This is a genomic window from Bradyrhizobium sp. HKCCYLS20291, from assembly GCF_051167715.1.
Taxonomy (GTDB): Bacteria; Pseudomonadota; Alphaproteobacteria; order Rhizobiales; family Xanthobacteraceae; genus Bradyrhizobium.
In genome coordinates, this window is record NZ_JBNPTO010000014.1 from 171,591 (window position 1) to 225,898 (window position 54,308).

A 54,308-nucleotide genomic window follows, 5' to 3' on the forward strand; every position below is an offset into this window, starting at 1 on the left:
GAGGCCGACATCGGCTTCCGGGTCGCCGGCAAGGTGGCCAAGCGTCTGGTCGAGGTCGGCCAGACCGTGGAGGTCGGCCAGCCGCTGGCCACCCTCGACGAGGTCGATCTGAAGCTGCAGGCCGAGCAGGCCGAGGCCGAATTCCGCGCCGCCACCGGCGTGCTGGCGCAGGCCTCCGCTGCTGAGACCCGGGCGAAGGAATTGCGCGCGAAGGGCTGGACCACGGATGCGCAGATGGACCAGGCCAAGGCTTCGGCCGATGAAGCGCGCGCGCGGCTGAATCGCGCCGAGCGTTCGGTCGAGCTGACCCGCAATTCGCTGTCCTACGCGACCTTGGCGGCGGATGCGCGCGGTGTCGTCACCGCCAGCATGATCGAGCCGGGCGTTGTGGTCGCCGCCGGCCAGGCCGCGATCCGCGTCGCGCGCTTCGCCGAGAAGGAGGCGGTGGTCGCAATCCCCGAGACCCTGCTCGAGCGCGCCAAGACCGGCAGCGCCTACGTCACGCTGTGGTCGGACGCCGACAAGAAATATGCGGCGAAGCTGCGCGAGATCGCGCCGGCCGCCGATCCTGCGACGCGCACCTACCTCGCCAAGTTCTCACTGCCGGATGCCGGTGACGCCGTCTCGCTCGGCATGACCGCGACCTTGACGTTGTCCGATCCCGCTACCACGCGCGTTGCGCGGCTGCCGCTGTCGGCGCTGTTCAGCGACGGCCGTGATCCGTCGCTCTACGTCGTCAACGACAAGGGCGAGGTGACGCTGAAGCCGGTGAAGGTGAAGGCCTATGACAGCAAGGACGTGCTGGTCACGTCAGGCGTCGACGAAGGCGAGAAGGTCGTCGCGCTCGGCGTGCAGAAGATCGACCCCGCGCAGAAGGTGCGCGTAGTCTCGGCACTGACGTTCTAGCTCTGACAAATATGGCCGTCATTGCGAGGAGCGCAGCGACGAAGCAATCCAGGGCTACGCGTGCGACTCTGGATTGCTTCGCTTCGCTCGCAATGACGATCACTAAGACTGTCGCTCTGGATTAACGACTTCGGATCATCGGAGAGCACCCATGAAGCGGTTCAACCTGTCGGCCTGGGCGGTCAGTCATCCGCCGCTGGTGCTGTTCCTGATCCTTGCGCTCAGCGTCGCCGGATTCTTCTCGTATCAGAAGCTCGGCCGCGCCGAGGATCCGTTCTTCACCGTCAAGGTCGTCAACGTCTCGGTGATGTGGCCGGGCGCCACGGCTGCGGAGATGCAGAGCCAGGTCGCCGACCCGATCGAGAAGAAGCTGCAGGAGCTGCCCTACTTCGAGAAGGTGCAGACCTATTCCAAGCCCGCCTTCACCGCGCTGCAGCTCACATTCCGGGATTCGACGCCGCCGAAGGAGGTGCCTTACCTGTTCTACCTCCTGCGCAAGAAGCTCGTCGATGTGGCGCCCGCGCTGCCGTCGGGCATCGTCGGCCCGTTCGTCAACGACGAGTTCTCCGACGTCGACTCCATCCTGTTCATGATGACCGGCGACGGCGCCGACTACGCGCAACTGAAGAAGACCGCCGAGGGCCTGCGCCAGCGCCTGCTGAAGGTCGCCGGCGTCACCAAGGTCAATCTCTACGGCACCCAGGACGAGCGCATCTACGTCGAGTTCAGCCATGCCAAGCTCGCCACGCTCGGCATCACGCCGCAGGCGCTGTTCGATTCGCTCGCCAAGCAGAACAACGTGACCCCGGCCGGCACGGTCGAGACCTCGTCGCAGCGCGTGCCGCTGCGCGTCACCGGTGCGCTCGACGGCGCCAAGGCGGTCGCGGAGACGCCGGTCGAAAGCAACGGACGCGTGTTCCGGCTGGGCGACATCGCCACCGTCACCCACGGCTTCGTCGATCCGCCGACCTTCAAGGTGCGGCAGGAGGGCAGGCCGGCGCTCGGCATCGGCGTCGTCACCGCCAAGGAAGCCAACATCCTCGAGCTCGGCAAGGAGGTGCACGCCGCCGCCGACGATTTCATGAAGGCCGTGCCGCAGGGCATCGAGATCGAGCAGATTGCCGATCAGCCCAAGGTGGTCGAGCACGCCGTCAGCGAATTCGTGCACTCGTTCGTCGAGGCGCTGGTGATCGTGCTGTTCGTGTCGTTCCTGGCGCTGGGATGGCGCACCGGCATCGTGGTGGCGCTGTCGGTGCCGCTGGTGCTCGGGCTCGTCTTCATCGTCATGGAGATCATGGGGCTCAACCTGCATCGTATCTCGCTGGGAGCGCTCATCATCGCGCTCGGCCTGCTGGTCGACGACGCCATCATCGCGGTCGAGATGATGGTCGTGAAGATGGAGCAGGGCTGGGACCGGATGCGAGCGGCGTCCTTTGCCTGGGAGTCCACGGCGTTCCCGATGCTGACCGGAACCCTGGTCACGGCTGCCGGCTTCCTGCCGATCGGCTTTGCCAACTCCGCGGTCGGTGAATATGCCGGCAGCATCTTCTGGATCGTCGCCATCGCGCTGGTCGCGTCATGGTTCGTCGCCGTGATCTTCACGCCCTATATCGGCGTCAAGCTGCTGCCCGACATGAAGCTGCATCACGGTCATGACGAGCACGCGATCTACGAGACGCGCATGTATCGCGGCCTGCGCCGCGTCATCAGCTGGTGCGTCGATCACCGCATCACCACGGTCGTCGCCACCGTGGGCATCTTCTTCGCCTCGATCGTCGCCTTCGGTCACGTGCAGCAGCAGTTCTTCCCGCTGTCGGAACGTCCCGAGCTGTTCCTGCAGCTGCGCCTGCCGGAAGGCACCGCTTTCGGTGTCACTGAAAAGGCCGCAACATCGGCAGAACGGCTGCTCAAGGACGACAAGGACATCGAGACCTACACCGCCTATGTCGGGCAGGGCTCGCCGCGCTTCTGGCTCGGCCTCAACCCGCAGCTGCCGAACGAGGCCTTCGCCGAGATCGTGATCGTGGCCAAGGACGTCGCCGCGCGCGAGCGCATCAAGGCCAAGATCGAGACCGCGGCCGCGAATGGCGAGCTGAACGAAGCGCGTGTCCGCGTCGACCGCTTCAACTTCGGTCCGCCGGTCGGCTTCCCCGTTCAGTTCCGGGTCGTCGGCCCCGATGCCGCCAAGGTGCGCGACATCGCCTACCAGGTGCGCGAGGTCATGCGCCAGAACACGAATGTCAGGGACCCGCAGCTCGACTGGAACGAGCAGTCGCCCTATCTCAAGCTCGTCGTCGACCAGGATCGTGCCCGCGCGCTCGGCCTGACCCCGCAGGACGTGTCGCAGTCGCTGGCGATGCTGATCTCAGGCGTGCAGGTCACGACCATCCGTGACGGCATCGAGAAGGTCGGCGTCGTCGCGCGCGCGGCGCCGTCCGAGCGGCTCGATCTCGCTGGCGTCGGCGACCTCACCGTTACCTCGCGGAACGGCGTCGCGGTGCCGCTGCAGCAGATCGCCAAGATCGAGTATTCGCACGAGGAGCCGATCCTGTGGCGCCGCAACCGCGACATGGCGATCACGGTGCGTGCCGACGTGGCGGATGGCGTCCAGGCGCCCGATGTCACCAACCAGATCTCGCCGAAGCTGCAGGACATCCGCAACCACCTCGAGCCGGCCTATCGGATCGAGGCCGGCGGCGCGTTCGAGGAATCCGCCAAGGGCAATGCCTCGATCTTTGTGCTGTTTCCGCTGATGGTCATCGTGATGCTGACGCTGCTGATGATCCAGCTGCAGAGCTTCTCGCGACTGATCCTGGTGTTCCTGACCGCGCCGCTCGGCATCATCGGCGCCTCGCTCGGGCTCAATGTCGCCAACGCGCCGTTCGGCTTCGTGGCGCTGCTCGGCCTGATCGCGCTTGCCGGCATGATCATGCGCAATGCGGTGATCCTGGTCGATCAGATCGAGACCGACGTCGGCCATGGACTGACCCGCAAGGAAGCCATCATCGAGGCGACGGTCCGTCGCGCCCGCCCCGTGGTGCTGACCGCGCTGGCGGCGATCCTGGCCATGATCCCGCTGTCGCGCTCCGCGTTCTGGGGGCCGATGGCGATCACCATCATGGGTGGTTTGTTTGTTGCAACCTTCCTGACGCTGCTGTACTTGCCGGGTCTGTATGCCCTATGGTTCCGCAAGAGCCTGAATGAGCGCGGGGCAGCTGCGCAGGATCATTCTGCAGCGCAGCACGTTGACGTACCGAGGCCCGCGATCCCGCTCGCGGAGGCCGCGGAATGAAGGACGGACAAGATTGCAGGCATGATGACGCTGGTTTCCGAACATATCGAACCTGACACGAGCGAACGTATCCTCGTCGTTGCTGAACGCTTGTTTCGACAGATCGGCTACCAGAAGACGACCGTCGCCGACATCGCCAAGGAGCTCCGTATGAGCCCGGCGAACGTCTACCGGTTCTTCGACTCCAAGAAGGCCATCCATCGGGGAGTCGCCCGGACGCTGATGGCCCAGGTCGAGGCGGCGGCCATGCTGATTGCGGAGCGCGCCGGACCGGCGGCGCCGCGGCTACGCGAGCTGCTCGGCACCATCCATCGCATGAACACCGAACGCTATGTTGGCGACAACAAGCTGCACGAGATGGTCGCGGTGGCCATGGAGGAGAGCTGGGACGTGTGCGAGGCGCACATGATGCTGATCACCGAGACCATCGGCCGGGTGATCGGGCAGGGCGCGGCGTCCGGCGAGTTCGCGGTCACCGACATACCGCTGACCACGAAGTGTGCAACGACGGCGATGATGCGCTTCTTCCACCCGCAGATGATCGCGCAATGCGCGACCAAGCCCGGTCCGACCATCGACGAGATGATCGATTTCGTTCTGGCGGGGCTTGGTTCGAGGGGCGCTGCGGGATAAGTTCTCCGTCATTGCGAGCGAAGCGACGCAATCCAGGGCGGCACGCGCAGCTCTGGACGGCTTCCGCCGTCGCCCTCCGGGCTATGGCGGACAAGTCGTCGTTTGCGCTCCTTGCCATGACGGAAGGGACGACGGCGTGACTGAACGGGACCTGCATTTCTACGAACCGAAGAACGGCCACGGCCTTCGCCACGATCCCTTCAACGCCATCATCGCCCCGCGTCCGATCGGCTGGATCTCGTCGCGCGATCCGGATGGCCACGTGAATCTTGCCCCTTACAGCTTCTTCAACGCCTTCAACTACACGCCGCCGATCATCGGCTTCTCCTCGACGCAGTGGAAGGACTCCGCCGCCAACATCCAGGACACCGGCGAGTTCGTCTGGAATCTGGTGACGCGCGATCTCGCGACCCAGATGAATGCGACCGCCGCGCATGTCGCCCGCGACGTCGACGAGTTCGAGCTCGCCGGCCTCACGCCATTGCCGTGCAAGTTCGTCAACGTGCCGCGCGTGGCCGAGAGCCCGGTCGCCTTCGAGTGCAAGGTGACGCAGATCATCCAGCTGCAGGGCGCCGACGGCAAGAAGGCGAACGCTTGGCTGACGCTCGGCGAGGTCGTCGGCGTGCACATCGACAAGGCGCTGATCAAGGAGGGCGTCTATCAGACCGCGCTGGCGCATCCGATCGTGCGCGCCGGCCGCCGCGGCGACTATTTCGAGATCAAGGCGGAAGATATGTTCGAGATGATCAGGCCGGACTGACTGCGCGATCGATCCCAGCCACAAGTCCAGTTGCACTTGGAGACGACCTGCCGTGACCGAAGCCACCGTTCCTGTCGCGCCGTCCGTGCCGCGCGGCGATCTCTGCATCCGCACCCTGGCGATGCCGGCCGACACCAACGCCAATGGCGACATCTTCGGCGGCTGGCTGCTGAGCCAGATGGACGTCGGCGGCGGCGTGTTCGCAGCCAAGGTCGCGAAGTCGCGCACGGTGACGGTCGCGATCGAGGCGATGAACTTCCGCAAGGCGGTCTATGTCGGGGACCTCGTCTCCGTCTACGCGCATCTCGTGCGCGTCGGCCGGACATCGATGACGGTGCGTCTGGAAGCCTGGGTGCTGCGCCGGCGGGAGGAGCAGCCGATTCTGGTCACCGACGGCAACTTCACCTACGTCTCGATCGACGACAATGGCCGGCCGCAGCCGATCAGGCGCGACGGTGTGATCGCGACCTGATCGCGTGCTGCTGCTGTCGCTCGTCTCCGGTCATTTCCGCATCTTGTGATCGTCGTCCGGCGTTCCTCGCCGGCGAATGAGTAGCGTCTGCGCCGGCAAAGCTCGCGCGCTGCGCTGCGGGACTACGCAAACAGCACCACCTCATCATCAGCCGGGCATCGATCAAACACATCTCGGACAGAATCCACTGCTGACATTCCGCATGGACCGACGCTCGGGCGCTGCAGGGAACATTCCCCTCAGCGCTCCGTTATAAGCCCCGGAATGAACGACGGGATTTCGCAATGTCCGACACCTACATCATCGAGGTCAGCTCTCAGGCGGCGGGGATCGTCGTCCGCGACCGCGGCGGCTTCCGCTTCTTCGCGGCGTCGCATCGCTTCAATGCGCTCGAGGGCCAGGTGTTTCGCAACCCACGCGAGGCCGAGCGCGCGGCGCTCCGCATCGTCACCGGAGAATTCAGCGCGGCAGCCTGAGTCGTTTGCGACGACGCCGGCCCTGCGGGCAGCCGCAGCGGCGGCTCGGCACATCTGCTCCCGGACCAGTGAATGTTGCGGTGCGCTCGGAACGTTCGCTGATTGACGCTTGACTCGATCAGCATCACCATGGTGCAGCTGTTTCGAAAGCTTGCCATGGCCGTCTTCTCCCAACGTCAGACCGACATCCTCAACATCGCCCGCGCCTCCGGCCGCGTCATGGTGGAGGATCTGTCGCGCCGGTTTGAAGTGTCGGCGCAGACGATCCGCAAGGATCTCAACGATCTCTGCGAGCAGCGTGCGCTGACCCGGATCCATGGCGGCGCCATCATCGCCTCGGGCGTCGAGAACCTGGCCTATGAGGCGCGGCGCTTCGTCGCGGCCGACGAGAAGAAGGCGATCGGCGCGATCGCGGCGGCCCGCATCCCCAACGGGTCGTCGCTCTTCATCAACATCGGCACCACGACCGAAGAGGTGGCGAGCGCGCTGTCCACCCACCAGGACCTGCTGGTGATCACCAACAATCTCAACGTCGCGATGCTGCTCTATCCGCATCCGCGCATCGAGGTGATCGTGGCCGGCGGCAGCGTGCGGCGCTCGGACGGCGGCGTGGTTGGCTCGACCGCGACGCAGCTGATCGGCCAGTTCAAGGTCGACTACGCGATCATCGGCGCCTCGGCGATCGACGAGGAGGGCGCGCTGCTCGACTTCGACTATCGCGAGGTGCAGGTGGCGCAGGCGATCATCGCCAACGCGCGCAGCGTGATGCTGGTGGCCGATTCCACCAAGCTCCACCGCAGCGCGCCGGTGCGCATCGCCCATCTCAGCCAGATCCAGACCTTCGTCACCGACCGTCCGCTGCCAGACGGGCTCGCCAGCCTGTGCCACAGCCGCGGCATCGAGGTGATCTCGGCGATGGCCGCCGATGAGTCGGAGGACGCCGCAGAGGCAAGCGAAAGCGCCTCGCCCTCCGTGCTCCGGCGCGCCTGACATTCCGCTCCCAACAAAGGCCAGATGACCCCCGATTGGGCAGGTTTTGCCCAATCTCGGGCCAACTTGCGAATTTCGATTTGCTTTCACTTTCGTTTGTGTTTAACTCGAAAGTGAAAGTGAAATCGCCAGACTGAAGGCGATTGCCGGGGGATGCGTCTGTTGGAGCGGATCTACGACCTCGCCATCATTGGAGGCGGCGTGAACGGCTGTGGCATCGCGCGCGATGCGGCCGGACGCGGAAACTCCGTTTTCCTTTGCGAAATGAATGATCTGGCGAGCGGAACCTCGTCCTGGTCGACCAAGCTCGTGCATGGCGGGCTGCGCTATCTCGAATATTACGAGTTTCGGCTGGTTCGCGAGGCGCTGATCGAGCGCGAGATCCTGTGGCAGATCGCGCCCCACATCATTCGCCCGCTGCGCTTCGTGCTGCCGCATCATGCCGGCTTGCGCCCGGCCTGGCTGCTGCGCCTCGGCCTGTTCCTCTATGACCATCTCGGCGGCCGCAAGCTGCTGCCGCCGACCCGCTCGGTCAATCTGCGCAGCGACGAGGTCGGCCGTCCGCTGATCGCCGGGCGCTACGACCGCGGCTTCGAATATTCCGACTGCTTCGTCGACGACGCCCGGCTGGTCGTGCTGACCGCGCGCGATGCCGCCGACCGCGGCGCCGAGATCCGGACCCGCACGCGGGCGACCGAGATCCGTCAGGACGGCGGCGTCTGGCTGCTCACCACCGAGAACACCGGGACCGGCGAGCGCCAGACCATCAGGGCGCGCGCGCTGGTCAATGCCGCAGGGCCCTGGGTCGAGCAGGTGCTGTCGACCGGCGCCGGCGTGAATGCCAAGGCCAAGGTGCGGCTGGTGCAGGGTTCGCACATCGTCGTCCGCAAGCTCTACGATCACGACCGCGCCTACATCTTCCAGAATGCCGACGGCCGCATCATCTTCGCGATCCCGTATCAGCAGGACTTCACGCTGATCGGCACCACCGATCGCGACTATCAGGGCGACCCGGCCAAGGTGAAGGCGACCGACGAGGAGATCGCCTATCTCTGCGCCGCGCTCGGCGAGTACCTCGCCAAGCCGGTCCAGCCGAGCGACGTGGTGTGGAGCTATTCCGGCGTGCGCCCGCTGTATGACGACGGCGCCAGCGAAGCCAAGGCGGCGACGCGCGACTACGTGTTCGAGCTCGACACGCCCGGCGGCCTGCCGCTGCTGTCGATCTACGGCGGCAAGATCACGACCTACCGGCGGCTGTCGGAAGAGGCGCTGCAGCGTCTCGCGCCTTATCTCAAGGGCGCCAAGGCGGAGGAGGGTTGGACCGGCAAGGCGCAACTGCCCGGCGGTGACATGAAGGTCTCGGCCGTGGCGCCGTTGATTGCCGATCTCACGAAGACCTATCCGTTCCTGTCAGATGCACATGCGAAGCGGATCGCGCACGCCTACGGAACACGGGCCAAGACCATGCTCGCCGGTGCGACATCTTCGGCCGATCTCGGTCAGGATTTTGGTGGCACCTTGACGGAGCGCGAAGTCAGGTACCTGATGACGAACGAGTGGGCGTTGACGGCCGAGGACATCGTGTGGCGGCGATCGAAGCTTGGATTGCGAATGTCGGCGGCTGAAATTGCCGCGCTCGAGGCGTGGATCATCGCCAACAGCGAGCGCGCGGCTGTGACGGCGCGCGAGGCCGGGGGACGGGCATGAGCGTTGCGCTCGATCACGTCTCCCGAATCGTCGACGGTGTCACGACTATTCGCGACGTCTCGCTGACCCTGCAGCGGGGAACGCTCAGCGTGCTGCTCGGACCGACGCTGTCGGGCAAGACCTCGATCATGCGGCTGCTCGCCGGCCTCGACAAGCCGACGACGGGACGGGTGCTGGTCGACGGCAAAGACGTCACCGGCGCCGACGTGCGGCAGCGCTCGGTCGCGATGGTCTATCAGCAGTTCATCAACTATCCCTCGCTGACGGTGTACGAGAACATCGCCTCGCCGCTGCGCGTGCAGGGCAAGCCGCGCCAGGAGATCGAGAAGCGCGTGGCGGAAGCCGCGCGGCTGCTGCGGCTCGAGCCATACCTGAAGCGCACGCCGCTGCAGCTGTCCGGCGGCCAGCAGCAGCGCACCGCGATCGCGCGTGCCCTGGTGAAGGGCGCCGATCTCGTGCTGCTCGACGAGCCCCTCGCCAATTTGGACTACAAGCTTCGCGAGGAGCTGCGCGCCGAGCTGCCGCGCATCTTCGAGGCGTCGGGCGCGATCTTCGTCTATGCCACCACCGAACCGTCGGAAGCGCTGCTGCTCGGCGGCCGCACCATCTGCATGTGGGAAGGCCAGGCGCTGCAGGCCGGCGACACCGCCGCCGTGTATCGCCGCCCCGACACCTTGCGCGTCGGCCAGGTGTTCTCCGATCCGCCGATGAACATTGTCGAGATCCAGAAGCGCGGCGACAGCGTGCAGTACGCCGGCAACGTCAATGCTCCGGCGGTCGGCCTCTATGCCGATCTGCCCGACGGCAGCTACCGCGTCGGCTTCCGGCCGCACCAGCTCGGGCTGGCGAAGGGCGACGGCGGCCATGGCCGCCATGCGTTTCCGGCGACCGTCTCGGTCACCGAGATCACGGGATCGGAGAGCTTCGTGCATCTGACGCGCGACGGCATGAACTGGGTCGCCGTGCTGCACGGCGTGCACGAATACGAGCCCGGCGAGGTTCTCGATGCCGTGCTCGATCCCGCCAACATTTTCGTGTTCGACGCCGGCGACCGCCTGGTCGCGGCGCCCAAGATCTGAGGGAGATGCCGCATGGCCCGCATTGACCTCGAAGGTCTCGCCCACTCCTACGGCAACGGCAGCGACGTCGAGAGCTACGCGCTGAAGCCGGTGACGATGACCTGGCGGCAGGGCGGCGCCTACGCGCTGCTCGGCCCGTCCGGCTGCGGCAAGACCACGCTGCTCAACCTGATCTCCGGCATTCTCACGCCGTCGCACGGCAAGATCCTGTTCGACGGCACCGACATCACCAAATCTTCGACCCGCGAGCGCAACATCGCGCAGGTGTTCCAGTTCCCGGTGATCTACGACACGATGACGGTTGGCGAGAATCTCGCCTTTCCGCTCAAGAACCGCGGCGTGCCCAAGGCGGAGATCGACAAGCGCGTCGCCGAGATCGCCCGTCTGCTCGATCTCACGCCGGACCTCAATCGCAAGGCGACGCGGCTCACCGCCGACGCCAAGCAGAAGATCTCGCTCGGCCGCGGCCTGGTGCGCTCCGATGTCGCCGCCGTCTTGTTCGACGAGCCGCTGACGGTGATCGATCCCGAGCTGAAATGGCAGCTGCGCTCGAAGCTGAAGGCGCTGCATCGCGAGCTCGACCTCACGATGATCTACGTCACCCACGACCAGACCGAGGCGCTGACCTTCGCCGACACCGTCGTCGTCATGCATGATGGCCGCGTCGTGCAGAGCGGCACGCCGGCCGAGCTGTTCGACAAGCCGGCGCACACCTTCGTCGGCTATTTCATCGGCTCGCCCGGCATGAACATCCTCTCCGCCGAGGTCAAGGGCCGGGAGGCTCGCATCGCCGGCCACACCCTGCAGCTTTCGCGAAGCTATGATGCGCTGCCGGCCGGCGCCAACATCGAGATCGGCGTGCGTCCCGAATTCGTCGACGTTGCGCAGCCCGGACCCGGCCTGCTCGATGCCAATATCGAGCGCGTCGACGATCTCGGCCGCATCCGCTTCGCCCGCGTCCGCGTCGGCGACGTCAAGTTCGCCGCGCGGCTGCCGGCCGGCGTGTCGCCGCAGGGCTCGGCGGTCGGACTGAAGTTCGATCCGGCCTATGTTCACGTCTACGCCGACAGCCGCCTGGTCGAGGGAGCCTGAGTGATGGACAAGACCATCAACAACAAGGCCTGGTTCCTGGTGCTGCCGGTGTTCCTGCTGGTCGCGTTCTCCGCGATCCTGCCGCTAATGACGGTGGTGAACTATTCAATGCAGGACACCTTCGGCAACAACCAGTTCTTCTGGAACGGTGTTGCCTGGTTCAAGGAGCTGCTCGATCCCTCGACCGATCTCGGCGGCCGCTTCCTGGCCTCGCTCGGGCGCAACCTGATCTTCTCGCTGGCCATCCTGGCGATCGAGGTGCCGCTCGGCATCGTGGTGGCGCTGTCGATGCCGCGGGCCGGCTGGACGGTGGCGTTCTGCCTCGTCACGCTGGCGCTGCCGCTCCTGATTCCATGGAACGTGGTCGGCACCATCTGGCAGATCTTCGGCCGGCCCGACATCGGGCTGCTCGGCTACACGCTCAACGGTCTCGGCATGGACTACAACTATGTGTCGAACGATTTCGATGCATGGGCGACGGTCATCGTCATGGACGTCTGGCACTGGACCAGCCTGGTGGCGCTGCTGTGCTATGCCGGCCTGAAGTCGATCCCCGATGCCTATTACCAGGCGGCGCAGATCGACGGCGCCTCGCGCTGGGCGGTGTTCACCGCGATCCAGCTGCCCAAGATGCATCGCGTGCTGCTGATCGCCGTGCTGCTGCGCTTCATGGACAGCTTCATGATCTACACCGAGCCGTTCGTGGTGACCGGCGGCGGGCCGGGCAATTCGACCACCTTCATCTCGATCGAGCTCGTCAAGATCGCGCTCGGCCAGTTCGACCTCGGCAAGGCGGCCGCGTTGTCGCTGGTCTACAACCTGATCATCCTGATCGTGTGCTGGGTGTTCTACACCATCATGACCAATGCCGGCGCCGAGCGCCGGCCGGTGGAAGGGGGCGCGTGATGAACACCATTCCGAGCCGCCGCATCATCATCTCGCTGTTCCTCATCTTCCTGCTGTTGCCGATCTACTGGCTCGTCAACATGAGCTTCAAGACCAACAACGAGATCGTCACCACGATGACGCTGTGGCCGCATCAGCCGACGCTGGCCAACTACATGCGCATCTTCACCGACGAGAGCTGGTATTCCGGCTACATCAACTCGCTGAAATACGTCATCATCAACACGGTGATCTCGATCCTGGTGGCGCTGCCGGCGGCCTACGCGTTCTCGCGCTACCGCTTTCTCGGCGACAAGCACCTGTTCTTCTGGCTGCTGTCCAACCGCATGGCGCCGGCCGCGGTCTATGCGCTGCCGTTCTTCAATCTCTACTCGGCGATCGGCCTGTTCGATACGCCATGGGCGGTCGCACTGGCGCATTGCATCTTCAACATTCCGCTCGCGGTCTGGATCCTCGAAGGCTTCGTGTCGTCGGTGCCGCGTGAGATCGACGAGACCGCGTTCCTCGACGGCTACTCGTTCCCGCGCTTCTTCGTGAAGATCCTGGTGCCATTGATCGCCAGCGGCATCGGCGTCGCGGCGTTCTTCTGCTTCATGTTCTCCTGGGTCGAGCTGCTGCTCGCGCGCACGCTGACCTCGGTCGACGCCAAGCCGATCTCGGCGGTCATGACCCGCACCGTCTCGGCCTCGGGCATGGATTGGGGCCTGCTCGCCGCCGCCGGCGTGCTGACCATCATCCCCGGCGCGCTCGTGATCTGGTTCGTCCGCAACTACATCGCGCGCGGCTTCGCGCTGGGACGGGTGTGATGATGGCAACGACTGTCGCGCAAGCGCATGACAGCTCTAACCTCTCCCCGCTTGCGGGGGCGCGACGAGCTTCGCTCGCGCTGAGAGGTCGGATTGCATCGCCAGATGCAATCCGGGTGAGGGGGTACAGGTCTCACCACGAGCACTTCCCGTGCGTCTGCCCCTCACCCCAACCCTCTCCCCGTAAGAACGGGGAGAGGGAGCGCACCGCCGTCGGCGCGGGCGCATTTAATCGCTCAGGCAGAAGGGGCTAATGCATGGACAGCATCGCATGGATGGCCTGGACGTTGCCGACGGCGATCTTCTTCGCTGCGTTGGCCTGCACGCTGGCCGTCATGACTCTGCTCGCCGCCCGCTATCCCGAGGCCGAGCGGGTGGGCGTGCTGCGTATTCCGACCACGCGCGGCGATCGGCTGTTCATCTCGCTGATATCTGCCGCCGTTATCCATCTGGCATGGATCGGGCTGGTCGGGACCGATACGATTGCGACCTTGCCGATCGGCGAGGAGGGTTTTGAGGTTTCGAGCCTGTGGCTTGCGACCGCAATTTCGCTTGCATCAGCCGTTGCGATCTTTCGCACCGTCTGACGCAGGCGAGGAAGGGCAGATCCGGGACCAACCCGGACCTGAATACGTCTGTCGCTGCAAGGAGGAAACCATGCGACACTTGAAACGGAAGCAACACCAGAGCAAGGCCGGCTATCTTGCGATGACCAGCGCGGTGGCGCTGTTTGCCGCGACGATGACGTTGTCCATTCCGGCGCTCGCCGACGACGCCACGATCCAGAAGTGGATCGACAGCGAGTTCCAGCCGTCGACGCTCTCCAAGGAAGAGCAGAAGAAGGAGCTCGAGTGGTTCGCCAAGGCCGCCGAGCCCTTCAAGGGCATGGAGATCAACGTCGTCTCCGAGACCATCACGACTCACGAATATGAGTCGAAGACGCTGGCCAAGGCGTTCACCGAGATCACCGGCATCAAGCTGAAGCACGACCTGATCCAGGAAGGCGACGTGGTCGAGAAGCTGCAGACCCAGATGCAGTCCGGCAAGAACGTCTATGACGGCTGGATCAACGATTCCGACCTGATCGGCACCCACTTCCGCTACGGCCAGACCATCGCGCTGTCCGACTACATGAAGGGCGACGGCAAGGACGTCACCAATCCCGGCCTGGACGTCAACGACTTCATCGGCAAGTCGTTCACGACCGCTCCCGACGGCAAGCTCTATCAGTTGCCGGTTCAGCAGTTCGCCAACCTCTATTGGTTCCGCTACGACTGGTTCACCAATCCGGACTACAAGGCCAAGTTCAAGGCCAAGTATGGCTACGACCTGGGCGTGCCCGTGAACTGGTCGGCCTATGAGGACATCGCCGAGTTCTTCACCAACGACGTCAAGGAGATCAACGGCGTCAAGGTCTATGGCCACATGGACTACGGCAAGAAGGATCCCTCGCTCGGCTGGCGCTTCACCGACGCCTGGCTGTCGATGGCCGGCAACGGCGATAAGGGCATCCCGAACGGCCTGCCGGTCGACGAATGGGGCATCCGCATGGAAGGCTGCCGTCCGGTCGGCTCCTCGGTCGAGCGTGGTGGCGACACCAATGGTCCGGCCGCGGTCTACTCGATCGCCAAGTACCTCGACTGGATGAAGAAGTATGCGCCGCCGCAGGCGCAGGGCATGACCTTCTCGGAGGCCGGCCCGGTCCCGGCGCAGGGTAACGTCGCCCAGCAGATCTTCTGGTACACCGCCTTCACCGCCGACATGGTGAAGCCCGGCCTGCCGGTCGTGAACGCGGACGGCACGCCGAAGTGGCGCATGGCGCCGTCGCCGCACGGCTCGTACTGGAAGGACGGCATGAAGCTGGGCTACCAGGACGCCGGTTCTGCGACGCTTCTGAAGTCGACCCCGCCGGATCGCCGCAAGGCGGCCTGGCTGTACCTGCAGTTCATCGTCTCCAAGTCGGTGAGCCTGAAGAAGAGCCATGTCGGCCTCACCTTCGTCCGTGAATCCGACATCTGGGACAAGTCGTTCACCGAGCGTGCGCCGAAGCTCGGCGGCCTGATCGAGTTCTACCGCTCGCCCGCCCGCGTGCAGTGGACCCCGACCGGCAACAACGTGCCCGACTATCCGAAGCTCGCGCAGCTGTGGTGGCAGAACATCGGCGACGCGTCGTCCGGTGCGAAGACCCCGCAGCAGGCGATGGATGCGCTCGCGGCCGCTCAGGACTCCGTCCTCGAGCGTCTCGAGAAGTCCAAGGTCCAGGGCGACTGCGGTCCGAAGCTGAACAAGAAGGAATCGGCCGAGTTCTGGTTCAACAAGTCGGCGAAGGACGGCAACATCGCTCCGCAGCGCAAGCTCGCGAACGAGAAGCCGAAGGGCGAGACGGTCGACTACGACACGCTGATCAAGTCGTGGCCGGCGACCCCGCCGAAGCGCGCCGAGGCGAAGTAAGCATCGCGATCCCTTCGGACGGTCCGGCTACAGGTCGGACCTCCGGGGAATCGGGAAAGGCCGGGAGCGATCCCGGCCTTTTTCGTTGGCGCGGCGGAACTGCGGCTTCCCGGAGACCGCCTCAGAGCGAGTATTGCGCGGTCAGCGTCAGGGGAAGGCTGAAGAACGGAAACAGCATGGTCTGCTTGTACTTGACGCAGGCGACCAGGGTTGAGCCGCCGACCGGCAGATAGTTCTTGAGCGAGGACGTGCTGAACGTGACGGCGCCGCTGCCTTTGACGATGAACGTGTTCGCTACCGTGTAGGTGCCGTCCTGATTCACGACGCGGTAGATGACCGCGTCGACATTCGAGAGATTGGTGCCGGAGAGGGTGCTGCCGGTCATCGTGATGCCCATGATGTTGGACAGCGTGTTGATGCTGTCGGTCGACAGCGACGCGGGCGTGCAGCTCTGGGTAGCCGTCGACCCGGACGTCGTGATGGAGCATTGGGCCGGTGCGATCATCGCGTCGGCCGCGCGGATCATGGCCTCTGCGGCTTCGACCGTCATCCGATCGGAGATCAGTGCCTCGCCGAGATTGCAGAGGCCCATCAGCAGTGTGGCGATGAGCGGAAGGGCGAGCGCGAACTCGACCGCGGCGACGCCGCGGCGGTCCGCGATGAACGAGCTGGGATGCAGTTTCGGCCGGAACATCATTTCGGGACGATCACGATGGAGGTGTCGATCTTGTTGCCGAACAGCGCAGGCCAGGCCGACAGCATGGAGGAGAGATCGAGCAGCTGCTTGCTCGGATACACCACCCTGATCAGCACCGGCACCGCGCTCTGGGGCGCGTAGTAGTCGGTCGCCGAGGCGCTCGTCGTCGGGCTGTTGGCTGTGACCTGGCCGACATACAGCGTGTAGCTGCTCGCGGTGATGCCGTAGCTGGAGCTCAGATTGTTGGTCAGGATGCTCTTTGCGGCCGCGATGTTGGCCGGCCGCGAGGATTGCGGGATGATGGTCTGGCCGAGCGCGAATGTCTGTTCGTGCAGCACCGAGATATAGTAGTACCGGTAGCCGAACTGGACGATCAGGAACAGGATCACGCAGAACAGCGGCATCAGCATTGCGAACTCGATCGCGGTGACGCCGCGGTCGTCGCGATGAAACCGGCGCGCGATTCCGGCCGCTCGCGACAGCGGCTGGCCGGGCTTTCGAGGCCAGGAGAACGGACGACTCATCGCGCGATTCCGAGCCAGATATCCTCGGTCATGATGCGCTTGCCGCCGAGCGAGGCCCAGGAGCGCATCACCTCGTTGCCGCGGCCGTCGTCCTGGCGTTCGGCGCGCACGCTGATCTCGGTGATGCCGAGCGTCCTGACCGGAACGATGTTCGCCTCGGTCGCGGTCGCCGTGCCGTCGTCGATCCAGACCGCCAACCCATCGAGATCGGCACCGCGCAACACGCCGGTTTCGCTGTGGTCGAACTCGGCCAGCTTGGCGTAGCCGTCCGCATGGCCGTCGGCGGTTCCGAACAGCCGCCTGCCGTCCATCTTCTTCGCCGCCTGGCCGTCGCGGTTGTCGACCAGGAAGCCCTGGCCGTTGCCGACCAGCCATTCGACCTGCACCGGATGCCCATCGCCCATGAGATCGAAGCTGACCGTCCTGCCGATCGCGGAGCGGCGCCCGAGCGGGGCCGTGCTTTCGCCGGTCGTGACGATGCGCCCAAGCCCGGTCAGGTCCAGCGCGATCGGAGATTCCAGCTCCGTGCAGGCGCCGCTGCCGTCGACCCAGATCGCGCTCGTGGGACCGCGCACGAATGCCAGATACTTGCCGCTATCGATGTATGATTTCAGATTGGCGGCGTTCTGGTTGATCATGTTGTAGACGTACAGGTTCTGGTACGTCGAGCTGAATGTGGTCGTGCTCCCGGAACTCGTGACGCCCGCGACCTGGATGCTCGTGGTGTTCGGCTCGTAGTCGGCGGCGAGCGGAATCACGTTCTTGCCGTTGACGCTGGCCTGGCTCGAATAGGCGAAGGTCGTCGTGGAGACGAACTTGCTGCTGTTGTAGAGGCTCTTGGTCGGGCTCTGGCCGCTGAACGTATCGTAGTGCGGCCCACACGTTCCTTTCGGCGCGGTGCTGGTCGAGGTCGTCGTGCTGCCGGTCGTGGTTGTCGTTGTCGTGGTTGTTGTCGTCGTCTGCGTGGCCGGACAGATCATCGGAATCGAGCCGTCCGCGTTGAGGAGCTGAATATAGAGGATATCGGTGTCGGCGACGGTGACGCCGCTGGTAGGGCTGTTGCCGAAGGTCCCGATGGTGCCGGTGCTCGATATCGTGAACGTATCGGTATAGTCGCCGCTGTGACTGGCTCGGTAATAGGTCGTGGGAGGGTCGCCATCGCGGGCCAGCGACACGACATAGGTCGCTCCGGAGGGCAGGCCCGTGGAGACCGTGGTCGTCGTCGTCGCCCCGGTGCTCTGCACGTGCTTCTGCGTGATGGTGCCCCTGACCAGGCTGATGCCGAGCGGAGCGTTCTGCGAGAACACCGGGTCGACGCATTTCGACAGCGAGAAGGCTGTGCTGTCGCATGTCGCGGTCGCCGAAACCGGAACGTCGGCCGCGCCGAGCACTCTCGTGAAGGTGACGGGAACGGTATAGGTGCCGGTGACCGTGTAGGACGTGCCGGCGTTCGTCACATCATACTTCGCGCTCGGCAGGTTTGCGACCATCTGAGAGGCCGCGAAGGCGCTCGCCTGGCTCAGCAGATCCTGGGTGTTCTGCGTTGCCATGCTGACGTTGGATTGAATTCGCTCGCAGGTCCGGTTGACGACCTGCTTGATGGCGACCTTGGCAGACTGGGCGCGATAGGTGTCGACGCCGAAGCCGACGAATCCGGCCATTGCGACGAACAGAATCGCGAACGTCACGGCGAAGTTGCCGCGCGTGTCGTGCCGAAATTCGTGAAGCAGATTACTCATCGGATCCCGCTCTCCTTGACGATGTCGATGATGTCGAAAACGCTAGGAGGCGCGACATTAAATCGAGGTTAAATGAACTTCGCACTTGCACACATGACATGTGACGTTGCGCCAACTCGGAACTGGATACCGGTGTTGCCCATCGAGGTACCGGCAATGGTGGAGGTTCAAGTTATTAGTCGTAAACTAATTGATGCGGCGGCAGCGGCCTTGCCGATGAGGAGGCCTAAGACCGAAGGTGGCGCCATGCAGCTCCGAATGTCGATGGAGGTCGCGGGCTGAAGATCGGACGCCGCATGCGCGTCTCTTGTGCGCCTCTACATCGGACGTCCGGTTGCGCGGCGTGAGAGACAGCCGTGAGATGGCGTGGTTCCCGGCGCCGCGCGCCGGAACAATGGCCGACGGGACTCGAGCTCGTGATTCGGAAAAATCGCAATAAGCCGACCGGGATCCTGATCGCTGATGGCCCGTCCGGTCTGGCGCCTGAGTCATGCGAACCGGGAGAAATTCCCGGGTCCTGGGGGACATATTCCACGAGGCAAGTGCCTTGAAGCGGATGCGGACAGGCTGCACTCTTTCGTCCTCGGGATGATCGCGACGTTTGCCGCGACTTCGCCTCAAGGACAGGAAACAACAAGGCTTCAGACGATTTGACGAGCGCCCCGGTTGGGCAGAGCCGTCATCGTGATCACAGCCCCGAAGCCATCGAGGGAGTACGACCATGGATCAGGCGCACGTCGCCAGCCTCGCGAGCACGCTGCCCGAGGCGCTGTCGCCTTGGACCATGTTCATGCAGGCCGATATCGTCGTGAAGGCGGTCATGATCGGTCTGGCGCTAGCCTCGGTGGCCACCTGGACCGTGCTGGTCGTCAAGACGATCCAGCTGCGCTCGGCGCTGCGCACAGCACGCAGCGCGCTCGCCACGGCGACCGCAGCCCGCTCGCTGCCGGATGCGACGGGGCGTGTGTCCGCCGATGGCGGCGTCGTCGGCCGGCTGCTCTCGGTTGCCGAGGACGAGATCGACCGATCGCGCGGCCTGCCGGCGGACGGCATCAAGGAGCGCGTTTCCTGGCAGTTCGAACGGATCGAGGCGGCAGCGGTCGCGCGCATCGGCCGCGGCATCGGCATTCTCGCCACCGTCGGCGCGGTCGGGCCGTTCGTCGGCCTGTTCGGCACGGTCTGGGGCATCATGAACAGCTTCATCGGCATCTCGCATGCCCATACGACGAACCTCGCGGTGGTCGCGCCGGGAATCGCCGAGGCGCTGCTCGCCACCGCCTTCGGTCTCGCCGCCGCGATCCCCGCGGTGGTGATCTACAATCTGTTCGCGCGTGCGACCGGCGGCTATCGCGCCGTCATCGCCGATGCATCCGTTGCGGTGATGCGCCTGCTCAGCCGCGATCTCGACCGCCAGCACGCCGGGCCGGCCGAGGCGCGGCGCAGCGCCATCCGCGCGGTCGATGCGCCGCTGCTGTCGATCGCCAATCCGGCGGAGTGAGCCATGGCCGTCAAGCTTGCCCGGCGCACCGACGAGTTCGAGGAGACGCACGACATCAACGTGACGCCGTTCATCGACGTCATGCTGGTGCTCTTGATCATCTTCATGGTGGCGGCGCCGCTCGCCACCGTCGACATTCCGGTCAATCTCCCGGCCATCTCGGCCGAGCCGCAGCCGCGCGCGGAAACGCCTGTCTTCGTGACCTTCAAGGCCGACCGCTCGCTCGCCGTCGGTGACCAGAGCGTCGCGCAGGCCGACATCGCCGCTTCGCTCGATGCGGCAACCAAGTCCGATCATGGCCAGCGCGTGCTGTTGCGCGCCGACCAGACGCTGCCCTATGGCGAGGTGATGGCGCTGATGAACACGTTGCGCCGCGCCGGCTACACCAAGGTGGCGCTGGTTGCGCTGGAAGACCGGAGTGCGCAGTGAGCGTCCTGACGCTCGATCCGTTCGACGATGACGGAGCGCGCCGCGAGCGGACGCTGTGGACGGTCGCTGCGATCGTGGTGGCCTCACTGCATGTCGGGCTCGCCATCGGCTATCTGCTGCTGCACCCAGCGCCGGAGGGGCGGGCGCAGGCCGACGCATTCGATGTCGTGTTCACGCCCGCGGTGGTGAACGAGCCGGCTCCGATCGCGCAGGAAACGCCTGCCGAGCCGACGCCGCCGGCCGAGCCTCCGAAGGAGGAGCCGGCGAAGGAGGAGCCCGTTGCCCGCGAGGCCGTCGCGGAGCCGGTACCCCAAGCGCAGCCCGATCCCGAGCCGCAGGTCACGGCGCAGCCGGAGCCGGTGCCCGAGACGATCGCGCAGCCCGAGCCCATGCCGCAGGTCGCGCTGGCCCCCGAGCCGCCTCGGGCCGACGACGTCGTGCTGCCGCCGCCACCACCGCCGAAGCCGATCGAGGCGAAGCCGCCGGAGCCTAAGCCAACACCCGCGCCCGAGCGCGTCGAGCGCAAGCCCGTGGAAAAGAAGGAGGCGAAGGAGAAGGTCGAGAGGAAGCCCGCGCCGGCAAAGCCGGCCGCGGCGGCAGAGAGTCGTCAATCGCGTGTCGCCTCGGCGCCAAATCCGGGCGAGGACAGCGTCGGCGCGCGCGAGGGGCAGGCCGCGTGGAACCATCAGGTCGAGGCACAGATCGGTCGTGCCGCGGCGGGCGCCTATCCGTCGGATGGCAACGGCGTCACCGGCACGGTTGCTGTCAGCGTCGTCATCGACCGCAATGGCCGCTTGTTGTCACGGCGGCTGGCGGGCAGCTCGGGCTCGCCGGCGCTCGATCGTGCGGCGCTATCCATCATCGAACGGGCTCAGCCGTTCCCGCGCTTTCCGCCGGTGATGACCATGGCGCAGGTGTCGCGCACCGTGCCGTTGCGTCTGCGGCCGCGCTGAGCGGCCGCAGACGCGACGATCACTTCGAGCACTCGGTCAAATCCGTATCGCGCACGACGAACTGCGCGCCGTCCTTGAGCTCGATGTTCTTGGCGAAGCAGGTGCGGCCGCCCTTTTCGGACAGCTTGATGTCGTAGCGGCCTGATTTCACGCCGACCAGCGTCATGCGCTCGTTATGGTCGAGCATGCCCTCGTCATCGTTCTTGCACTGGTCTTCGCCCCAGGTCTTGGTGCCGGCAGCCGCCAGGTACATCTTCACGATGGTCTGCCCGGTGCGATTGAGAAAGCGCGGGCCATCCTCGGCTGACGCGGCAGAGCCGGCAAGCAGGGCGAGAGCGCAAGCGGTGACGAGGCGACGCATGACGAATGTCCTTTTCTTATGATTGAGGATGAGCTGAGGGAATGGCAGCCGGGCCGCGATCAGAAATCCTTGCCGATGCTGCTCTTGATCGCGAGCCCGCGCGAGGCATTGGTCAGGCCGTAGCCGACGCCGACGCTGAATTCGAAGCCCTTGAACTTGGTGTCGGCAACGGCATAGAGCGTCTGCATCTGCTGATGCCAAGGCAGGACGTGGCCGAACGGTCCGAGATTGGAGAAATGCTCGATGCCGACAGTCCAGCGGTTGCTCAGGCGTTTGACAAAGCGCACCGAAGGCTCGAAGGCCGAGCCGGCGCCGTCGATGCCGAACGTCATGTTGGCATTGAAAATGAGCTGATAGTCGTCGGGCAGATTGACGCCGATGATCGGCGTGAACATCTGCGCCAACCGCGGCGTCGCCTCCTGCACGAAACGCGGCGCGCCCGGCTGGCCGGCGCCGGCCTTGTTGGCGACCCACAGATCCGGCGTGAGCCCGCCCTGCGGCGCCAGGATGGTGCGTGACACCAGGCCGAGAAAGACGGTCCGCTCCAGCCGGTCGCCCTGGATGAAGGTCTGGCGGATGGTGACGCCGCCGGATTGGAATGAGTAGCCGGGCACGCCATTGTCCATCACGTTGCCGAGCTGCATCGGCACGTTGGCGCGCGCGAAGGCATAGGGCGAGGTCAGCGCGATCTCGTACCATTCGGTCGGCGAGTAGCCGATCTCGGTCTCGCCGGTCACCGCGCGCTGCGGCACGCGGCGTCCGCCGTTCTGCTGCTGCGGGTTGAAGGTCGTGAGATAGCCGAAGCGCTGCTCGATCTGGAAGTGACCGGGCGATGCGGGATCGTTGCCCTGGATCTCCTCGGCGGCCGCGCCGAATGGTGCGAGCAGAAAAGCGGCACTGGCGGCCGCATAGCCCCATCGAGTTGCCCGGCGTGCCTGCGTATGATCGGTCGACAGCATCGTCCCCGCTCTCCCCTCCCATGATGAGCTAACGAGTCGGCGCGGCGAAAACATGCGGGGGGACCGGCCGAAAGGTGACACAATCGGGAAACGATTAGTTGCGTGCTGCCGCATTTCTCGGCTGAGTGCTCGGTCCGGCGGCAATAGGGATGTTTTGGCAAGCAGAGCGGGAGATTTTGACCGAGAAGAATATGACAACGAAGGCGCGAGTGAATCTCTTCACGACGATGAATGTGGCGCGTTGCAAACACATTGAGGCCACGGACCGATGAAAGACATCGACCACAACATGCGTTCTCGATGGCCGGGCTCGCCGGAGATCGGAGGTCAATTGATTTACGCCCATGACCATCGACGTCGCGCGCGCGCCGGCCTTGCAAGACCGCTGGTGATGATCGCCGTCGTGATGTCCGCTTCGTTGCTGTTGGCCGGACCCACCTTCGCGCGGGACAGGCTGCTGCGCGAGGATCTGGAAGCCTGGTGGAGCCAGCTGCAGGCCAAAATGAGCCCGGCCAAGAAGCCTTGTCTCACCGCAACGGAGACGGGTTGCAGCCGCCGTCAGATGACCCGGACTCGCAAGAGCGGCGAAGAGGTGATGGCCGAACGTGCGACATCGGATCGCAGGGGCATGCGCCAGGTCCATATCAGCAAGCAGCGGCGTACCGCTGTCAGCGCGCGGGCCGAAGCGCGCGAAAGCGTGGACCCGGATGCCGATAGGGAGATCCGTCGCGATCGTCCAGGGAAGTACTTCCTGCATGGACCCCGGTTCTGATCCCGAAAACCTAGTCGGCAATTCCCTCGCTCGCCTGCTTCTTGCACTTGCGAAATAGCGGAACCTCGCTTAGTTCCACGGAGCGCGTGCCGCGCCGCCTCGAACCGGCGGCGCCCGCAGACGTTGTTACCGCACCCTTCATCGCCGCCCGGTGGGACGGCGGAGACAAAGGATCAATTCGATGAACTGGAAACTGATGATGACGGCAGCCGCCGTCGGCATGGCTGCGATCGTCGGCACGTCGACGATGGCCGCGAGTGCTCCGGCCGGCTCGAAGCTGCTGACCTCGATCGATCCCGACAAGGACGGCACCGCCGACATGAACGAGATTCGCTCCGCGGCCGCTGCGCTGTTCGACAAGCTCGACCGCGACCGCGACGGCACGCTTGACGCCAAGGAGCTGCGCGGCCGGGTCTCGGCCAAGGATCTCAAGGCTGCCGATCCGGACAATGACGGCACGCTGACCAAGGTCGAGTATCTTGCCCTCGTGGCCGGCCGCTTCAAGGTGGCTGATCCGGACAATGATGGCACGCTCGATTCGAAAGAGCTGAAGTCGGTCGCCAAGCTGCTGAAGTAAGGCGCGGTCCGGATCGGACCGTTGAACGAGACGATGAGGGCCTGCGACGGGACACCGCCGCAGGCCCTCTTTCTGTCCGCGGCTCGGCTGGGCTTTTTGGCGTGCCGGGCCCAGGCTGTGCCTCACAACCCCGGACGCGACATCTCCACCGCCAGGCGCACCAGGTCCGGCAGGCTGCGTGCCCCGAGTTTCTGCCGCAGCCGGTAAGTCAGATTGATCACGGTCTTGTAGCTGATCCCGAGCTGATCGGCGATCGCCTGATAGGATTTCGCCTCGGCGAGCAATGCGAGCGCCTGCCGTTCGCGCGGCGTCAGTGCGGTCGATCCGCTTCCGTCGGGGTCGTTGCGCAGCATCGCGATCCGCATCACAAGCTGCGGATCGAGATAGGTGCCACCCGACCGCACCTGCTCCAGCGCTTTCGGTAGTTCGTCTGGCGGAGCATCTTTCAGCAGGTAGCCGCTGGCGCCGGCATCGATCGCGGAGCGAACCACGCGCGTGTCAGCGAGCATGCTGAACACCAGGATGCGGGCGCGGGGATCATGCGAGCGCATCCGCCCGATCAGCGCAATGCCGCCGAAATCATCGCCCTGCAGACGAAGGTCGACGATTGCCGCATCGGGACGTTCGCGGACATAGGCGTCGTAAGCGCTCTCGGCGTCGTGCGCCTCTGACAGCCGGGCGATCCCCGCCGTGTTGAGGAGCCAGCGGCAGGCCGTGATCACGACCGGGTGGTCATCCACGAGCAGAACGCGATACATCCGATCCAGGTCTCGCTCTTGAGCCAAGGCTGCACTGGCAACGACCACGATGCGGATGGCTGCTATGTCCGCCAACGTGCTTCGTGTTCCCACCGCTGCTGTTCTGTTGCAAACCAGAACCGGGTGCAACACTGTGACCGCGGTGGGAGTGAAAATTGGCCAGATGATCGCCAATTCCCGGATTCGGGAAAATTGTCCCTAGATCGCGAAGAATATTCCCCATTGCGACAGTATTGGCCGCTGTTTACGAATGTTACCGTTCGTAATTCGTGTGAATTGACCGGTTTCGGCGGGGTGGGCTCAGGGGCGTGAGTTCGTGCCGGAAGCGGTCGACAAGAAACTGGGGGACGTCTTGACCAGACTCCGGGCGCTGAAGAGCGCGCTTCTCGCAACGTGCGCGTTGCTACCGACGGCTGCATTCGCGCAGCAGACCCTGCAGACCATCGAAGTGGTCGGCGTCTCACCGGTTCAGGGCGGTGAGATCGCCAAGGACAAGGTCCCGTCCAACGTGCAGACGATGACCGCGCAGGACCTCGATCGCACGCGCACGCCATCGCTGCTCGACGGCATCCTGCAGTCGATGCCCGGCGTCTCTCTCAGCGACCAGACCGGCAATTCGTTCCAGCGCGATCTGGACTATCGCGGTCAGACCGCCTCGCCGGTGCTCGGCACGCCGCAGGGCATTGCCGTCTACCAGAACGGCACGCGTATCAACGAGGCGTTCGGCGACGTCGTCAACTGGGACCTGATCCCGGAGATGGCGATCGCGCGCATGACCCTGCAGCCGAACAACCCGCTGTTCGGCCTGAACGCCATCGGCGGCGCGATGTCGATCGAGATGAAGAACGGCTTCACCTATCAGGGCGGAGAAGCTCAGCTGTTCGGCGGCTCGTTCGGGCGCATGCAGTCGGGCGCGCAATATGGCTGGAACAACGGGACCTACTCAGCGTATATCGCCGCGGAAGGCGCCTATGACCGCGGCTGGCGCGACTACTCGTCGTCCTCGCATGTCCGGCGCATGTATGCGGATTTCGGTGCGCGCGGCGATACGACCGAATTCCACCTCTCCTTCACCGGTGCCGACAACAAGCTCGGCTCGGTCGCGGCGACGCCGATTGAGATGCTGAACCAGCGCTGGTCGAGCGTCTACACCTGGCCGCAGTCGCTGCGCCTGCAAATGCAGATGGTGCAGGCCAGCCTGAAATGGGCCCCGACGGATACGCTGTCGTTCCAGGCCAACGGCTACTATCGCAACTACAAATCCTCGCGCATCGACGGCAACGGCACCGAGGTGGAAGATGATGGTGCCGGCTCATTCGTCATCGAGGACGCCGCCGGTACGCAGTGGGGCATCAACCGCAACGGTCCGGTCGCCAACACGCTGGCTGCCGACACGGCGCTCGGCCAGATCGACCGCAACACCGTCAAGACCTCGAGCTATGGCGGCTCGCTGCAGGCGACCTCGACCACGCAACTGTTCGGCCATGACAATCATTTCGTCGTCGGCGCCAGCGTCGATCACGGCAATACCAACTTCCAGGCCACGTCCGAGCTCGGCACCATCGACAACAGCCTGTTCGTGACCGGCCTCGGCGTCTACATCGATCAGCCCAACGCCGGCCTTGCCCCGGTCAACCTGAATGCCAAGAACACCTATCTCGGCGTCTACGCGACCAACACCTTCGACATCACCTCGCAACTGGCCTTGACGGCCGGCGGCCGCTTCAATTGGGCGCAGATCAACCTGCGCGACCAGACCGGCTTTGCGCCGCTCCTCAACACCGACAACAATTTCCAGCGCTTCAACCCAGTGGTCGGCCTGACCTACAAGATCACGCCGAACATGACGGCATATGCAGGCTACTCCGAAGCCAACCGCGCGCCGACGCCGCTCGAGCTCGGCTGCTCGGACCCGAACAATCCGTGCCTGATCGACAACTTCCTGATCGCTGATCCGCCGCTGAAGCAGGTGGTGTCGCGTACTGTCGAGGGCGGCCTGCGCGGCGAGCTGTCGGGCGGCTCGTCGGCCTATGCCGCGGCGCCGCCGCCTTACCGCAAGGCGCCGATCAAGGCCGTGGCCGTCGATGACGGCTGGAAGCTGCGCTGGGGCATCAGCCTGTTCCGGACGGAAAATTCGGACGACATCATTCAGGTTGTCGATCCGGCCAACCCGCTGCGCGGCTATTTCAAGAACGCCGGCACCACCCTGCGCCAGGGTGTCGAGGCCAAGCTCGACCTGACCTGGAACCGCTGGACCGCCTACGCCAACTACACCTTCATCGACGCGACCTTCCGCAGCGCTTTCGATATCAACGATCCGGTCCTGGGCCCCCTGGGTGTCGTCTCGGGCAATCACATCCCTGGCATTCCGGCGCACCGCCTGAAGCTCGGCGCGGAATATGCCGTGACCGATGCCTGGAAAGTCGGGACCAGCATCAACTATGTCGGCAGCCAATACCTGCTGCACGACGAGACCAATATGGGCCCGAAGGTCCCGGCCTACTGGGTCGTCAACCTGAATACGTCCTATCAGATCACCAAGAACGTCGAGGTGTTCGGCCTGATCCAGAACCTGTTCAACCAGCGCTACTACTCGGCCGGCACCAGGTTCGATCCAGCCGGCTTCAACACCGCCGGCGGCGGCACCGCGTTCGCCTTGAACGATCCGCGCAGCATGGTGCCGGGCATGCCGCTCGCCGCCTATGCCGGCATCCGCGCGAAGTTCTGAGCTTCGCACGGATCGCGGCAAGTCATAGGCGCGTCAGCGCCGCGCCACGGCAGCCCCCGCCGTGGCAAGAAGGCCGGGAGAGATCCCGGCCTTTTCGTTTGTCCTGTGGCCTGTCACGCCAGTCGTGTCGTCCGGGGGCAGATCTGCGCGCGCGTTCGCCGCCGTGCTCTCGCGTAAAGTTTGGCTGGTTGCATCAGAGGCACAAGAGTATTGTTAGTAGTAGTTAGTTGGGAGCGTCAGGACTAATTCTGTTGTTAGTTGGAATTTGTCCCTGGTGGCTTGAGAAACTTTCGCCTTGCTGGTTCCGGTCAATATTTCGATACAATTCGCACCAACGATAAAGCACGTGTAGTGCGTATTTTGGGGCGTCAAGTGAAATCAAATAGAAGAATGCGCAGCGAGGCCGCTGCCGCGAGTTTTGTGTTGCTGTCGACGTGGATGGTCGTCGGCGAGGCAAGAGCCGAATGTACGATCCCCGGGGTGACGGTCACCTGCAGTGGAAGCATCACCTCCGCCGTCACCGTGTATGACGCGGCCGCTGCATTTGCGCCGACGAACGGCAGCAATGCCTACACGCCGACCAACCCGGCCTTCCCCGCGACCGGGTACAATCCGAACCCGCCGACCACCGTCATCACGCTCGATTCCACGGCCGTCCGCAACCTGACCACCAACACCCAGACCGGTCTGGCCGATCGCGGCATGATCGCGGCCAACTTCTCCAACGACGAGGATCCGGCGGTCAACAACGTCGTCATCAACAATGCCGGCTGGCTCAGCCTCACCACCAGCCAGCTCAGCGCCGGCCGGCTGCACGTCATCGTCGCCGACAGCCAGGTCAACAAGTTCACCATCAACAACACCGGCACGCTCGCCGCCACCCAGAACTTCTTCGGGACGTTCGATGCGACCAAGCTGAGCGTCTCGATCGGTGCCACCGCGACCGGCCGCTACAACGGCACCAACCTCGCCATCATCTCGGCGCTGTATTCCGACGACAACACCAACAGCGTCGTGGTGAACAACCGCGCCGGCGGCACGATCTCGGCGACGGGCAATTTCGCGGCGGCCTATTTCGGCCGGGCCGACACCACGATCACCAACTCCGGCACCATCGGCAACACCAGCTGGACGGCGGCGAGCCGCTTCTATGACGGCCACTGGGCGATCGCCGCCTTCGCCGGTGCCGAGTTCGACACCATCCCCGGCAGCAATCCGGATTCACCGCTCTACAAGTTCGACTCCAATGGCAATGTGACGGTGACCGAGACCAAGGCGCTGACGCTGACCAACAATGCCAGCGGCGTCATCAAGGGCGATATCCTGGCGCTCGACACCAATCCGCTGACCACCGCCGCCGGTCTCGCCGCGGGATCGACCTTTCCGCTGACGGGCAGCGGCTCGAACTCCGGTCCGCGCGACAGCGTCATCGCCAATGCCGGCCTGATCCAGGGCAACCTCTATCTCGGCTCCGGCGAGCACGACATCAGCAACAGCGGCACAATCTCGGGCTCGATTTCGGTCGACCAGAGCGCGTCGCGCGGCTCGTTCGCCAAGGCGACCGCCGGCACCCTGCCGGGAACGTATAGCAGCTCAGGTACCGGCACCGATGCCAACGGTGCAGCCTGTCCGACCGCCGGCACCGACACCACCGACCCGCTGTGCGCCGCGAGCACCAACCAGGCCGCGACGTTCTTCGGGGCACGCACCTTCAATCTCGCCAACACCGGCACGCTCGGCGGCGACATTACGATCAACGACCAGGACGGCGCCACCAACACCATCCTGCTCAAGGGTACCGGCTTCAGCGGCAATGTCGTCGCGCTGAACGGGCTCGGTGCCAACTCGCTGACGCTCGACGGCGTGACCAATCTCGCCAGCATCGTCAATTTCGGCACGCTCGATTTGATGAAGTCGCAGGTCACCGTCGGCGCTGGCGGCGTTCAACTGGTCGACGGCGCGGTGCTGCGGACGACGATCTTCGGCCCGGGCGGCACCGCGGCGGCGCCGTCGAGCAACATCGGCAACATCACGGGCAACGTGACCTTTGCGGGGGCCGGAACCGTCACGCCGACGCTGCAGGGCATCGTCCGCAATGGCGACGTCTACCGGGTGGCGACCTCGGTGTCGGCCACGCCGCTCACCGTCGATTTCTCCAGCGCGCTGGTCGGCTTCACGGCCGATACCTCCACCGGATCGCTCTTGCTGAACTCATCCGTGCGGTCGCCGACGACGATCGCAGGCATCTCGCCGAGCGCGCTCGCGACGCTGAACGGCCTGCTCGGCTACACCGGCAGCAACGCGCAGGTGCAGGCCCTGGGCGGCGCCGTGCAGAGCCTCGGCACCGACGGGGAGGTGCGCAACGCCGGCGACCAACTGCGCCCGTTCGTGAACGGCGCGCAGGTCCAGGTGCCGCTGAGCACCGCCTCGTTGTTCCAGGCTCAGATCGACAACCGCCTGACGGCCGCGGCTGCGGGACCGTCTGCCAATTCGCGCGTCGCCTCGGCCTTCGCCTCCGAGTCCGATCCGCTCACATCGATGCTGATGGCCTATGGGGCCACCAAGGCGCGTCCGACGGTGAAGGCGCCGCCGGCCATCGCGCCGGAGCTGGAGCGGGCGGTCTGGGGCAGCCTGATCGGCACCAATGTGTCGCAGCACGACGTCGCTGGTGTCGCCGGCTATTCGGGCAACACCGGTGGCCTCGTCGCCGGTATCGACCAGCGCATCGACGGCGCGTTCCGCGTCGGCGCTGCGTTCGGCTACGCCACCAGCAGCATGGATGATCGCACCGTCGCGGGCGACGCCGTCGGCATGCAGCACTATCAGGGCAAGGTGTACGGCGCCTATGTCCAGCCGTTCTGGTACGTCAACGGCTCGGCCGGCCTCGCGCTGGTCGACTACACCACCACCCGCCGGGTCAACTTCGCCGGCTTCACCGACACCGTCTCCGGCAGCCACAAGGGCTGGCTGACGCTGGTGCGCGGCGAGTTCGGTGCTCCGGTGAAGCTCGGCGAGGCCGTGCTGACGCCGTTTGCCGGCGTGACCTACGGCCGTCTCGATCAGCAGGCCTACAACGAGACCAGCGCCGCCGGCGCCGCGCTCGCGATCGCCAAGCAGACCACCAACTCGGTGCGCTCGAACCTCGGCTTCCGCTCGACCCTGCCGCTGCTGGTCACCTCGACCTACGGCTTCGGCCTGGAGACGCTGGCTGCGTGGCGACACGAGTTCGGCAACACGGCGCAGAACGTCACGGCAAGCTTCGCCGGAGGCGGCGCGCAGTTCTTCGCCGCCGGACCATCGCCCGAGCGCAACCTTGCCGAACTGGGTGCAGCGTTGAAGCTGGTGGCGTTCGGCGAGCGCCAGTCGATCTCGCTCGGCTACAACGCCGTCGTGGGCAGCCAGTATCTCGAGCAGTCAGCTGTGTTGAAGGTGCGCGCGGAGTTTTGACGGGCTGCGTCGCTTCGCTCCGTCTCGCAAGAGGCACGAAGGCCGGGAGAGATCCCGGCCTTTTTCATTTGATAACTCGATCGTCACCGATGTCGTCTGTTGCGACGTGTGGGCAAACATCCCGTTGCCGTCGTGACCAAGGTCGTTGGTCAAACCAGGAATCTTCGGCGCGGTGCAGTTCGGCGCCGCGAACTACGAACTTCCGCCACAGAACCCGCCGAGCTATGCGCATCTCTCGCATCGAGCAACGAGGTGTGGACATGCGCGGAAGATCGCCAATATTTCTGCTGATCGTTTCATTGTCGAGCATCGGTCGTGCACCGGTCCTCAAGCGCCGGGCGGCTGCGACGATCTCTGTCGCGGCCCTCGCCGGCAGCCTCTGGATGCAAGGCCTGGCGCTGCCCGGTGCCGCCGCGCGCGATCTCGATGGACGCTACGCAGCCTCTCCGCTCAAGGGCTGGTTCGAGAAGCTGCGCTCGCGCAAGGGGCCGTGCTGCTCGGATGCGGACGGCACGGCGCTCTCGGACATCGATTGGGAGATGAAGGACGGCCGCTACCGTGTGCGCATCGAGGGCCTCTGGTGGGCCGTGCCGGAGGACGCCGTGGTGACCGAGCCGAATCGCGCCGGCCGGACGATGGTGTGGCCGGTGTACTATCGCGAGCTCAACACCGGCTTGCGCATCGATATCCGCTGCTTCATGCCGGGAAGCATGACGTAGACGATGATGACAGGGAGGGTCGGCGAAGGCGCGCCTGCGGCACTATTACGACGCATCGCGCATTCTCGCGCGCGGTGCCCACCATTCTCACCACTTGCACAGATGCATGGTGGGCACGCGACCGCCCTGCGGGCGGCTGCTTTGCCCACCCTACGTGATCACGACTACTCCGCGGCCTGTGCGGCCTTCAGCGTCGGATAATCGGTGTAGCCCTTGGCGCCGCCGCCATAGAGCGTGGCGCGATCGAGTTCGTTGAGCGGGGCCTTCGTCTTAAGCCGCTCGACCAGATCGGGGTTGGCGATGAACGGGCGGCCGAAGGCGATCAGGTCGGCGGCGCCGGCATCGAGCTGCTTGGTGGCGAGCGCGAGGTCGTAGCCGTTGTTGGCGATATAGGTGCCGTGGAAGCGCTTGCGCAGCGAGCCATAGTCGAACGGCGCGACGTCGCGCGCGCCGCCGGTGGCGCCCTCGATGACGTGGATGTAGACGAGGTTCAGCGCATTGAGCTGGTCGACGATGTAGTCGAACAGCGGCTGCGGGTTGGAATCGGAGATGTCGTTGGCCGGCGTCACCGGCGACAGCCGGATGCCGGTCCTGTCGGCGCCGATCGCCTCGGAGACTGCCTTCGCGACGTCGAGCATCAGCCGGGCGCGGTTCTCGATTCCGCCGCCATAGGTGTCGGTGCGCTTGTTGGCGCCGTCCTTGGCGAACTGGTCGAGCAGATAGCCGTTGGCGCCGTGGATCTCGACGCCGTCGAAGCCGGCTTCGACCGCATTCAGCGCGGCCTGCCTGAACGCCGCGACGATGCCCGGAATCTCTGAAAGCTCCAGCGCGCGCGGAGCGGACACGTCGGTGAAGGCGCCGCCGACGAAGGTCTTGGTCTTGGCGGCAATCGCCGAGGGCGCCACCGGCGCGCCGCCATCGGGCTGCAGCGACACGTGGGAGATGCGGCCGACGTGCCAGAGCTGGATGAAGATGCGGCCGCCCTTGGCGTGGACCGCGTCGGTCACCTTGCGCCAGCCGGCGATCTGCGCCTTGGAATAGATGCCGGGCGTGTCCTGGTAGCCCTGGCCCTGTTGCGACACCTGGCTGGCCTCGGAGATCAAGAGGCCCGCGCTGGCGCGCTGGGCGTAGTACTCGGCCGTCAACGGCCCCGCGGCCAGGCCCTCGACGGCGCGGTTGCGCGTCAAAGGCGCCATGACGACGCGGTTGGCCAGGGTGATCGGACCGAGCTTTGAGGGCTCGAACAGCTTGGAGGGGCTCATCGGCGCTTTCCAGTGAGAGGACAGGTGTCATTCAATTGTGCATTGCCGCAGATGGCTCAATGGCCCGAGCCATTCGAAAAACGCGGGCGTGTCAGGCGCAAACCCTGCGCGACGGCCCGCGCGGTCGACCGACCACGGGGGCTGACGAAAGTCTGCGCATGGCGCGTGCCAGCTTGTCGAATGAAGGCCGTGACGATATCGTGAGGTGCGCCACTCAGACGCTTGAAAAAATTGCGGACCGCATGACGGCCGCAGGGGAGGGTGATCTATGAAGTCCGGCATCGGGATCGCGGCCGTTTGCGCCGTCGTCAGCACCACCACCATCATCAGCGGGTCGGCCTTTGCCGATACCAGCGGCAAGAAGATTGCATTTTCGAACAACTATGCCGGCAATTCCTGGCGCCAGGCGATGCTCAAGAGCTACGAGATCGTCACCAAGAAGGCCGTCGCCGACAAGGCCGTCGCCGCCGCCGACATCTTTACCACCGCCGACAAGGAAGTGCCGACCCAGGCGGCGCAGATCCAGAACCTGATTCTGCAGGGCTATGACGCGATCGTCATCAACGCCTCGTCTCCGGACGCCTTGAACGGCGCCGTCAAGCAGGCCTGCGATGCCGGCATCATCGTGGTGTCGTTCGACGGCATCGTGACCGAGCCCTGCGCCTACCGCGTCGTCGTCGACTTCAAGGCGATGGGCAAGCAGGAAGTCGAGGAGATGGCCAAGTTCCAGCCGAAGGGCGGCAATCTGCTCGAGATCCGCGGCCTCGCCGGCACCTCGATCGACGATGCCATTCATGCCGGCATTCTCGAAGGCGTGAAGGCGCATCCGGAATTCAAGATCGTCGGCTCGGTCACCGGCGATTGGGACCAGACCACGGCGCAGAAGGCGGTTGCCACCGTGCTGCCGTCGCTGCCCGACATCGTCGGCGTGGTCGATCAGGGCGGCGACGGCTATGGCGCGGCGCAGGCCTTCGCCGCCGCCGGCAAGCCGCGTCCGACCATCATCATGGGCAACCGCCAGGACGAGCTGCAGTGGTGGAAGGAGCAGAAGGCGAAGGACGGCTACAAGACGTGGTCCGCCTCGATCGCGCCGGGCGTCTCGACGCTCGCGTTCTGGGTCGCGCAGCAGGTGCTGGACGGCAACAAGTCGATTCCGCACGACCTGCTGGTGCCCTATCTCGCGTTCACGCAGGACAATTTCGAAGCCGAGCTGCCGAACATCCCGAAGGGCAGCGTGGCGAGCCACGAATACACCCAGGCCGAAGCTATCGCGGCGATCAAGGCCAACATGAAGTGACGGCTGATTGGGAGTGCGGTTCGAAGGCGCAGAGGCCGAATGACCGTCACGCGGCCTGAACTGATCAAGCTGAGCGGCGTCGAAAAATATTTCGGCGCCGTTCGGGCTCTTGGCGGCGTCGACCTCACGCTCGGCCAGGGTGAATGCCTCGGGCTCGTTGGCCATAACGGCGCCGGCAAGTCGACCTTGATGCACATCCTCGCCGGCACGGCAACGGCTGACCGCGGCCAGCTCGCGATCGCAGGCTCAGTGCCGGCAAGCTATTCGCCAGGGGCGGCCAAGCAACTGGGCGTTCGCTGCGTCTTCCAGGAGCTCTCGCTCTGCCCCAATTTGACGGTGGCCGAGAACACCCGCGTCTTTCATCCATCGCTCACCGGCTTGTCATGGCGGCGGAAGGCCGGCCGGCTGATCCTCGACAAGCTCGACGCGATCTTTCCGGGCCATGGCATCGCGGCGTCCGACCTGGTTCAGGACCTTCCGATCGGCCGGCGCCAGATGGTGGAGGTCGCGCGCGCCTTCACCGTGACCGACGAGCCGGTCCGGCTCGTCATCCTCGATGAGCCGACCTCCTCGCTCGACGCCCACACCGCCGGCCAGCTGCTCGGCTTCGTCCGCCGCGCGATCGGCGAGGGCATCAGCTGCATCTTCATCTCGCATTTGCTCGGCGAGGTGCTCGCGAACTGCGACCGCATCGTGGTGATGCGCGACGGCACGACCGTCGCCGACGCACCTGCTAGCGCCTTCGACCGAGACGGGCTGGTCGCGGCGATGGGCGACGTCGAGGTCCACGCCCGCGACGTGAGGGGCGGCGATGGACGCCGCCGGGGCCAATCGCCGCTGCGCGTGCGGGCCCGGCCCGCGCGCCAGAGCCGGACCGGTGAGCTGGTTGCGCATGAGGGCGAGATCATCGGCCTCGCTGGCCTCGCCGGGCATGGCCAGACCGCGCTGCTGCTGGCGATCTTCTCCGCTGCGACACGCGCGGCGGCCGGCATCGAGGTGACGGAGAGCGTCGCCCTCGTCGCCGGTGACCGTCAGGCCGACGGGATCTTTCCGCTGTGGTCGATCGCCGAGAACATCGGCGTAAGATCGCTGCAGAGCCTGCGACGGGGCCTGCTGATCTCGGCGCGGCGCGAGCATGAGCTGGCCGCGCACTGGCGCGACAAGATCCACATCCGCACGCCCGACATCCACAACAACATCCTCTCGCTGTCGGGCGGCAATCAGCAGAAAGCGTTGTTCGCCCGCGCGCTCGGCTCGGATGCGCGCATCGTGCTGATGGACGATCCGATGCGCGGCGTCGATGTCGGCACCAAGCTCGAAGTCTATGAGCTGATCCGCGCCGAGGCCGACAGCGGCCGCACCTTCCTGTGGTACACCACGGAATTCGACGAGTTGAAGCAATGCGACCACGTCTATGTCTTCCGCAACGATGCCATCGTTGCCGCGCTCATCCGCGACGAACTGACCGAGCAGAAGGTCATCCAGTCCTCCTTCGCAGAAGCGGGCTGATGCCATGACCTCCTCGAGCGCGCCGGCGACGCGCGCGTTGCCCATGATCGGAACCGGCAATTTGCCGCGGCTGCTGCGGACCATGCTGCCGGCGCTGTCGCTCGCGCTCGTGCTGGTCGGCATCGCCTGGCTCAATCCGCGCGCGATCAGCTATTTCGGCTTCACACTGATGCTGAACCTCGCGGTGCCGATCGCGCTGGCGACGATCGCGCAGATGTTCGTGATCGCCGGCAACGACCTCGATTTGTCGATCGGCTCGTTCGTCGGCTTCGTCGGCTGCGTCACCGCGACCTGGCTGCGCGACGCGCCTCTGCTCGGCATCGTCACGCTGCTCGGCTGCATCGCGCTCTATGCCGCGCTCGGCGCCCTGATCCATCTGCGCAACCTGCCGTCGATCGTCGTGACGCTCGGCATGAGCTTCGTCTGGCAGGGGCTTGCGATCCTGATGCTGCCGAAGCCCGGCGGCAAGGCGCCGGACTGGCTCCTGGAGATGATGCGGGTTAAGCCGCCGCTGGTGCCGTTTCCGATCGTCGCCGCGGTGGTGATCGCGGCGGTGGCCTATGTCGGGCTGATGCGCACGTCCTACGGCGCCATCCTGCGCGGCTCGGGCGGCAATGCGGTCGCGATCGGCCGCGCCGGCTGGTCGCTGCTGAAGGCGAAGATGACGCTGTTCGCCTGTGCCGGCCTGTTCGGCGTGCTGTCGGGCCTCGCATTGATCGGCACCACGACCTCGGCCGATGCGAACATCGGCAATGGCTACACCATGCTGTCGATCGCCGGCGTCATCCTCGGCGGCGGCGAGTTCATCGGCGGCCGCGTCTCGCCGATCGGCGCCGTCATCGGTGCGCTCACCTTGGCGCTGGCCGCATCGCCACTCTTGACCTTCATGCGCATTCCGCCGGACTGGCAGGTCGCCGCCAACGGCGCCATCCTGATCGTGGTGCTCGCCGCGCGCGTGCTGATCAGCCGCAAGGACGCGCAGCCATGAAGGATGCGCAGCCATGAAGGGCACGCTCGCAGGCGTTCTCGCCCGCCCCTGGATCTGGTCGTTCATCGGCGCGCTCGCGGTGTGGCTGGCGGCCATCAGCTTCACCGGCGGCACCGGCGCCGGTGGGATGTTGACGGCCGCAATGTCGCTCGCCGTCTTCACCGTCGTGGTCGGCGTCGGCCAGATGTTCGTGATCACGCTGGGTCCCGGCAATGTCGATTTGTCGTTGCCGGCCAATATCGGGCTTGCCAGCGCTGTGGCGATGACGGTGATGGCCGGCGACGACCAGCGCATCGCGCTCGGCCTGATCGCCGCGCTCGCCTGCGGGGCGGCGATCGGCACCGCGAACTATCTGTTGATCTGGGCGCTGCGGATTCCGCCGATCATCGCGACGCTCTCGGCGAGCTTCGTCATCCAGTCGATCGACATCAGCTATGGCCGCGGGCTTCAGATCAAGCCGCCGCCGGGCTTCGCCGACTTCACCAATTTGCAGATGCTCGGCATTCCCCTTTTGGCCGTGCTGACCGTGGTGTTCATGATCGGCGCCAACGTCGTGCTGCAACGGACGGTGTTCGGCCGCTCCGTGCTGGCGATCGGACAGAACATGCGTGCGGCGCGGCTGGCCGGCATCCCGGTCAACCGGGTGCGCTTCATCACCTACGTGCTGTCGGGCACGCTCGGCGGCATCAACGGCGCGCTGCTGGCCGGCTACTTCCGCGGAGCGAATGTCGACATCGGCAACGAATATCTGCTGGCCTCGATCGCGGTCGTCGTCATCGGCGGCACCTCGGTTGCCGGCGGCAAGGCCAACATTCCCGGGCTGCTCGGCGCGGCGCTATTCCTGGTGCTGCTGCTCACGATGCTCAACACCTTCGGCGTCAGCGCCGGCGTGAGGCTGGTGTTGACGGGCCTGATCATCGTGGCGGTTATCACGGCGGCCGGGGGAACGAAGCCGGAGCGCTGAGCCAAGTGCTCGAATTCCGGAGGGAGCGAAGTCAGAGAACGGCTCACGATGGCGCGCCCTATTGGGGCGTTGTCGGCCGGAAGTCACTTTCAGACAGGAGCGTGGTCGTAGAGCGCCAATGAGAGGGCGGCGACGATCATGAGAGCCAGCACGCCGCCCAGCCGATGCTGCCAGCGGTCCATCAGCCGGGCGTCCGCAACGGCATCGCGTCTGAAGGCGCGATCGCGCGCGATGACCAGGCCAACACAGGCCACGTTCGTGAGGATGGCGATAAGCCCGATCCCGATCTTGACCCAGAACACCGGCGACGGGTTTGCGCTTGCAAGCAGGCCGATGCCGGTCGCCAGAACCGCGAGAAAGGCGGGTGTCTCGACATAGGTATCGACCGCGACGTGAAGCCGCGCGATCGCGACGGGATGGATCTTGCCTGTCATGTGCTCGAAGGCCGCCTCGGTGAGGATGCAGCCGATCCATATTCCGAGTGACATGATGTGCAGTGCGACGAGCATGATCTTTCCCGGCGAGCTTGCTTGTCCCATGGCGACGCATTAAATGCAAATATTTTCGCATTAGGGGCGAATGATTGCGAATGGCGACAGTAAAGCGACCGGGAGGACGAACTGCCCGCAACCGAGACGCGGTGCTGGCCGCGGCGAGAGCTCTGCTCGAGCAAGGTCGGGAGGTTACCCTGCAGGTGCTTGCCGCGGAGTCCGGCGTGCACCTGAGCACGCTGTATCGCAACTGGAGTGCCGAGGAGGACATCATCCGAGAAGCGGCGCTGGCGGCCTCGGATTCGAACCTTCCTTTGCCTGACACGGGTCGGCTCTCGACCGATCTCACTCGCTTCCTGCTGAAGCTGCGGGACTATGTCCGCTCGCCGCTCGGACGGGCGTTACTCAGCATTCCGCTATCGGCGACAGCGAACAGAGCGGATTACTGGGCAGGGCGGCTCCGACGTGCCGCGATCCTGTTCGAGCGCGCGGCGCGCCGAGGAGAAATCCGCGACAACACGGAATGGTCATCTGTCGTCGTGGCCGCCATCTCGCCGATCTATTTTCATGAAATGGTGGTCGGGACATCGATGACGAACCAGCAGATCCGCAGGCATGTCGACCTGATCATCGTGGCCTGCCGGCCGGTTGCTCGGGATTCGTGACGGCTCGGCTGCATTCGCGCTGAGCAAGCAGCGCAGCCGCCGCGGTCGTTGCAGACCCAGCTGCACGCCTTGCTGCCGCTCGAACTGCAGGCGCCGGTTGAGACCGCAGTGCAGGATCCGACCGACGACTGGATTGTGACGCCCGCCTTCGGGCGGGACGCCCGCTGCAGAACGCGAAGGCGGCTCAGGCGACGCCCAGAAAATCCCGCTTGCCGATCTCGACGCCGTTGTGGCGGAGAATGCCGTGGGCGATCGCAGCGTGGAAATAGAAGTTGGGAAACGAGACGCGGTTGACGAATTCCTGCCCCTTCAGGGTCAGGGTGGTATTCGGTCCGCTCGGGAAGGTGACGTCGCGGCTCTCGGCCCCCTCGAACTGCGCCGGCGTAAACGTCTTCAAATAGTCCACCGTCTTGGCGAGCCGCTGGCGAAGCTCGGCAAAGCTCGTCTCGGTGTCGGGCGTGCTCGGGACATCGCTGTGCGACAGCCGCGCGCAGCCCTTCGCGGCGAAGTCGCAGGCGAGCTGGATCTGCCGGGAGAGCGGCAGCATGTCAGGATACAGCCGCGCGCCGAGCAGGACCTCGGGGGCGATCTTCTTCACCTCGCAATGGGCTTCCGCCTTGCTCAGCAGGCCGGAGAGGCTGCCGAGGATCTGGATGTAGGCCGGCACGGTCGAATCGTAAAAGGACATGTGATGCTCTCGTGGGGTAAGGGGACGTCGCGGCGACTGCGCGCCCTCCGAGATGGGGCGTCGTAGAGGACAATGCAACTGCATCTTTCTCCGATTTGCAACCGAAATGGCCGCGTGTCGTTGCCTGCCACGTGACAGGCAGCCCGCTATGTCAGCCGGCGGGTCATCTGGATCTAATCAGGGCAAGAACGTAGCTGTTCGGCGTACAGTTCGAAGTTTGTCGTCCCATCTGTCGCTTCGAGAGCCCATGGAGTCTTGATCGTGACTTCAGCAATGTGGCGTCCGGCATCGTCGCGGTCGTGCCACGAGCTCACACGCGATGACAACCGGCTGAGGAAACCTGGCATTGGCGCCAAGGTTTGCCTCCGTAAAAATCGGCGCTTTGTCGATTACTACCCATTCTACGCCAAATCGATCGACGAAACGGCATTCCACAAATCCTGGAAAATCGTCGCTGACCCACCGTGTCATCTCTCCGCGAATATATGTTGTCACGACTATCCCCACAGTGCGCCGGTTGATTGGCTACTCAACCATAGTAGGTTGAGGCGCGATCTGCTCTTCCCCATGGCTGTCATGCTCCGCGCAGGCGGAGCATCCAGTACTCCGCAGCAGAGGTAATTGAACCGAAGTGTCACGGTGTACGGGATCGTCCGCTTTCGCGGACGATGACAGCCGGGTTTGCAAGATCGATCTCTGGGGAGTTGGGAAAGGCCGTCCAGTTGTCCGAATATCTCAGACCAGACCCTTGTCGCTCCGGGCGTCGCCGGTCGCGTCACCAGCCATCACGGGCCCCACAGGCTGTGGAGAAACTGCTCCTTCTCGCCCGGTGCATAGCCCTGCGACGCGCCGAAATAGGGTTCGTCGAAGCCGCCATTCGGGGCAGGCTGATACGCCATCGGCGGCCGCGATGCCGCGTAGGCCGAGCCCCACGCGGGCGCCGCTCCCAGCGGCCCGTGATGATGTTGGACGAGCGCGTGCCGCTGATGGGAATGCCGCACTGGCGCGGCGTCCGCAGCGGCAGACAGGCCGAGGAGAAGACTCAAGGCCAGAATCGAACTGGCCGGGATCGAGCGCATGGCTTCGTCTCCAGGATGAACCGAACTTTGAAACCTGCCCTCTACCTAGTTGAGCGCTCGGATGCGGCGCACCAAGGCATCGCCGGTTCACGGCTGGTCACATCCCCGGCATTGCCGGCGCGGCCCGGCTCGATCGGATCACCGTCTCGCCGGCCTGGCCGTGGGTCTCAATACTCCTGCCGATGCCGCCGATGCCGCTGCTGCGGCACATCCTGCTGCGGCTCGAACCGGAGTCGCCGGTTGATGTCGCAATACAGGTTCCAGCGTCCGGACTGCGACGCCAGGCATTGTTCGCGGGTCTGATAGGAGCAATCCCCGGCGAAGCCGAGCTGTCCGCCATAGATGCACCAGGGATAATCATAGGACACTGGCGTGATGGGACCTGCGACTGCGGGGGAGGCCGCGCCGGCGGTCAGAGCCGCTCCGGACGCCAACGCCGCCAATACGGCCAGGATCGTGCGCATGATCATGATTCCTCTCGTGAAGCCTCCCAGGCCCCCGCATCGTTGCCGGGTTTGGCCTGACATGGCAAGCGGTCGTCAGGATAGAGACGGCCGAACCGGCTTTAGGTTTCGAACGATGTGCTCATCCGTAGACGCGGCAGTTTACCGCGCGGCCGTCGCTGCCGCCGGCGCGGCCTGCGCGCGCGGCGTGCCGCGCATGCGCGCCAGCAGCTCCACCGTGGGCCAGGATCGGCCGACCCGAAGTCGCTCTCCAGGCCCCCGAAGGCGGCAATGACCGCCGGCGGCGCACGGCAATCGTTTTCGGCGCGGGGCGGAGGCGGCCGGATGCGCCCCGATGTGCTGCTGGCGGTTCTGCATCCGTTACTCCGCCGCCATGCGGCCGGCAAACTCTGGCCGAACACACGCTCGGCGCGGTCGCGCGGTTGACGATGCCCTGGTCGGAGGTGAGTGGGAGCGCCGTCAGGCCGAGGCGCCGGCAAGGCCGGCCGTTGCGCGAGTCGCGCTCTTGATCAATTGCCGAAAACACGACCGTCACCCGCAGACCAATCTGTGGGGGCGTTTTCTGTCAGAGCGATCATGATGTCGTCGCGCCGAAAGCCGGCCGCCTCTGCTCGATCCGCAATGGCTGCGAACAACTGCGCTTTTTGTGCCGTCGTGCGCCCGACCAGGAAAAGGACCTCGACGATCGAGGCGTCGGGGGAGCGCTGCACGTCCGGATAGGTCGGGTCGATAATCATGGCGTCGTTCGCGTATCTGGATATCAGGTGAAACAGATCCTTCTCAGGAACGGCGCAAGTCTCCACCAGGCTGCAATGGACCGCATTGGAGAGCGCGCGGGCCCGTTCATTCGAGAGATGCTCTGGTATGGCGATGCGGGCGAGGGGCATGAGGTGGTCTCCGGGGGTGAAAGTGCAACGAGGGTATTCGTGCGGGATGATCGGATATAGTATGCAGTCGTCCGATTGTTCTTGCCGAATAGTTGGGAATAGACATGAATTTGGAGAGCGACATCGCCGTCTTCGTGCGGATCATCGAACTCGGTACCTTTGCTGCGACAGCTGCCGAGTTGCGCATGACGTCGTCAGGCGTGTCCCGCATCATCACGAGGTTGGAGGGGCGCATGGGAGCGAGGCTGCTGCATCGCTCGACCAGACGATTGCTCCTGACGCAGGAGGGCGAGAGATTTCTTCAGCATGCGCGTCCGATCGTGGCCGCGCTGGAGCAGGCGCGGTCGGCAGTCGCCCATGCACGTGGAAAACCGTGCGGGACTGTCCGCATCAACGTAGGCACTGCGTATGCCAAACATGGGCTGGCGCCGATGCTGCCGAAACTGCTGAAGCAATTCCCCGACGTTCATATCGAGTTGAGCGTCGACGATCGACGGATCAACCCGATCGCAGAACAGATCGACATTACCGTTCGTGTCGGCCCGCTCGACGACAGCAGTCTGCTCGCGGTGAAAATCGGTGAGGTGCGCCGTACGATTGCCGCCAGCCCCAAATATCTGCGGGCTCATGGCCGGCCCCGGCGGCCCTCCGATCTACTCAAGCACAACTGCTTGCTGCTCGCGGGTTTCTCGCGGCTTGCCCAATGGCCGATGCTCGACGCAGGCCGCAAGATCCTGGTCCCCGTAAAAGGCAGCGTCGTTCGACAGCGCGGAGGTGTTGCTGGATCTGGCCATCGCAGGAGTCGGCATTGTCCGCTTTGGCGACTTCCTGGGGCATGAGGCGCTCGCCGATGGAGCGCTGGTCCCGCTACTTGCAGACTGCCATTTCGACGATCCGCAGCCCATCACCGCACTTGTGTTGCCAGAGCGACGGTCTTTGCCGAGCGTTCGCGCCGTGCTCGACTTCATTGCGCAGGAATTACCAATCTCGCGACGGAAGTCCGCTCTTCGCCGGCCGGCGTGAGCTGGAGCTGTCTGTCTTTGCTCCACCGAAGGCCGCATTCGACGATGCCGACCTCGTTGGTCAATTGTCCTCTACGATCTGCGGTGCGTGCGATCGGTACACCTCCGCTACTCGCTCGATTTCGACGATGTCTTGGGCCGATTCTCGTGAGGACGACGACATCTAGCGCGTTGCCGTCGCTGCCGCCGGCGCGGCCTGCGCGCGCGGCGTGCCGCGCATGCGCGCCAGCAGTTCCGCCGTGGGCCAGGAATCGGCGGGCAGGCCGTATTTGAGCTGCATCGCCTTGACCGCAGTCCGGCTCTGCTGTCCGAGCACGCCGTCGACCTTGCCGACGTCGAAGCCGGCCTTCACCAGGAGCTGCTGCAGCTCCTTGATCTCGTTGAACGGCAACTGCGCGACCGGGCCGCTGGCTTTGCGCATCGGCGCGGCGCCGGCGATCCGGCTGGCGAGATAACCTGCCGTCGTCGAATAGATCAGCGAGTTGTTCCACTCGGTGTAGGCGGCAAAATTGGCATAGGCCAGGAATGCCGGGCCGTTGCGGCCCATCGGCAGCAGCACGGAGGCCTCGAGCGCATCATTCGGCAGCGACCGGCCGTCGGCATAGGTCACCCCCAGGCCGGACCATTTGCTGCGCGCCGCCTTCACGGTGAGATCGGCCTGCTCCCAGGGGAAGGTCTGGGGCACGCGGATCTCCTCCAGCCACGGCTCGCCGCGGCGCCATTTCAGGCCGGTCGCGATGTAGTTCGCGGTCGAGCCGATCACGTCGGACGCGCTGCGCAAGAGGTCGCGGCGGCCGTCGCCGTCGTAGTCGACGGCGTAGGTGACGTAGTGCGTCGGCAGGAATTGGGTCTGGCCGAGCTCGCCGGCCCAGGAGCCGATCATCTCCTCCGGGGTGAGATCACCGCGATCGATGACCTTCAAGGCGGCGATGGTCTCGTTCTGGAAGCGCTCGCTGCGGCGGCAGTCATAGGCTAGCGACACCAGCGACGGCAGCACCGGCAGATTGCCCATGTTGGAGCCGAAGTCGCTCTCCAGGCCCCAGAAGGCGGCGATGACCGCCGGCGGCACGCCATACTCCTTCTCCGCCCGGGCGAAGGCGGCCGCATGCGCCTTGATGTGCTGCTGACCGTTCTGCATCCGGTACGCCGCCGCCATGCGGCCGGCGAACTCAGTGAATAATTGGCCGAACACGCGCTGGCCGCGGTCGCGGTTGACGATGCCCTGGTCGTAGGTGAGATAGGGCGAGGCGGCGGCGATCGCGCGCTGCGACACGCCTTCGGAGATCGCGCGCTGCTTCAGCTCGGCGAGAAAACGGTCGAAGCTCTGGCCGTTATGACAGGCTGCGGCGCGCGCGGAGGGCTGCGGCTTCGGCCGCGGCGCGGCTTGCTCCGGCATCATCTGTGCCGAGGCGCTGACAACCAGCATGAACGAGGTTGCGAGCGCGCTGAAGGTGACGCGCAAGGCAGTCGAAGAGCTTCGCATCCGGTCTCACCGATGGCTGGCTAAAGGCTTGTCGAACCATCGATATCCGATGATGGGGCAGGGAGGGAAGAGGGCGAATAGCGAATAGGGAGTAGCGAATGGAGCGCTCGCTATCCCTATTCGCTACTCGCCATTCGCTACTCGCCTCCTTGTCACGCCAGCGCTGCCTGCGCCTCGCTCTGGATGCGCTTGAGATGCGCGGCGTCGCGGAAGCTCTCGGCGTAGAGCTTGTTGACGTCCTCGGTGCCCGAGGGACGCGCGGCGAACCAGCCGAACTCGGTCTCGACCTTGATGCCGCCGAACGACTGGCCGTTGCCCGGTGCCTTGGTATGGACCACCCGGACCGGATCGCCGGCGAGCTCCTTGAGGTTCAGCTTCTCCGGCGTCAGGGCCTTGAGCGCCGCCTTCTGCGGCGGCGAGGCCGGGACGTCGATGCGCTCATAGACCGGGGCGCCCAGCTCGGACGTCAGCTCCTTGTAGAGCTCGCTCGGATCGCGGCCGCGCCTGGCCATGATCTCGGCGGCGAGCAGGCCGAGGATGAGACCGTCCTTGTCGGTGGTCCACACCGTGCCGTCGCGCTTGAGGAACGAGGCGCCGGCGCTCTCCTCGCCGGCGAAGCCGAAGCTGCCGGAGCTCAGGCCCTCGACGAACCATTTGAAGCCGACCGGAGTCTCGACCAGCTTGCGGCCGAGCTTGTTGGCGACGCGGTCGATCAGCGAGCTCGACACGATGGTCTTGCCGATGGCGGCATCGCTGCGCCAGTCCGGCCGGTGCGCGAACAGGTAGGAGATCGCGGTCGCGAGGTAGTGGTTCGGATTCATCAGCCCGCCCGTGCGCGTCACGATGCCGTGGCGGTCGGCATCGGTGTCGTTGGCGAAGGCGACGTCGAAGCGCTCGCGCATGCCGATCAGGCTCGCCATCGCATAGGGCGACGAGCAGTCCATGCGGATCTTGCCGTCCCAGTCCGCCGTCATGAAGCGGAAGGTGGGGTCGACGACGTCGTTGACGATCGTGGCGCTGAGGCCATAGCGCTCGATGATCGGCGCCCAATAGGCGATCGCCGCGCCGCCGAGCGGATCGATGCCGATCTTGATGCCGGCCGATTTCACCGCGTCGAGATCGACGGTGTTGGCGAGGTCGGCGACGTAGGGCGTGATGTAGTCGTAGGCGTGCACCGAGCCGCGCTGCTTGGCCTTGGCGTAGCTGATGCGCGACACGCCATCGAGATCGTTGGCGAGATAGATGTTGGCCTGGCGCTCGATCTCGCCGGTCGCGTCGGTGTCGGCGGGGCCGCCATGCGGCGGATTGTATTTGTAGCCGCCGTCATCGGGCGGATTATGCGACGGCGTGATCACGACGCCGTCGGCGAGATGCGCCGTGCGACCCTTGTTGTAGGAGATGATGGCGTGCGAGATCACCGGCGTCGGCGTGTAGCCGCCGTCCTTGTCGACCATCACCTCGACGCCATTGGCGCCGAACACTTCGAGCGCGCTGGCAAGCGCCGGCTCGGCCAGCGCATGGGTGTCGATGCCGACGAACAGCGGCCCGTCGAGCCCCTGCTGGCGCCGGTAGTCGCACAGCGCCTGCGTGGTGGCGAGAATGTGGTTCTCGTTGAAGCCGGTCTTCAGCGACGAGCCGCGATGGCCCGAGGTGCCGAACGCGACGCGCTGGGTCGGCTCGTGCGGGTCGGGCTTCAGCGCGTAATAGGCCGTGATCAGCCGCGGAATATTGGCGAGCGCAGCATTGGCGATCGGCTTGCCGGCTGCGGGGTCTGTCTTGGCCATGGAGCATCCTTCGCAAGATCGAAAAACCTCGGCGGCAGCGGTTCGTTCCGCGCGGTTTGTCGCGCCAACGATGACGTCCGCCGTGCCGAGGGCATGCTGTGCAGCATGGCCGCGGCGCGCAATCCGATCAACGGGGAAAATCGCGCCGCTGAGTGTGCCCGAATTCAGTCGGTCAGCTCGTAGATCAGATGTCCCGGTCCGACCAGCCTGGCGGTGAAATTCGCGGTGCGGCCTAAGAGCGCCGCGAAGCGGCCGGAAGCGAGCTTGAACGAGACCTTGCCGGTGGCTTCCGAAATGCTCGGAGCTCCGTTGGTCATCACCACCGAGCCGGTGCCTTCGGTCAGCACGGCCACCGCGTAGCCGTCGGTCGCGCGATGGATGCCGGCGCCGTACAGATATGTTCCCTTCTGGTTTTCCCAGTCCGAGGCGACGTTGGCGGTGTAGGTCGCGCCCTTCATCAGCCCATCGGTGCCGATGCAGGAATATTGGAGGCTGACCAGCATGTGACCGGGGCGGTCGCCGATCGGCTCGAGGCCCATGGTGCCGACGATGGAGCAGTCGTAGCGGGCGAGCGTGTCGGCGCCGGCCGTGCCGAGGCCAAGGCCCAAGAGACCGCATACGACAACGCATACGGCGGATGCCGTGCGACAGAGATTCATTGGTTCGCCCCCGCGGATTTGTGCCCCGCCGACACTACCATAAATCGCAATCCGAAAAGTCGCTCGTTTCCAGCCATTGTCCAGGCCGATCGGCGCGCGAAGCCCCTGAACGACCGGCCAGAACTGCCGCTTTGTGTGGGCGACATTAACCACGCCGCGCTGTGGCCGTGGCCGGGGACCGCCAGTTAAGCCTGAGTTTAACGCATGACAGGAGAAATGGGAGGCCAGCACAACACACGCGCGTGTCGCGCGCGGGAGAGTGGTCGGAGAGCGGAAAGTGAGAGCGCTTATCATCGGCGCGTTGGCCGTCGCGTCAGCCTGCCTTGCAGGCTGCAGCCATCCGGCAACGCCGCAATTGGCAACGCCCTGTGTGGATCTGAGCGGTCAGGCCTGCGCGGACAATCCGGCCGCCGATCAGCCGCCGCCAGCAGTGGAGCGTCCTGCCAAGGCAAAGCATCGATCCGCCGCCGTCGCGCGTGCGGCCCTGCAACGCAAGCAGGCGCGCGCCGCCAAGCGGCGGGCGGCCCTGCATGCCGCCGCCAAGCCGGCCGAGGCGCCGAGCGTCAAACCGGTCGTCAAGCCGGTCGACAAGTCCGCCGCGGGGCTCGCACCAGCGTCGAAGCCGGAGCCGGCCACGCCGGCATCCCCAAAGATCCCGTCGCCCACGGTGGAAGCTCCGGCAAATCCGGCCACGGTGCAGAGCGAGGTCACGGTCGCCGCGGTCACCGTTGCGGCCGAACTGGCCGAGCGGATGACGGCGCTGCGTGTCCCCGAGGCGCCGGCCGACACCCATCTCGTCGCCGTGCTGCTCGCCCGGCCCGCGGTGCGCAGCCTCGCCGATCTCACCGGCAAGGTCATAGCCATCGACGAGCGCTACGCCAAATCGAACGCCAAGATCACGACCGCGATGAACGCGGCGGGGGCGTCCGAGGTGCTGCTGCTGGAAGGGCAGGCGACCGCCATCACCCGGCTCAGCAATGGCGAGGTCAGCGCTGCCGTCGTGGCGCTGGCATCGCCGGAAGCCGCGGAAGCGTTTCCGAAGATCGCGGGCTTCCGCGTGTTCTCGGTGATGCTGAAGCCTTGAGCCGCAGCATTTCAGTTCAAGTCGCGGCAGGGCTGCTCGCCGGACGCGGCAGCGCCGCGCCCTTGGCGGCGGTGATGCCCTTGGGGAAGCCGCTGCGATCGCTGTAAAGCCGCTTGCGGCCGCGCTTCGGATCGTGCTGCGCGGCGACGTCCTGAGCGGCCAGATAGTCCAGCACGGTGAGGCCGCCGACCATCACCAGCGCCGCCATCACGGTGCCTGCGCGCGGATTGCTCGGCCTGACCTCGCCGAGCAGCGTCACCATGTCCAGCCCGTCGCCCGCGACGCGGCTCCACAGCCCGGCCCTCTTCTCCACCGACAGCGTCATGACCCCGGCGAGCAGCTCGCGCACGCCATAGGCGCGCACCAGCCCCTCGCGTCCCTGCATGCCGAGCGCATGGGTCACGCGATGCGGCGCCAGCAGCTCAAGCGTGCCGAGCGCGATCGAGAACCAGCCGAGTCCGCGGGCCAGACGGTCCGCCGCCGTCAGCGAGCTCGGGCCGGTCGAGATGATCTTGGGGTCGCCCTTGGACCGGACGAGATTCGAAAAATGAAACATGCTGTACGATCCCTTATGGCTTGAGCACGACCTTGACGCAGCTGTCCTGCTTGTCGCGGAAGGCGCGGTACATCTCGGGGCCCTGCGCCAGCGGCACGGTATGGGTGATGACGAAGGACGGATCGATCTGGCCGTCCTCGATGCGCCGCTTGAGCTCATCGGTCCAGCGGTTGACGTGGGTCTGGCCGGTCCTGATCGTCAGCCCCTTGTTCATCAGCGCGCCCATCGGCACCATGTCGGACAGGCCGGAGTAGACGCCAGGAATCGAGACGATGCCGCCGGGCCGGCAGACATAGATGATCTCGCGCAGCACGTGCGGCCGGTCGTTCTCCAGCATGAACATCTGCTTGGCGCGATCGAGCACGCTGTCCGGCTGCGCCATGCTGACATGGCTCTCGAAGCCGACGCAGTCGATGCACTTCTCCGGACCCTTGTTGTCGGTCAGATCGTTGAGCCTTTCGACCACGCTCTCCTTGTCGAAATTGATGGTGATGGCGCCGCCGGCCTCGGCCATTGCCAGCCGCTCCGGGATGCGGTCGATTGCGACCACCTGCTTGGCGCCGAGCAGGATGGCGCTGCGGATCGCCATCTGCCCGACCGGGCCGCAGCCCCACACCGCGACCGTATCGTCAGGCTCGATGTCGCATTGCGCCGCGCCCTGCCACCCCGTGGGGAAGATGTCGCTGAGGAACAGCGCCTGCTCGTCGGTCATGCCGTCGGGCACCTTGATATGGGTGGCGTCGGCGAACGGTACGCGCAGATATTCGGCCTGGCCGCCGGGATAGCCGCCGGTCAGATGCGTGTAGCCGAACAGGCCTGCGGTGGTGTGGCCGAACACCTTCTCGGCCAGATGCTTGTTGCGGTTGGTCGTCTCACAGACCGAGAAATTGCCGCGCTTGCACTGCTCGCACTCGCCGCAGATGATCGTGAAGGGCACGACGATGCGGTCGCCCTTCCTGAGCTTGCCGTTGACGCCGGAACCGACCTCGACGACCTCGCCCATGGTCTCGTGGCCCATGATGTCGCCGGGCATCATCGCCGGAATGTAGTTGTGAAACAGATGCAGGTCCGAGCCGCAGATCGCGCAGCTCGTCACCTTGATGATCGCGTCCCTCGCGTGCTCGATCTCGGGATCGCTCACCGTATCGCAGCGGATGTCCTCTTTGCCGTGCCAGACCAGCGCCTTCATGAAGTCCTCCGGGCAGAATGTCCCGGAGGCAAGTCGGCAGCCGTCGGATGGTTGCTAGCAGGCCCGCGCTTTTGGCCGCGAGCGGGATCACTGCGGCGGCACGGGCTGCGCTAGCCGGCCCTCCTGGATGCCGCGCCATTGGACTTGGCGACGGCCTGCTTCGCCGCGGGCTTCGTAGATGCCTTCACAGGTGTCTTGGCCGGCTTTGCCGCCGGCGGCTTGCCCGGCGCTGCGCCGGCCTTGCCGGCTTTCTTCCCAGCGGGCTTCGGCAGCTCCGCCGCGGCGGCCTGCCGCATCGCGCGGGCGTAGCTGTCGGCGACGTTGTCGGCGGAGATCAGCAGGCGGCGCGCCGCGGCATTGGCCTGCTCGGCCACTTCGCGGGCGAGCATCTTGAAGCGCTCCTTGGCATCCTTGTCCTTGGCCTTCATGGCCAAGCCGTTGAAGCGGTCCTTCCGCTTCTTCGCCGCCGCCAGAATGCTCTTGTTCTGCTGCTTGGCCAGTTGCCGGATCACGGCATCAAGATCGGCATCCGCCATCGTCGTCCCCAAACTCCCCGAGAATCAGCGCCGCCGGCGCCATGAAGCGGCCGGACTATGCAATCGGCGCTTCAGCTTTGCAATCCGCGCCCGGATCGCAGCCGCGGACCGGAGACTTGCCGGCGTGACGAAAACGTCCCGTCCCGGCGCCAGCAAAAATCCGAAAAAAGTAAATTGTGTGTCGTGATCCGCGCGCACGTCGAGGTTCGCCGGAGCAGCTGCAGGTAAAGTCGTGATCGTCCCGGCCACCCGGGGCCTACGATGCGGTCACTCCCGAGAGGACGATGCGGAGTTCCAGTTCCGCTCCGTGGCACCATGATACGCGCAAAGCGCGCCTGCAGCGGCGATTTTCTGCCGCGGCGGTATCATGGCGCGGACTACATGACTAAGCATGGACTAACAGCATGGGCGAAACGGCGTGAACCCGTCGTAACCGAATTTCGGCAGTCGCGTCAGCTTAGATGAAAGAGATCATCCGCAACCTCGTGTGCAAGTCAGAACTCATCTGTTGGAGCAGGAAGTGCGGTCCGGACGTCGATACCTTGATCTCATGTCGCGATTTCGCCGCGACGAGCGTGGTAATATCGCCATCATCTTCACGCTGGCCTTGCTGCCGATCATAACCTTTGTCGGCTCGGCGATCGACTACTCGATGGCGGTGCGCGCCAAGGCCAAGCTGTCCGCCTCGATCGACTCCGCGCTGCTGGCGGCCACCGGCTACACCGCGATGCGCGGGAGTACTGAGGACGCCAAGACGGCGGCAACCGACATGTTCAACGGCCAGATGTCGGCGCATCATCTGGCCTCGGCCTCGCTGCACATCGACATCAGCGACAGCGTCAGCGCGCGAACCGTGACCGGCAGCGCGACGGCGGCCGTCAAGACCTCGTTCATGTCCATGCTCGGCTACCCGAACATCACGGTATCCGCCTCATCGTCGGCGTCGGCGTCGTTCCCGACCTACATGGACTTCTACGTTCTGCTCGACAACTCGCCGTCGCAGGGCCTCGGCGCGACGACGGCTGACATGACCACGCTGCAGAACGCGACCTCCGACAAATGCGCCTTCGCCTGCCACGACACTTACACGTCGAGTTCGAAGAAGACGCTGCAGACCAACAGCTACTATGACAAGGCCAAGAAGCTCGGCGTGACCATGCGGATCGACGTGGTGCGGTCGGCAACCCAGTCGCTGACGGACACAGCGACCTCCAGCCAGATCGTCAGCAATCAGTACCGCATGGCGGTCTACAGCATGGGCAGCGACTGCGGCTCGCTCGGCCTGACGACCGTCGCCAGCCTCTCCTCGAGCATGTCCTCGGTCAAATCCTCGGTCAGCTCGCTCGACCTGATGACGATCCCCTACAGCGGCTACAACAACGACATGTGCACCGATTTCGACGGCACCATGTCGGCCATGAACGGCGTCATCCCGACGCAAGGCGACGGCTCGTCGTCGAAGCCGCAGAAATGGCTGTTCTTCGTCTCCGATGGCGTCGCCGACTATTCCTATCCGACGACATGCAGCAAGACCACGGTCTCCGGCGGCCGCTGCCAGGAGCCGCTGAACACGGCGACCTGCGACACGTTGAAGGCGCGCGGCGTCAAGATCGCGGTGCTCTACACCACCTACCTCGCGATCACCAACAACAGCTGGTACACGACTTACATCGCGCCATGGCGGTCCTCCATCGGCGACATCATGAAGTCCTGCGCGAGCCCGGGCTACTACTACGAGGTCGATTCGAGCGGCAGCATCGGCTCGGCGCTGACGGCGCTGTTCCAGCAGGCCATCGCTTCTGCGCACCTGACGAAGTAGCGCCAGGCGCTAATCCGGCAGAGCAGCAAGTTGCTGCAGCGTCGCGCCGTCATTGAGCACGGCGAGCGTTTCGCGGCGGGACAGGAAGCCGCGTGCCTGCGCGAACGTGCCGGCCTCGGCGATCCGCGCTCTCGCGGTGGCAAGGTCGACGTCGATGTCACCCGGCTCGCGCCGCCGGCGCGTCGGCAGCGCTGCAAGATGCTGCCGGCGGAGCTCGTGGTTCTGCCGCAGCTCGGCCAGCGCAGCTTTGCGCTCGGGCTGTGGCACGTCGGCAAGCTTGCGGGCCCTGACCAGCACCGGCGGTGGGGCGCTGTCCTCGGGCGTCGTGAACAGGTGCGCGCCGCGCCCGCGGGCGGCGGTGAGCAGCCCGATCGGGATGGCGAGCACGAGACCGGCGATGACCGGGGACATCCACGCCAGCAACGGCAGCGACACGGCGGTGGCGCTGGCTGCCATCACCAGTCCGCACAGGGTCGGCAGCGCGAATTTGCGGATGATCTCCTGCCGGCTGACGCCGCCATCGCTGCGCCGCTGCACCTGCCAGCCGGCGTCGCGGCCGAGCAGGATCTCGATCACGGCGAGCGACTGGAAGATCATCATCGACGGCGCGATCAGTGCGGACAGCAGCGTTTCGGTCAGCACCGCTGCGCATAACCTCAGTCCGCCACCGAAGCCGCGCCGCGTGGCGGACACGAACAAGGCCGCAAGGCAGGCCAGCAGCTTCGGCACCATGAGTAGCCCGATGGTGGCGCCGAACACCTGGGCCGCGAGCACCGGATCCTGCGCCGGCCAGGACGGAAACAGCGCAAAACCCTTGGGAAAATATTCCGGCCGGACGAAGTTGGCCTGCAGCGAGATCAGGATGCCGAGCACCAGGAAGACGAGCCATAGCGGCGCCGTGACATAGGCGCCGATGCCGATCAGAAGATGCAGCCGCGACACCCAGTGCAGGCCGCGCGCCGGCAGCACCGCGAGATGCTGCAGATTGCCCTGGCACCAGCGGCGGTCGCGCGCGGCATAGTCGATCAGCGACGGCGGCACCTCCTCGTAGCTGCCGCCGAGGTTCACGGTCATGTAGATGCCCCAGCCGGCGCGGCGCATCAGCGCAGCCTCGATGAAGTCATGGCTGAGGATGTGGCCGCCGAACGGTTTTCGTCCTGATAGCTCGGGCAGGGCGGCGTCCTGGGCAAAGGCCGCGACGCGAATGATCGCGTTGTGGCCCCAGTAATTGCCTTCGGCGCCGTACCACCACGCATTGCCGGCGGCGATGATCGGTCCGTATAGCCGCCCGGCGAACTGCTGCAGCCTTGCAAACAGGCTGCCGCCATTGACGATGACAGGAAGCGTCTGGATCAGCGCGGCCTGCGGCGCCTGTTCCATGGCACGGGAAAGCCGCACCACGGTGTTGCCGCTCATCAGGCTGTCGGCATCCAGGATGATCATATGCGCGTAGCCCGCGCCGAACCGCCGGACCCATTCGGCGATGTTGCCGGATTTGCGCGCGACATTGTCGGCGCGGTGCCGATAGTACACGCGGCTGCTGCCGCAGGCCTGGCGCAGCGCCAGAAAGGCCGCTTCCTCGCCGATCCAGATATCGGGGTCGGTGGTGTCGCTGAGCAGGAACCAGTCGAAGTGCTCGCCTTGGCCGGTCTCCGCGATCGATTCGATCATCGCCCGCAGCCGTATCATCACCGCGTCCGGATCCTCATTGTAGGTCGGCAGCAGCATGGCGGTGCGTGTCGACAGCGCCGGCAGCGGACCATCGACATCGATCGGAATGGTTTCCCGCGGCCGCAGCATCATCACGCCGAATCCAGCCAGCGCAGTGACGAAGGCGAATGAGATCCAGGCCAGCAGGACCGAGAACAGCGCCAGCACCATGCCTTCCAGCACGGTCACGCCGCCGACCTCGACGACCTCGTACATCTTGATGGCGCCGGCCAGCGTCAGCACGGCCGTGCCGGTCAGAATGAGGCCGCGGCGAAGCGCGATCGTCGCACCGCTACGGACCGCGCCGCTGCGAGACGCGGGTTGGGAGAGCGGCGACGGCACCATCTCGCGCGGTGCTTCCGCCGCAGGGGAATCGCATGTGAACCAGCCCTGTAAGGCATTGTGATCTGGTCAAAAATCGATTCTGAAGGTGGCTCCTGA

At 65.3% G+C, this 54,308-nt stretch carries 49 protein-coding genes and 2 pseudogenes (1 of these 51 only partly in view); 31 read left to right on the forward strand and 20 right to left on the reverse strand.

What is annotated here, in order from left to right:
• From ACQR07_RS26880 to ACQR07_RS26945, 14 genes are all read left to right on the forward strand, one after another.
• Nucleotides 1-906 carry the 3' portion of an efflux RND transporter periplasmic adaptor subunit gene (locus ACQR07_RS26880; RefSeq protein ID WP_434905122.1) on the forward strand. Its footprint begins 201 nt before the window's first position, so only the last 906 of its 1,107 coding nucleotides appear in the window; its start codon lies beyond the left edge, outside the window; the stop codon is at nucleotides 904-906.
• Between the two features lie 151 nt (nucleotides 907-1,057).
• Nucleotides 1,058-4,198 (forward strand): efflux RND transporter permease subunit, encoded by a 3,141-nt coding sequence (locus ACQR07_RS26885; RefSeq protein WP_434905123.1) that lies wholly within the window; start codon nucleotides 1,058-1,060, stop codon nucleotides 4,196-4,198.
• 21 nt (nucleotides 4,199-4,219) lie between these two features.
• Nucleotides 4,220-4,831, forward strand: a complete 612-nt coding sequence (locus tag ACQR07_RS26890; protein ID WP_434905124.1) for a TetR family transcriptional regulator — start codon at nucleotides 4,220-4,222, stop codon at nucleotides 4,829-4,831.
• A 136-nt stretch (nucleotides 4,832-4,967) separates the two neighbouring features.
• Nucleotides 4,968-5,591, forward strand: a complete 624-nt coding sequence (locus ACQR07_RS26895; protein ID WP_434905125.1) for a flavin reductase family protein — start codon at nucleotides 4,968-4,970, stop codon at nucleotides 5,589-5,591.
• Between the two features lie 52 nt (nucleotides 5,592-5,643).
• Entirely contained in the window at nucleotides 5,644-6,063 is a 420-nt protein-coding gene (locus ACQR07_RS26900; RefSeq protein ID WP_434905126.1) for an acyl-CoA thioesterase, read from the forward strand.
• A gap of 284 nt (nucleotides 6,064-6,347) precedes the next feature.
• Nucleotides 6,348-6,539, forward strand: coding sequence for a hypothetical protein (locus ACQR07_RS26905; protein ID WP_434868628.1), 192 nt, complete (start codon nucleotides 6,348-6,350; stop codon nucleotides 6,537-6,539).
• A 156-nt stretch (nucleotides 6,540-6,695) separates the two neighbouring features.
• Nucleotides 6,696-7,529: a DeoR/GlpR family DNA-binding transcription regulator gene (locus tag ACQR07_RS26910; RefSeq protein WP_434905174.1), complete on the forward strand. Its 834-nt coding sequence runs from the start codon at nucleotides 6,696-6,698 to the stop codon at nucleotides 7,527-7,529.
• Between the two features lie 153 nt (nucleotides 7,530-7,682).
• Complete coding sequence (glpD, locus tag ACQR07_RS26915; protein ID WP_434905127.1) at nucleotides 7,683-9,236, forward strand: glycerol-3-phosphate dehydrogenase; 1,554 nt, start codon at nucleotides 7,683-7,685, stop codon at nucleotides 9,234-9,236.
• Nucleotides 9,233-10,315 (forward strand): ABC transporter ATP-binding protein, encoded by a 1,083-nt coding sequence (locus ACQR07_RS26920; protein ID WP_434905128.1) that lies wholly within the window; start codon nucleotides 9,233-9,235, stop codon nucleotides 10,313-10,315. Before glpD ends, ACQR07_RS26920 begins: the two co-directional genes overlap by 4 nt.
• A 12-nt stretch (nucleotides 10,316-10,327) precedes the next feature.
• Complete coding sequence (locus ACQR07_RS26925; RefSeq protein ID WP_434905129.1) at nucleotides 10,328-11,407, forward strand: ABC transporter ATP-binding protein; 1,080 nt, start codon at nucleotides 10,328-10,330, stop codon at nucleotides 11,405-11,407.
• A gap of 3 nt (nucleotides 11,408-11,410) precedes the next feature.
• On the forward strand, nucleotides 11,411-12,313 hold the full coding sequence (locus tag ACQR07_RS26930; RefSeq protein ID WP_434905130.1) for a carbohydrate ABC transporter permease: 903 nt from the start codon (nucleotides 11,411-11,413) through the stop codon (nucleotides 12,311-12,313).
• Entirely contained in the window at nucleotides 12,313-13,119 is an 807-nt protein-coding gene (locus tag ACQR07_RS26935) for a carbohydrate ABC transporter permease (protein ID WP_434905131.1), read from the forward strand. Before ACQR07_RS26930 ends, ACQR07_RS26935 begins: the two co-directional genes overlap by 1 nt.
• 257 nt (nucleotides 13,120-13,376) lie before the next feature.
• The gene (locus ACQR07_RS26940; protein WP_434905132.1) at nucleotides 13,377-13,706 is read left to right on the forward strand and encodes a DUF2160 domain-containing protein; all 330 of its coding nucleotides are present in this window, start codon (nucleotides 13,377-13,379) and stop codon (nucleotides 13,704-13,706) included.
• Nucleotides 13,707-13,827: 121 nt separating this feature from the next.
• On the forward strand, nucleotides 13,828-15,570 hold the full coding sequence (locus ACQR07_RS26945) for an ABC transporter substrate-binding protein (protein WP_434905175.1): 1,743 nt from the start codon (nucleotides 13,828-13,830) through the stop codon (nucleotides 15,568-15,570).
• A gap of 121 nt (nucleotides 15,571-15,691) precedes the next feature.
• Here the strand turns inward: ACQR07_RS26945 and ACQR07_RS26950 are convergent, their stop codons facing one another.
• Genes ACQR07_RS26950 through ACQR07_RS26960 form a run of 3 tightly spaced genes read right to left on the reverse strand, consistent with a single transcriptional unit; the run spans nucleotide 15,692 to nucleotide 18,530 of the window.
• Complete coding sequence (locus ACQR07_RS26950; protein ID WP_434905133.1) at nucleotides 15,692-16,267, reverse strand: TadE/TadG family type IV pilus assembly protein; 576 nt, start codon at nucleotides 16,265-16,267, stop codon at nucleotides 15,692-15,694.
• Nucleotides 16,264-16,791, reverse strand: a complete 528-nt coding sequence (locus tag ACQR07_RS26955) for a TadE/TadG family type IV pilus assembly protein (protein WP_434905134.1) — start codon at nucleotides 16,789-16,791, stop codon at nucleotides 16,264-16,266. The genes ACQR07_RS26950 and ACQR07_RS26955 overlap by 4 nt, the downstream gene beginning before the upstream one ends.
• A complete protein-coding gene (locus tag ACQR07_RS26960) occupies nucleotides 16,788-18,530 on the reverse strand; it encodes a TadE/TadG family type IV pilus assembly protein (protein WP_434905135.1) in 1,743 nt (580 codons plus the stop codon). Before ACQR07_RS26960 ends, ACQR07_RS26955 begins: the two co-directional genes overlap by 4 nt.
• Nucleotides 18,531-19,251: 721 nt before the next feature.
• On the opposite strand from ACQR07_RS26960, the gene exbB reads away from it, so the two are divergent.
• The 3 genes from exbB to ACQR07_RS26975 are packed head-to-tail and all read left to right on the forward strand — an operon-like array spanning nucleotide 19,252 to nucleotide 21,410.
• Complete coding sequence (gene exbB / locus ACQR07_RS26965) at nucleotides 19,252-20,028, forward strand: tonB-system energizer ExbB (RefSeq protein WP_434905136.1); 777 nt, start codon at nucleotides 19,252-19,254, stop codon at nucleotides 20,026-20,028.
• A 3-nt stretch (nucleotides 20,029-20,031) separates the two neighbouring features.
• Nucleotides 20,032-20,457, forward strand: coding sequence for a TonB system transport protein ExbD (exbD, locus tag ACQR07_RS26970; protein ID WP_434905137.1), 426 nt, complete (start codon nucleotides 20,032-20,034; stop codon nucleotides 20,455-20,457).
• Nucleotides 20,454-21,410, forward strand: a complete 957-nt coding sequence (locus tag ACQR07_RS26975) for a TonB family protein (RefSeq protein ID WP_434905138.1) — start codon at nucleotides 20,454-20,456, stop codon at nucleotides 21,408-21,410. The genes exbD and ACQR07_RS26975 overlap by 4 nt, the downstream gene beginning before the upstream one ends.
• Before the next feature lie 19 nt (nucleotides 21,411-21,429).
• Here the strand turns inward: ACQR07_RS26975 and ACQR07_RS26980 are convergent, their stop codons facing one another.
• Nucleotides 21,430-21,771 carry a hypothetical protein gene (locus ACQR07_RS26980; RefSeq protein WP_434905139.1) on the reverse strand — a complete coding sequence of 114 codons (342 nt, stop codon included), beginning with the start codon at nucleotides 21,769-21,771 and terminating at the stop codon, nucleotides 21,430-21,432.
• Nucleotides 21,772-21,830: 59 nt separating this feature from the next.
• Nucleotides 21,831-22,730: a hypothetical protein gene (locus ACQR07_RS26985; RefSeq protein ID WP_434905140.1), complete on the reverse strand. Its 900-nt coding sequence runs from the start codon at nucleotides 22,728-22,730 to the stop codon at nucleotides 21,831-21,833.
• A gap of 268 nt (nucleotides 22,731-22,998) precedes the next feature.
• Between ACQR07_RS26985 and ACQR07_RS26990 the strand changes: the two genes are divergently transcribed.
• Both ACQR07_RS26990 and ACQR07_RS26995 read left to right on the forward strand, forming a co-directional pair.
• Nucleotides 22,999-23,502, forward strand: a complete 504-nt coding sequence (locus tag ACQR07_RS26990) for a hypothetical protein (protein ID WP_434905141.1) — start codon at nucleotides 22,999-23,001, stop codon at nucleotides 23,500-23,502.
• Nucleotides 23,503-23,722: 220 nt separating this feature from the next.
• Complete coding sequence (locus ACQR07_RS26995) at nucleotides 23,723-24,079, forward strand: EF-hand domain-containing protein (protein ID WP_434905176.1); 357 nt, start codon at nucleotides 23,723-23,725, stop codon at nucleotides 24,077-24,079.
• A 122-nt stretch (nucleotides 24,080-24,201) separates the two neighbouring features.
• On the opposite strand, the gene ACQR07_RS27000 is transcribed toward ACQR07_RS26995, so the two are convergent.
• Nucleotides 24,202-25,011, reverse strand: coding sequence for a response regulator transcription factor (locus ACQR07_RS27000; protein ID WP_434905142.1), 810 nt, complete (start codon nucleotides 25,009-25,011; stop codon nucleotides 24,202-24,204).
• Between the two features lie 178 nt (nucleotides 25,012-25,189).
• Between ACQR07_RS27000 and ACQR07_RS27005 the strand changes: the two genes are divergently transcribed.
• The 3 genes from ACQR07_RS27005 (at nucleotide 25,190) to ACQR07_RS27015 (ending at nucleotide 31,731) form a co-directional block, all read left to right on the forward strand.
• Nucleotides 25,190-27,565 (forward strand): TonB-dependent receptor, encoded by a 2,376-nt coding sequence (locus ACQR07_RS27005; RefSeq protein ID WP_434905143.1) that lies wholly within the window; start codon nucleotides 25,190-25,192, stop codon nucleotides 27,563-27,565.
• Nucleotides 27,566-28,045: 480 nt separating this feature from the next.
• Nucleotides 28,046-31,012, forward strand: a complete 2,967-nt coding sequence (locus tag ACQR07_RS27010; RefSeq protein ID WP_434905144.1) for an autotransporter outer membrane beta-barrel domain-containing protein — start codon at nucleotides 28,046-28,048, stop codon at nucleotides 31,010-31,012.
• 383 nt (nucleotides 31,013-31,395) lie between these two features.
• Nucleotides 31,396-31,731 carry a hypothetical protein gene (locus ACQR07_RS27015; RefSeq protein WP_434905177.1) on the forward strand — a complete coding sequence of 112 codons (336 nt, stop codon included), beginning with the start codon at nucleotides 31,396-31,398 and terminating at the stop codon, nucleotides 31,729-31,731.
• Nucleotides 31,732-31,895: 164 nt separating this feature from the next.
• On the opposite strand, the gene ACQR07_RS27020 is transcribed toward ACQR07_RS27015, so the two are convergent.
• Nucleotides 31,896-32,993, reverse strand: a complete 1,098-nt coding sequence (locus ACQR07_RS27020) for an alkene reductase (protein WP_434905145.1) — start codon at nucleotides 32,991-32,993, stop codon at nucleotides 31,896-31,898.
• A gap of 268 nt (nucleotides 32,994-33,261) precedes the next feature.
• Between ACQR07_RS27020 and ACQR07_RS27025 the strand changes: the two genes are divergently transcribed.
• Genes ACQR07_RS27025 through ACQR07_RS27040 form a run of 4 tightly spaced genes read left to right on the forward strand, consistent with a single transcriptional unit; the run spans nucleotide 33,262 to nucleotide 37,751 of the window.
• Nucleotides 33,262-34,290: a substrate-binding domain-containing protein gene (locus ACQR07_RS27025; RefSeq protein WP_434905146.1), complete on the forward strand. Its 1,029-nt coding sequence runs from the start codon at nucleotides 33,262-33,264 to the stop codon at nucleotides 34,288-34,290.
• A gap of 39 nt (nucleotides 34,291-34,329) precedes the next feature.
• Complete coding sequence (locus ACQR07_RS27030) at nucleotides 34,330-35,799, forward strand: sugar ABC transporter ATP-binding protein (RefSeq protein ID WP_434905147.1); 1,470 nt, start codon at nucleotides 34,330-34,332, stop codon at nucleotides 35,797-35,799.
• A 4-nt stretch (nucleotides 35,800-35,803) separates the two neighbouring features.
• The gene (locus ACQR07_RS27035) at nucleotides 35,804-36,787 is read left to right on the forward strand and encodes an ABC transporter permease (protein ID WP_434905148.1); all 984 of its coding nucleotides are present in this window, start codon (nucleotides 35,804-35,806) and stop codon (nucleotides 36,785-36,787) included.
• A gap of 13 nt (nucleotides 36,788-36,800) precedes the next feature.
• Nucleotides 36,801-37,751 carry an ABC transporter permease gene (locus ACQR07_RS27040; RefSeq protein WP_434905149.1) on the forward strand — a complete coding sequence of 317 codons (951 nt, stop codon included), beginning with the start codon at nucleotides 36,801-36,803 and terminating at the stop codon, nucleotides 37,749-37,751.
• Nucleotides 37,752-37,840: 89 nt separating this feature from the next.
• Here ACQR07_RS27040 and ACQR07_RS27045 read toward each other — a convergent pair whose 3' ends face one another.
• Entirely contained in the window at nucleotides 37,841-38,260 is a 420-nt protein-coding gene (locus tag ACQR07_RS27045; protein WP_434905150.1) for a hypothetical protein, read from the reverse strand.
• An 80-nt stretch (nucleotides 38,261-38,340) separates the two neighbouring features.
• On the opposite strand from ACQR07_RS27045, the gene ACQR07_RS27050 reads away from it, so the two are divergent.
• Complete coding sequence (locus ACQR07_RS27050; protein WP_434905151.1) at nucleotides 38,341-38,907, forward strand: TetR/AcrR family transcriptional regulator C-terminal ligand-binding domain-containing protein; 567 nt, start codon at nucleotides 38,341-38,343, stop codon at nucleotides 38,905-38,907.
• A 184-nt stretch (nucleotides 38,908-39,091) separates the two neighbouring features.
• Here the strand turns inward: ACQR07_RS27050 and ACQR07_RS27055 are convergent, their stop codons facing one another.
• The 5 genes and pseudogenes from ACQR07_RS27055 to ACQR07_RS27075 all read right to left on the reverse strand — a co-directional run bounded on the left by ACQR07_RS27055 (nucleotide 39,092) and on the right by ACQR07_RS27075 (nucleotide 42,025).
• Entirely contained in the window at nucleotides 39,092-39,595 is a 504-nt protein-coding gene (locus ACQR07_RS27055; RefSeq protein ID WP_434905152.1) for a DUF1993 domain-containing protein, read from the reverse strand.
• 785 nt (nucleotides 39,596-40,380) lie between these two features.
• Complete coding sequence (locus ACQR07_RS27060; RefSeq protein WP_434905153.1) at nucleotides 40,381-40,674, reverse strand: hypothetical protein; 294 nt, start codon at nucleotides 40,672-40,674, stop codon at nucleotides 40,381-40,383.
• Between the two features lie 167 nt (nucleotides 40,675-40,841).
• The gene (locus ACQR07_RS27065) at nucleotides 40,842-41,144 is read right to left on the reverse strand and encodes a DUF3551 domain-containing protein (protein WP_434905154.1); all 303 of its coding nucleotides are present in this window, start codon (nucleotides 41,142-41,144) and stop codon (nucleotides 40,842-40,844) included.
• 227 nt (nucleotides 41,145-41,371) lie between these two features.
• Nucleotides 41,372-41,586 (reverse strand): annotated as a pseudogene (locus ACQR07_RS27070) (lytic murein transglycosylase); the annotation flags it as partial.
• Between the two features lie 61 nt (nucleotides 41,587-41,647).
• Nucleotides 41,648-42,025, reverse strand: coding sequence for a tautomerase family protein (locus ACQR07_RS27075; RefSeq protein WP_434905155.1), 378 nt, complete (start codon nucleotides 42,023-42,025; stop codon nucleotides 41,648-41,650).
• A 104-nt stretch (nucleotides 42,026-42,129) separates the two neighbouring features.
• Here ACQR07_RS27075 and ACQR07_RS27080 point away from each other — a divergent pair, with 104 nt between their 5' ends.
• Nucleotides 42,130-42,864 (forward strand): LysR family transcriptional regulator, encoded by a 735-nt coding sequence (locus tag ACQR07_RS27080; RefSeq protein WP_434905156.1) that lies wholly within the window; start codon nucleotides 42,130-42,132, stop codon nucleotides 42,862-42,864.
• Nucleotides 42,800-43,048, forward strand: coding sequence for a hypothetical protein (locus ACQR07_RS27085; protein WP_434905157.1), 249 nt, complete (start codon nucleotides 42,800-42,802; stop codon nucleotides 43,046-43,048). The genes ACQR07_RS27080 and ACQR07_RS27085 overlap by 65 nt, the downstream gene beginning before the upstream one ends.
• Before the next feature lie 162 nt (nucleotides 43,049-43,210).
• Here the strand turns inward: ACQR07_RS27085 and ACQR07_RS27090 are convergent, their stop codons facing one another.
• The 3 genes from ACQR07_RS27090 to ACQR07_RS27100 all read right to left on the reverse strand — a co-directional run bounded on the left by ACQR07_RS27090 (nucleotide 43,211) and on the right by ACQR07_RS27100 (nucleotide 46,922).
• A complete protein-coding gene (locus tag ACQR07_RS27090; RefSeq protein ID WP_434905178.1) occupies nucleotides 43,211-44,446 on the reverse strand; it encodes a lytic murein transglycosylase in 1,236 nt (411 codons plus the stop codon).
• Between the two features lie 236 nt (nucleotides 44,447-44,682).
• Nucleotides 44,683-46,314 (reverse strand): phosphoglucomutase (alpha-D-glucose-1,6-bisphosphate-dependent), encoded by a 1,632-nt coding sequence (pgm, locus tag ACQR07_RS27095; RefSeq protein WP_434905158.1) that lies wholly within the window; start codon nucleotides 46,312-46,314, stop codon nucleotides 44,683-44,685.
• A gap of 164 nt (nucleotides 46,315-46,478) precedes the next feature.
• Complete coding sequence (locus tag ACQR07_RS27100; RefSeq protein WP_434905159.1) at nucleotides 46,479-46,922, reverse strand: hypothetical protein; 444 nt, start codon at nucleotides 46,920-46,922, stop codon at nucleotides 46,479-46,481.
• Between the two features lie 328 nt (nucleotides 46,923-47,250).
• Between ACQR07_RS27100 and ACQR07_RS27105 the strand changes: the two genes are divergently transcribed.
• Entirely contained in the window at nucleotides 47,251-48,057 is an 807-nt protein-coding gene (locus ACQR07_RS27105) for a hypothetical protein (RefSeq protein WP_434905160.1), read from the forward strand.
• 16 nt (nucleotides 48,058-48,073) lie between these two features.
• On the opposite strand, the gene ACQR07_RS27110 is transcribed toward ACQR07_RS27105, so the two are convergent.
• The 3 genes from ACQR07_RS27110 to ACQR07_RS27120 form a co-directional block, all read right to left on the reverse strand.
• On the reverse strand, nucleotides 48,074-48,613 hold the full coding sequence (locus ACQR07_RS27110) for a hypothetical protein (protein WP_434905161.1): 540 nt from the start codon (nucleotides 48,611-48,613) through the stop codon (nucleotides 48,074-48,076).
• A 13-nt stretch (nucleotides 48,614-48,626) separates the two neighbouring features.
• Nucleotides 48,627-49,802, reverse strand: coding sequence for a zinc-dependent alcohol dehydrogenase (locus ACQR07_RS27115; protein WP_434905162.1), 1,176 nt, complete (start codon nucleotides 49,800-49,802; stop codon nucleotides 48,627-48,629).
• Between the two features lie 110 nt (nucleotides 49,803-49,912).
• Nucleotides 49,913-50,338: a hypothetical protein gene (locus ACQR07_RS27120; protein ID WP_434905163.1), complete on the reverse strand. Its 426-nt coding sequence runs from the start codon at nucleotides 50,336-50,338 to the stop codon at nucleotides 49,913-49,915.
• Nucleotides 50,339-50,888: 550 nt separating this feature from the next.
• Between ACQR07_RS27120 and ACQR07_RS27125 the strand changes: the two genes are divergently transcribed.
• Nucleotides 50,889-52,157 carry a TadE/TadG family type IV pilus assembly protein gene (locus ACQR07_RS27125; RefSeq protein ID WP_434905164.1) on the forward strand — a complete coding sequence of 423 codons (1,269 nt, stop codon included), beginning with the start codon at nucleotides 50,889-50,891 and terminating at the stop codon, nucleotides 52,155-52,157.
• Nucleotides 52,158-52,166: 9 nt separating this feature from the next.
• On the opposite strand, the pseudogene mdoH reads toward ACQR07_RS27125, so the two are convergent.
• Nucleotides 52,167-54,230 (reverse strand): annotated as a pseudogene (mdoH, locus tag ACQR07_RS27130) (glucans biosynthesis glucosyltransferase MdoH); the annotation flags it as partial.
• Nucleotides 54,231-54,308: the final 78 nt, after the last annotated feature.

Excerpts from the sequence above, each read along its gene's own strand:
- ACQR07_RS27080 (WP_434905156.1), top strand. The coding sequence starts at position 42,130 with ATGAATTTGGAGAGCGACATCGCCGTCTTCGTGCGGATCATCGAACTC.
- ACQR07_RS26985 (WP_434905140.1), bottom strand. The coding sequence starts at position 22,730 with ATGCTGTCGACCGATCATACGCAGGCACGCCGGGCAACTCGATGGGGC.
- pgm (WP_434905158.1), bottom strand. The coding sequence starts at position 46,314 with ATGGCCAAGACAGACCCCGCAGCCGGCAAGCCGATCGCCAATGCTGCG.
- ACQR07_RS27075 (WP_434905155.1), bottom strand. The coding sequence starts at position 42,025 with ATGCCCCTCGCCCGCATCGCCATACCAGAGCATCTCTCGAATGAACGG.
- ACQR07_RS27065 (WP_434905154.1), bottom strand. The coding sequence starts at position 41,144 with ATGATCATGCGCACGATCCTGGCCGTATTGGCGGCGTTGGCGTCCGGA.
- ACQR07_RS26910 (WP_434905174.1), top strand. The coding sequence starts at position 6,696 with ATGGCCGTCTTCTCCCAACGTCAGACCGACATCCTCAACATCGCCCGC.
- ACQR07_RS26940 (WP_434905132.1), top strand. The coding sequence starts at position 13,377 with ATGGACAGCATCGCATGGATGGCCTGGACGTTGCCGACGGCGATCTTC.
- ACQR07_RS27040 (WP_434905149.1), top strand. The coding sequence starts at position 36,801 with ATGAAGGGCACGCTCGCAGGCGTTCTCGCCCGCCCCTGGATCTGGTCG.
- ACQR07_RS27055 (WP_434905152.1), bottom strand. The coding sequence starts at position 39,595 with ATGTCCTTTTACGATTCGACCGTGCCGGCCTACATCCAGATCCTCGGC.
- ACQR07_RS27125 (WP_434905164.1), top strand. The coding sequence starts at position 50,889 with ATGTCGCGATTTCGCCGCGACGAGCGTGGTAATATCGCCATCATCTTC.
- ACQR07_RS26930 (WP_434905130.1), top strand. The coding sequence starts at position 11,411 with ATGGACAAGACCATCAACAACAAGGCCTGGTTCCTGGTGCTGCCGGTG.
- ACQR07_RS26935 (WP_434905131.1), top strand. The coding sequence starts at position 12,313 with ATGAACACCATTCCGAGCCGCCGCATCATCATCTCGCTGTTCCTCATC.
- ACQR07_RS27090 (WP_434905178.1), bottom strand. The coding sequence starts at position 44,446 with ATGATGCCGGAGCAAGCCGCGCCGCGGCCGAAGCCGCAGCCCTCCGCG.
- ACQR07_RS27035 (WP_434905148.1), top strand. The coding sequence starts at position 35,804 with ATGACCTCCTCGAGCGCGCCGGCGACGCGCGCGTTGCCCATGATCGGA.
- ACQR07_RS27025 (WP_434905146.1), top strand. The coding sequence starts at position 33,262 with ATGAAGTCCGGCATCGGGATCGCGGCCGTTTGCGCCGTCGTCAGCACC.
- exbD (WP_434905137.1), top strand. The coding sequence starts at position 20,032 with ATGGCCGTCAAGCTTGCCCGGCGCACCGACGAGTTCGAGGAGACGCAC.
- ACQR07_RS27120 (WP_434905163.1), bottom strand. The coding sequence starts at position 50,338 with ATGGCGGATGCCGATCTTGATGCCGTGATCCGGCAACTGGCCAAGCAG.
- glpD (WP_434905127.1), top strand. The coding sequence starts at position 7,683 with ATGCGTCTGTTGGAGCGGATCTACGACCTCGCCATCATTGGAGGCGGC.
- ACQR07_RS26905 (WP_434868628.1), top strand. The coding sequence starts at position 6,348 with ATGTCCGACACCTACATCATCGAGGTCAGCTCTCAGGCGGCGGGGATC.
- ACQR07_RS27030 (WP_434905147.1), top strand. The coding sequence starts at position 34,330 with ATGACCGTCACGCGGCCTGAACTGATCAAGCTGAGCGGCGTCGAAAAA.
- ACQR07_RS27015 (WP_434905177.1), top strand. The coding sequence starts at position 31,396 with ATGCAAGGCCTGGCGCTGCCCGGTGCCGCCGCGCGCGATCTCGATGGA.
- ACQR07_RS27050 (WP_434905151.1), top strand. The coding sequence starts at position 38,341 with ATGGCGACAGTAAAGCGACCGGGAGGACGAACTGCCCGCAACCGAGAC.
- exbB (WP_434905136.1), top strand. The coding sequence starts at position 19,252 with ATGGATCAGGCGCACGTCGCCAGCCTCGCGAGCACGCTGCCCGAGGCG.
- ACQR07_RS27020 (WP_434905145.1), bottom strand. The coding sequence starts at position 32,993 with ATGAGCCCCTCCAAGCTGTTCGAGCCCTCAAAGCTCGGTCCGATCACC.
- ACQR07_RS26980 (WP_434905139.1), bottom strand. The coding sequence starts at position 21,771 with ATGCGTCGCCTCGTCACCGCTTGCGCTCTCGCCCTGCTTGCCGGCTCT.
- ACQR07_RS26950 (WP_434905133.1), bottom strand. The coding sequence starts at position 16,267 with ATGATGTTCCGGCCGAAACTGCATCCCAGCTCGTTCATCGCGGACCGC.
- ACQR07_RS27060 (WP_434905153.1), bottom strand. The coding sequence starts at position 40,674 with ATGCGCTCGATCCCGGCCAGTTCGATTCTGGCCTTGAGTCTTCTCCTC.
- ACQR07_RS26995 (WP_434905176.1), top strand. The coding sequence starts at position 23,723 with ATGGCTGCGATCGTCGGCACGTCGACGATGGCCGCGAGTGCTCCGGCC.
- ACQR07_RS26885 (WP_434905123.1), top strand. The coding sequence starts at position 1,058 with ATGAAGCGGTTCAACCTGTCGGCCTGGGCGGTCAGTCATCCGCCGCTG.
- ACQR07_RS26990 (WP_434905141.1), top strand. The coding sequence starts at position 22,999 with ATGAAAGACATCGACCACAACATGCGTTCTCGATGGCCGGGCTCGCCG.
- ACQR07_RS26925 (WP_434905129.1), top strand. The coding sequence starts at position 10,328 with ATGGCCCGCATTGACCTCGAAGGTCTCGCCCACTCCTACGGCAACGGC.
- ACQR07_RS27045 (WP_434905150.1), bottom strand. The coding sequence starts at position 38,260 with ATGCTCGTCGCACTGCACATCATGTCACTCGGAATATGGATCGGCTGC.
- ACQR07_RS26920 (WP_434905128.1), top strand. The coding sequence starts at position 9,233 with ATGAGCGTTGCGCTCGATCACGTCTCCCGAATCGTCGACGGTGTCACG.
- ACQR07_RS26890 (WP_434905124.1), top strand. The coding sequence starts at position 4,220 with ATGATGACGCTGGTTTCCGAACATATCGAACCTGACACGAGCGAACGT.
- ACQR07_RS26945 (WP_434905175.1), top strand. The coding sequence starts at position 13,828 with ATGACCAGCGCGGTGGCGCTGTTTGCCGCGACGATGACGTTGTCCATT.
- ACQR07_RS26955 (WP_434905134.1), bottom strand. The coding sequence starts at position 16,791 with ATGAGTCGTCCGTTCTCCTGGCCTCGAAAGCCCGGCCAGCCGCTGTCG.
- ACQR07_RS27115 (WP_434905162.1), bottom strand. The coding sequence starts at position 49,802 with ATGAAGGCGCTGGTCTGGCACGGCAAAGAGGACATCCGCTGCGATACG.
- ACQR07_RS26960 (WP_434905135.1), bottom strand. The coding sequence starts at position 18,530 with ATGAGTAATCTGCTTCACGAATTTCGGCACGACACGCGCGGCAACTTC.
- ACQR07_RS27110 (WP_434905161.1), bottom strand. The coding sequence starts at position 48,613 with ATGTTTCATTTTTCGAATCTCGTCCGGTCCAAGGGCGACCCCAAGATC.